Source organism: Desulfobacter curvatus DSM 3379, from assembly GCF_000373985.1.
Taxonomy (GTDB): Bacteria; Desulfobacterota; Desulfobacteria; order Desulfobacterales; family Desulfobacteraceae; genus Desulfobacter; species Desulfobacter curvatus.
This window is the reverse complement of record NZ_KB892957.1, coordinates 1-57671: the sequence shown is the minus strand read 5'-3', so window position 1 is coordinate 57671 and position 57671 is coordinate 1. Positions and strand designations below refer to the sequence as shown.

Here is a 57671-nt window from a genome sequence, read left to right as displayed (position 1 = left end):
GGTGTTGGCTATGAGCAGGTGCCGGTTTCTCTTTTTAAACCATCCAATGACGCACTGCCGGGGCCATCTGGAACCGGGAAGCCGGGAGGGGATATCCGGGGTGTGGCTCAAGAAAAAGTGGCGGTGGCCCAGACATTCCCATGACGCGTCGAACAGGATCAGAGTATTCTGCCACCATTCAACTTCTTTGTTGTACCAGCCGATGTGACCGTAACGCATCAGTGACTTGGTCAGAAATTCGGCCTGGAAATGGTTGACCTCCTGGAAGCCGATAAAATCGCAGGGATAGGTTTTCAGAATTTTTTCCACCAGGGGCTTGCGGTATTCCCAGGCATGAGGCCCGTCTTTGGCCAGACCGAACCGAAGATTAAACGTCATGACAGTAACCGGGCCACCGGGCCTGTCTTTGTCCTTTTGGGGGACGGATATAGGAGAGAGTTCTGCCATCAGTACATAGAATGCGTTATTATCTTCCGCCTGTCAACACCCGTTCACCCCCGGACAAAGCCAACCCATGCAAATTTTAAATTGCAGTAAGCGGGTTATTGATTTCCATGCGACTAACATGCAAAGAAAATTCAACGTTACCAGCCGCCCCCAATTGATTGCAAAGGCCTTAAGAAGAAAGTTAATAAGTTTGGCTATGTTCCCTTTAAATGTTGAAACTCAATAAATGATTTCTATCTTTTGGATATACTCCAAGAAGGAGGAAATCATGAAAAATAAAGACTTTTCACAATTATTGCTTAAAATCACCGAAATGGATCATCGTCAACGAAGTAGCTTGCTGAATGCCCTTACATATCTCTCCGATGATAGTCAGGTTGTCGAATGTATTGAATCACATTTTGACGCAGACGGCAAATGTCCCTTCTGTNTGCCGATGCCGCCCAAAGATTACTGCCCCAGGTCCGGGCCGCGGCCGCTGCACTAAACAAGCCCGTATCCCCGGAACTGCTTGAGTCCATCTATCACCGGACATTGTGCACCGGGCATTAGGCATTGTTAAAAACTTTGATGACGTCGTAAAAAGTCTCCGCCGACTTGCGTTATGGCGCCTGATCAGACGCTCCATATGTTAATAATATATGCGCATCTTCTCCCCTGATCAGACACCATGCCTTTTAGGCGGAGACTTTTTACGACGTCATCAAGGGTTCAAATTATTCTTCTATCACTATAGCTTTGCTTTAACGCTTTTGATCTTGTCTTCCATGCCCTGGCTCCGGTCGGTCCTTGTGCCAAGTTTAATGGTTGTTGTTATTCTGGGGGCGCCCATTTCATGGATTTTTTCGTGGCACTCTTTAACGGCTTTAAACACCGTGTCCCACTCTCCTTCAATGTTGGTGCCGTAAGCGTGCAGGTTTGATTTCAGTCCTGCCCCGGTAATGATTTCATGGCATACGGCTACGTATTTGGATACAGACACGCCTACGCCCATGGGAACAACACAAAGATCAATAATAACATTCATTTTAATAATCCTTATTTTTTGTTAAATTTCGAAAAGCACCGGTTCAAGCATAAAAAATATAGTTGGTCACGTTCAAAAATTTTACCTTGTTTTTCATGATTTGCAACATTCATCAGATTTATCTAAAATTTAATGGGCTGATTGGGATAAAATACTTTAGGAGAGTTAATGTTATGGTGCAGAACATTTTTTATATTGTACTCCTTGTAAGTCTTTATTTTACAACTTTTGTAAATTATCTCCTTTTTCACACATTGGCAGAAATTTTCAGTATCATTGTCGCCTGTTCGTTTTTCCTGATTACCTGGAACTCCAAGAAATATATAAAAAATCCCTACCTCCTGTTTATTGGAATTGCATACTTTTTCATTGCTTTTTTAGATCTGCTTCACACGCTTTCCTACAAAGGAATGCCAATATTCACAGGCTATGACTTTTATGCCAATCAATTGTGGATTGGTGCACGTTATATGGAATCTATGACGCTTCTCCTTGCTTTTTTCTTTTTAAATAAAAACAAACAATTCAATCCTGAACTTTTGTTTTTGATTTATACGGTTATAACCGCTTTTCTTGTTGCAAGCATCTTTGTTTGGCAATCTTTTCCAGTCTGCTTTATAGAAGGATCAGGCCTGACACCGTTCAAAAAGATAAGTGAATACATCATTTGTGTCATTCTTCTTATTTCCATGCGGCTGTTACATAAAAAACGCAAGCTGTTTGAAGGGGAAATTTATAATTGGATGCTGATTTCAATGAGTTGTACTGTTGTTTCTGAGTTGGCGTTTACATTTTACATATCCAACTATGGGGTTTCAAATCTCATCGGCCATTATTTCAAAATTTTTTCATTTTATTTTATTTACAAAGCCATTGTTAAGACCGCCATCAAAGACCCGTACAAAATTATATTCAAGGAACTGGACACTACCATAAAAAGCCTGAATGATGAAATTACGGAGAGAAAAAAGCTTGAGCACGAAAAAGAAGAAAATATTGCGAAACTTAAAAAAGCACTCGAAGATATAAAAACCTTGAATGGATTGATTCCTATCTGTTCGCACTGTAAAAAAATCCGTGATGACAAAGGGTATTGGAACCGCTTGGAAACATATATTGATGAACATTCCGAAGCAACTTTAAGTCATGGTATCTGTCCTGAATGTATTAAGAAACATTATCCTGGTCATGTTGGTTAATGATCAATGTATGTTGGTTGATTTTTTTATCGCGGGATTTATATTCTTTTTACGTCTTAGCGAAGATGAATTTTAAATGAACATGACAAATAAGAGTGTGGAGGAAAAATATGGCAAATCAACTTAAGACCGGTATACTGCTGATCATGATGACCGCTTTATTTCTGGTGCTCGGATATCTTTTAGGGGGACGGACCGGCATGTTCATTGCCCTGATTTTTGCCGGTGTCATGAATATTTCAAGTTATTGGTATTCGGATAAGGTTGTTTTAAAAATGTACCGGGCCCAGCCCCTGGAAAGGTCCCAGGCGCCTGGCCTGTTTGATACGGTCGCCCGTCTTGCCCGTCAGGCAGGGCTGCCCATGCCCAAGGTTTATCTTATTCCGGAATCTGCGCCCAATGCATTTGCCACGGGCCGGAACCCGGAACATGCCGTTGTCGCTGTTACCCAGGGGTTGATGACCATGATGAACCAGGAGGAGCTTGAAGGAGTGCTGGCCCATGAATTAGGCCATGTAAAAAACCGGGATATTCTTATCTCTACCATCGTGGCCACCCTGGCCGGGGCCATCATGTGGATTGCGTCCATTGCCAGGTTTTCAGCCTTTTTCGGCGGCAGTGATGATGACGAGGGCGGCCTTGGTATCATTGGTGTGCTTGTGGTCTCCATGGTGGCACCCATTGCCGCAATGATCGTTCAGATGGCCGTTTCCAGATCCCGGGAATACCTGGCAGATGCCACCGCTGCAAGCATTACCGGAAATCCCAACGGCCTGGCATCGGCCTTGTCAAAGCTGGGAGGCTTCAGCCGCAGCCAGGCTCAGATTAATGCCAGCCCGGCAACAGCCCATATGTTTATTGTCAATCCGCTAACCGGAAAACAGATGATGAATCTGTTCTCTACCCATCCGCCCATTGAAGACCGTGTGGCCCGGCTTGTGGGATCCCAGCCGTCCGGTCGTAATTTTCCCGGCAATTCTCGACAGGAAAATAGAAACGGCCATTCGGACGGCGCAAGCATGAATGACCGGAGTCGGTCATTTTGGGACAACATGTCCTGATAACAAGGAGATGTCATGGTATTTTCCCTGAAAGATATTTTAAGGATTGAAGTTGCTCCGGCACTTGGGTGTACCGAACCTGTGGCCGTAGCACTGGCCGCTGCCGCTGCAGCGTCTTTGATTGACGAACGGCCTTTTGAATCCATTGAAGTCTGGGTAGACCCTAATATTTATAAGAACGGCATGGCCGTGACCATCCCCGGCTCCAACAACCTTTCCGGCTTGGATAAGGCGGCAGCTTTAGGCGCATTCGGAGGTGATCCAAAGCTGGGCCTGGAAGTGTTGGACTCTGTTTCCGAACAAGCCCTGGATCAGGTCGTTCAATTTTGCTTGGATCCGTCAGTGCCCATTCACCTTCTTGAAAATATCCGGGGCATCTGTGTGCGGGTGCGCATTACTGCCGGTGGCCGGCAGGCAGAAGCGGAAATCAGGGATTTTCACGACCAGATTGTCCGGCTCAGCCTGGATGGGAAAAATCTTGAAACCCATCCTTTGCTGTTCCATGTTCACCAAAACAAAGAACCTGACCGGGCCAAGGTGGAAGAATGGATCAAGGGCCTGACTTTAGATGAACTTTTGGCCCTTGTGGACGAGCTGGATGATGAGGACCGAAAGTTTCTCAAAGAGGGGGTGGATGTCAATATGCGCCTGGCTGATCACGGACTGAAATACGGACCGGGACTCGGAATCGGCAGGGCTTTTGAACGGCTGATCCGGCAGAACCTGATCCGTCAGGACATGGTGCTTGCCGCCCGCATGCTGGCCTCAGCCGCAGCTGATGCCAGAATGGCCGGGGTAAACCTGCCGGCCATGAGTTCAGCCGGCAGCGGGAACCATGGGCTGACCGCTACTTTGCCTATCTGGGCGGTCAAAGACTATGTGAGCGCCTCCGAGGATGTCGTGATTGAGGCCTTGGCCTTAAGCCACATGATCACAGCCTATATCAAGGCCTATACAGGCCGGCTGTCTGCCATCTGTGGCTGTTCCGTGGCAGCCGGGGCAGGTGCCGCCGCAGGCGTGGCCTATCTTTTGGGGGGCACCACCCTTCACATTGCCGGGGCCATCACCAACCTCATCGAAGACCTGGCCGGGGTAATCTGCGATGGTGCCAAACCCGGATGCGCCCTGAAACTGGCTACTGCCGCCGGAACCGCAGTTCATTCAGCCCTGTTTGCCCTCCAGGGGGTCCGGGTCCAGGCCACTGATGGTATCACCGGTGTGTCTCCGGAAAAAACGATGCAGAACATCGGCACCCTCTCCCGGGAAGGCATGATCGAAACAGACCGCACCATCCTGAAAATCATGATTGAAAAAAAGTTTACCGCAAAAAAGTGATCACGGGAAAAGCCTGGATCACCCGTATCAGTTGTTCTTGTTTTGTTTCTTAGATAATTTTGAATCGAATCGTTCTTTGTTGATGACAAACCGCACGTGCTTCCCTTTTGAAATCAGATCAACACCATCATGTGCTTCTAAGTTAAAGACCAGTTTTTTCCCCTTGACCCCTGTTAATTCAGCGACAACCGTGATTTCCAGACCCGGGGGCGTTGCCGCTTCATGGCTCACGTCAATGTGTATACCCACGGTTTGTTCCTGGGGCCAGTCAATGTGAGGGATGACGGCTTTTATACATGTCCATTCAAGCAGACCCACCATAAATCCCGTGGCAAAGACTTCCGGCATAACCTGAAACTCTTGTGCTTCCGGATAGAGTGCCGGAACGGTTTTTGAGAGGGGGACCGTGAATTTATGTTCATAGCGGATACCTGGTTTTAACGTCTCTTTCATCTCGCTCTCCTTGGCGTTTGCAAATGATTATGCCCATTTTTTCCGGACCAGTATTGTTATGGAAGGCTGCCTTTTTTTCTTTGGATTTGATTGTGTTTGTTACCATGGCTTTTGTTTTATAGCAAGATCTGAAAATGCAGCCAATGATCGAATTAGTGATAGAAATAGTAAGTCATGGTGAATTTTATATTCTATTTATAAAATTTGCTTGAAGTTTGTCATATGTTTCGGTATCATCACCGGGCAATCAGGTTCTTTTTTATATGAAAGTCTCAATAAGTCGTTGAATTATTTTCATTGTTTGTTGTGGGGTGAGCCTGGGTGTTGATAGACCAGGCCGACCCATGGCCGTTATTTGGAATTTTAAGAAAAGAATAAGGCTGACCTCAATGAATATTTCTGATCCTGTTTTAGCTCCACAAGATTCGGTACTTGGGCCCGCAGAAATCACAATGAAAAAAGGCCCGGAGGACCTATGTGCCCCCCGGGGAGCGGATACCCTATGACCACGTGCCCGCGCCGCCCTTTTACTGTCGTCAGTGAACTGCCCAACCGGATGCGGCTGAAAGGACGATTCCTGCGGGACCCGGATCTGGACCCCGATTACCTGGAAGCTACCCTGGAGACCATTCCGGGTGTTGAATCCACTCGCTTGAACGGCAGGGCCTCTTCAGCCATTGTCAGGTATGATGGCCGGGTAGAAACAAGGGCTGCCGTATTCGGGTGCATCCAGGACTTGCCCTTGGATGTGTTCAACGGGAAAAACGACAGAAAATCGCCTCCTTCGCTTTTAAATCTCTCGGTGAAAGGGATGTTGTCTCTTGCCTGTTTTTTTCTGCCTGCATTATTTGCCGCACCCCTGGCTCTGGTCCTGTCCGCGCCTGTGATCCTGGACGGCCTGATTTGTCTTTGGAACGGAAAGCTTAAAGTAGAAGTCCTGGACGCGGCAGCCGTGTCGTTTTCCCTGTGGCGGCGGGATTATTTTACAGCCACTGCCATTGTGACCCTGCTTGCCCTGGGAGAATATTTTGAAAAAATCAGTGAAACAAAAACCACGGGACTGCTTAAGAGCCTGTTAAAACCCCAGACCGACAAAATCTGGATAGAAAAAGACGGCCAGGAGATTCAGATTCCCTTTGAAGACGCGGGCATTGGCGACCGGGTGGTTTGCGGGCCCGGTGAAATGATTCCCCTGGACGGCCGGGTGGTGGACGGAGAGGCTGCCATTAATCAAAGTTCAGTGACAGGGGAATCTGTGCCCGTCCATGTCAAGCCTGGCGATGATGTTATTTCAGGTTCTGTTATTGAGGAGGGACGCATTATTTTTGAGGCCGTCCGTGTGGGTGCGGAAACTTCCGTGGCAAGGATTTCAAAATTTTTGGAAGACTCGTTGCGGTATGAATCCGATTCCCAGAAGAAAAGTGATGAACTGGCAGATAAGCTGGTGCCACTTACCTTTGGTCTGGGTGTCGGCCTGTTTGCCCTGACCCGGGATTTTGAAAAAGCGGCTGCCGTGCTTACCGTGGATTACTCCTGCGTAATCAAGTTGTCCAGTCCTGTTGCGGTGCGCGTGGCCATGCACACCGCAGCCATTCAGGGTGTGCTGCTTAAAGGTGCCCAGGCCGTGGACAGTCTGGCCAGGATGGATACGCTTGTATTTGATAAAACCGGTACCCTGACCCGGGGTGAACTTCAGGTGACGGATGTGTTCAGTGCACAAGGCCTGGATGATGACCAGCTCCTTGTGCTGGCCGCCTCTGCAGAAGAACATTATGCCCACCCCGTGGCTGCAGCCGTGGTGGGTGCGGCCCGGGACAGGCGGCTTGCGCTTTCTCCCACCAGCCAGGTGGACTTTATCGTGGCCCACGGGGTCTCTGCCTATATTGATGATCTTAATGTTCTTGTGGGCAGCCGGCATTTTATAGAAGATGACGAGGGTATTGATTGCTCAGGTGCGGATGAGGCGGCGCTTGCTTTCCAGAAAGAGGGAAAAAGCTTGCTCTATGTGGCCCGGGAGGGAAAGCTTGAAGGCGTTTTAGGACTGCGGGACGAGCTTCGGCCCGAAGCGTCGGAAGTGCTTGCCGGACTTAAGGCCGCCGGCATTAAAAAAATTATCATCCTCACCGGAGACACGGAGCGCACAGCCAATGCCTTGGCTGCTTTCCTGCCGGATGTGGATGAGGTGTATGCCGAACTCCGGCCCGAGGATAAAGCCGATATTGTGGCCCGGCTCAAGGAGGAAGGCTGTATCCTGGGCTTTACCGGAGACGGGGTGAACGATGCCCCGGCCCTGGTGTCTGCCCATGTGGGGATTTGTCTGCCCTCCGGTGCGGACCTGGCCAAGGAGTCTGCCCAGGTAATCCTGCTCAAGGAAGATTTGAACAGCCTGCTTACGGCCCGGCTGATTGCCCTGCGCTGCCAGGAAACCATAAAGCAGACCTTTGTTTCTGCGGTGTCCTTTAATTCCTCCTTTTTATTGCTGGCCTCCCTGGGATGGCTTCGTCCTGTGGCCGCAGCAATCCTTCATAATGTATCTACGTTAGGAATTATAGGATATGCAGGAATGAGGGAAAAACAGCTTATTGAATTTTAAAAGAGGAAAAAATGTACTCGTCATTGCTTGATGCACCGGTAAATACAGAACTTGTACTGCTCCAGGTCACCAATCCTGTCCTGGAAAAATGGATGCAACGCATGGGGCTGTTTACCGGCGGGCACATTATCCGGCATGCCGAAGATTTTAATTTTAATTCTGTCCGGGTGCACGGGGAAAATGGCGACGTAGTTATTCCGGCAGGCATGGTTATGAAGCTTTATATCCACCTGGAATCCGGGGAAAAAATTCCCTTACACCAGATGAAAAAAGGCCAGGAAGGCCATGTGGAGATTCATTCCGGTGGCCGGTTTATTGAAAAGGCCCTGGCGCGTTTAGGCCTTCCCGTGGACGGCAATATCCGTTTTATCCGCTCTTTACCCCATATGGATTACCTGGTTCTGATCAACCGGCGGGAAAGAACCCGGCTGTCCGAAGGGGAGGCCGCAAGGATATGGGGACATTATCCGGGAGAGGATTCCACCCAGTTTTACTTTGCCAAAAAAGACCTTGATTTTGAGATTAAGGAAGTGATGGGTGGACCCAGGGGTGTTAAACACCTGGAAACCCACGGGGTGGCTGTTGGTGAAAAATTGACGCTGGAATCCCTTGACCAGGCCAATTCCCTGCAGGGACACGGGCCGGCAAATGCACCTGTTACCATATCAAGTCCGGGCGGACTGCGCCTTTTTCTAACACCTGAAAAGGCCGGCGCAGTCATAGTCCGGACTGCACAATGACTTTTTTTATAAGAAAGTCTCAAGCAACCAACTGGATTCTTTCTATCTTTGTTGTAGGCCGAAGCCTGTGTGTAGATAGACCAGGTCGGCCCACGGCCGTTAGTTTGATACTGTGTTGGCCTCTGTCCTTGCTTCTTCCCACAGTGTACCATATTTTTCTTTGGCTTTTCCCAGACCTTGGGAGACACCTTTCTGGGTTTTATAAACCGCTTTCATGGCTCCTTTGATAACCCGGTCAGACAGACTGGTTTTGGCAATATCCTCTTCCGTATTTTTACCGGCTTTTTTACCTGCTTTATAGGTAAGATAGCCTGCAGCACCGAGAACAACCCATCCTAGGGGGTGTGCGACGACTGGTACATTCATGATTTTTCTCCTTTATCTGTTGTTTTTGCCTTATCCTCTGTGCCCGGTGTGCCCGGAACTTCCGTAATCCGGGAAGCGGCAGCTTCGTCCTGTCCCTTTTTCTTGCCTGCTTTGTAAAGGGCATATCCGCCTACGCCGAGTACGATCCAGCCAAGGGGGGATGCTGTCAATGGCAGATAAAACATAACACGCTCCTTAATATGAGAATTTGTGTTAACCATGGGAAAAAATCATAGATATATAATTCCCATGCTCTTTAGTATAAGCTTGAAAGACTTTTTTGTCAACTATTTAAATTTATTGGGTATTTTAATTTGAGCTAACTTGGAGTATAAAAAAATTCAATGTTCGTAATTGCTAGGTTTATTTTAGATAACATGTGAAAAACTTATTTGCTTACTTTTCCGAAGATCAAGTAGTTTCAATGGCGTGTTAACAAAATATTAACATGTTGTGAAATGTGCCGGATCCACACACTTTTTTGTCAGGCTTTAGGCTTGTCAGGTGCAGCCGGCACTTTTTTAGCTTTTTTTTCGGAATGGTATAGAAAATGGTGCCACAGGGCAGAGCCCGCAAGCAACACCCCGGCACCGGTATGGATATTTTTCACTGTTTTGTTTCTTTTTAAAAAGGGTGCTGTGATCACCGCGACACCTAAACTGGCTGTCATAGTGATTTTGGCAAATTCTTTTTTTATTTCAGGATCTATTTTTTCTGACATTTCTTCTTTTTCTTCGTTTGATGGTTTTCTGTGTCCCTTTTCCGGTTTCCACTGCCAACGCACAGGTCAGAATAGTTGCCAGCCCGCAGGCTATAGGTATAAAAGGTGCCATTTCTCCTCCTGGAAAACAATTGAATATTCTTATGATTTTATCAGTAGCCGATATTAGTTCAGACTAATTTTATAGTCAACAAATAATTTTATATGTAGAGATATATTTTAAATAGCAGCTCAGAAATAATTAATTTAATAAAATTAATTTGAATTGCATTAAAAGTTTGTAATGACTAACGAGCTGTGATAGGTTGGCAACTCAAAATAAACAATTCAAACGAAGAAACCTATGAATGAAAAAATAAACAGCAATTCCCAGGCAATAACCCGAAGCCTGTTGAAAAAGAACGGCATCCGGGTAAGGCAGTTCATCTCCGGAAGGATACGGGTGCAGGTTGCGTCCTGCCGGCAGAACAAGCACAAGGCATCCTGGATGCATAAAGTTATGAACCGTCAGGTAGGGGTGACACTGGTAGACGTCCGCGTCCCGAGCGGGTCGGTCATTATTCTGTTTGATCCACGCAAAACAGATCTTGGCAGCCTGATTCCGGCTGTTCTGGCCCAGGTGTCTCATCCCGTGACTTTTCCCAATGACGACCCTGCCGATGCCGATGGCCTGACATGTACGGACTGCCTGTGCGACGCCCATGAAGACTCATCCTTTCCGACCAAGGCCAGGCGGGTGACATGGCTTACTTCTGTGATGATTTTTGCTTTGGTTCGAAAATGGATATTCGGCCTGGCTTTGGCCCAGAATCCGTTAAGTTTTCTGGGGGTAGCCGCCATTGCCGGCACCGTACCTTTGATCAAAGAAGCAGTCAAAGATACTGCAGAGAAGAAAAAAGTCACGGTGAAACCCTTTCTGGCTGCAGGGTCTGTTGCCACGATCCTGATGGGAGAAGCCTTTTCCGCCATCCAGATCCTGTGGATTTATAATGTGGCTGAACTTACCGAAGATTATGTGGCCCAGCGGTCCAGAAAAGCCATTCGAAACATATTGGAAGTTGCCCCGGCTACTGCCTATGTGATGCGGGACGGCATGGAGGTTGAGACAGCTGTGGCCGACATCCGCCCCGATGATGTGGTGGCAGCCCATACCGGGGAAAAGATCCCGGTGGACGGCACCATTCTTGACGGGGACGCCTTGGTGGACGAAGCTACCATTAACGGCCGCTCGGAAGCCGTGTTCAAGGATATCGGAGACAAGGTCTATGCCGGCACCATTATTTCCCAAGGCACCCTGTTCATCCGTACCGTGAAAACCGGCCAGGATACCTATCTTGCCGGCATCATGCGCATGGTGGAAGACTCCCTGGCCAATAAAGCCCCGGCTGAGCAGAAGGCGGACGAATTGGCGGAAAGGCTGCTGAAAATCGGATTGGCAGCCACGGCAGCCACCCTGGCCCTGACCCTGGACCCCCTGCGGGCCCTGACCGTCATGCTGGTGATGTCCTGCCCATGCGCCACGGTCCTTGCCGCTTCCTCGGCAGTCACCGCAGCCCTGGCCAATGCCGCTAAAAACTCCATCCTCATCAAAGGCGGTCTTTATCTTGAAACCGTGGGCAAAACCGATGTCTATTGCTTTGACAAGACCGGTACCCTGACCCAGGATCTGCCCCGGATCATGACCATTGTCGGCAGGACCCCGTCCATTTCCGAAGATGCAATCCTCTCTTTGGCTGCCACGGCCGAGTCCCATAACCAGCACCCCATGGCCCGGGCCATCCTGGCTGAAGCCGAGAAGCGCAATTTGTCTGTTCAGGCCCATGCGGTTTGCGAATTTAAGGCCGGCCGGGGGGTGTCATGCAATATCGGCTGTGAGGAAGTGGTCCTGGTGGGCAACCGGCAGTTCATGGTGGAGCATGAGGTGGATCTGCGCTGGTTTGATAAAAAATCGGCCGCACAAAGGGCGCTTGGCCGCACCGTTATCTTTGTATCCAAAAACGGCAGTGCCACAGGTATGATGGGTATTGCCAACCCCATCCGGCCCGAGGCTGTGGCGGTATTGAATGATCTTAAAGCCGACGGCGTCAAGACCATTCACCTGGTCACCGGTGACAACAAGGAAGTGGCCCAAACCATGATGGATATCTTCCCCTTTGATGACTGCAGAGCCCCGCTGCTCCCCGAAGAAAAGGCAGACCGGGTGGCGGAACTGCAAAAAGACCACCGGGTGGTTATGGTGGGCGACGGGGTGAACGATGCCCTGGCCCTGGCCCGGGCCGATATTGGTGTGGCCATCGGGGCCGGCGGCGCAGAAGTGGCTCTGGAAGCGGCTGACATCGCCCTTGCCGATGCCAACCTGGAAGGCTTGATAAAAGTGCGGAATTTAAGCCACCAGACCATGAAGGTTATTGATCAGAATCATTATTTTGCGATATCGACTGACCTGGGGGGGGCGGCGCTGGGCATGCTCGGATTGCTCTCCCCGGTTATGGCCGGCATGATTCATATCTTCCATACTGCCGGCATTTTAGTCAATTCCAGCCGTCTTTTATCCTGGGAGTTGCCGTGCAAACCCATGGGCGGCAGTGCCAAAGACAAGGCGCAACAAAATAACATAAACATTAAGGCCGCTAACCCATCTGAAAAAAAAGAAGATCAGTATGAATTGTGCAGTTGAAGATTATAGATTAACCGGAAATTATGATGTGGGTTTTACGGCGTATGCACCGTTGCATACCTTTAAAGGCTGGACCCGTCAGGACGTTGAGGCCCAAATTGGTATAAATTTCGACACCGCCACCATTTCATATGCCAGGGCCAGAGCGCAAACCTGCTGTTTTGACACTGGTTTTGACGATCGAAACAAGGCTATGGCCGATTATATGCAAATCGAAAAATATCCTGAGTCAAGTATTGAACTGACCGAAGTAAAGGCGTTTACCCGGCTGGATGATACCCGTTTGCAAATAGACGCCCTGGCTGTCCTGGAATTTATGGGGCAACGCCGCCAACTGCCCGTAAATTTTTTTATTACCCGGAATGGCAGTGGATTTTCCATTGGCCTGGATTTTAAATGGTCATTTAAAGCCTATGGTCTTAAGGCCCCCAGACTTTTGTTTCTTACGGTCAGAGATATTGTGGATATTTCGGGTAAAGGTGAATTTGTCCCAATGAACTCTGCCGGTTAGATGAATTTTGAAAATAATGTTTTTGTCAAATAGATAGTTAGGTTCTTTTAATGCTCACATCCCTTTCAGGAGAGATACATGGAAACCCATGACCATCCGTCGCCGGTGGATGCGGCCGTGCCCCATGGGCCGTCGGCCGCCGAAACCGAAAATATGACAGCCCGGGCTTCCGGCACTGCCTTCGTTTCACCGGAACCGGCCACCCAGGCCATGCCTGGCCAGCCCCCCGAAAGTCAGGCCCAGTCGTCACCCGCAGATGCGGCCCAGGCCGCATCCGTAGATTCGTTTGCCCGGACAGCGATTCCAAATCAGCAGGGCCAGACCGTTTCGCAGTCCCCCCAGGCCCAGGCAGCCGGACAGCAGGCCCAGTTTCAGCCCAATGTGATTATGGACCCGGCCACGGGTCAGCTGTACTATGCCATGCCCCAGGGCCAACCCGTACAGCCGCCGCCCCAGAACGGCCAGTATGTTTATTATTATACGGCCCCACCCGAACAGACACCTGAACCTCACCAGCCTGATTACGCCCAGATTATCAAGTCTGTTGAGAATTTTGCCGAAGGTGATGCCTCGGTGGCGGATGTGGTGAAAACCCTGTGGACAGAGACAGCCCAGGACGATCAGTTTTGGAAAGGGGCTGTTGTGGGGGCCGCAGCCGCTGTCCTTTTGACCAGTCAAACCGTACGTGGGGCCATGGGTAAAACCTTTGGCGGCCTTTTTGGAAAAAATGCGGCAGATGCTGCAGCCTCGCCTTCCCCTGACCCTGACGTTGATCCGAATACGAAATAGAGAAATATAAAAGGAGTTTAATTATGGAAAACGCTTCCTCAGCCAATCATACACCTGCCTACCAGACCACACCGTTGCACCAATACAGCGCGGTCCAGGTTCATCCGGTACAGACCTATCCGGCAAAATCCGCAGCATCTGCGGTCACTGCATCAAAAACCGCAAGTGCAGGCATCTTCGGATTTATTGTTGTTTCCACGGGTACCATGGGGGCCAATCTCAACAAGGTTTCCGCCGGTGAGATGACTTTTGGCCAGGCCGCCGGAGACAGCCTGGCCAAAGGGGCCATGGGCGGTACGGCAGCCGCCTGCGCAACCGCTGCAGCCACCAGCCTGACCAACGGCGGGGTTGCCGGTTTAGCCGTTACTCTTGTAGCTGCCACAGGTGTTAGTTATATGATTAACCGTATTCTTTCTTAAAGAGGATCCTTGATATGAGTTATTACGTTGACCCCAATACCCAGCAAATGTATTACCAGGCCCCGGCCCAGAGCCAACAGAATGCAACGGAACCGGCCGCCGCAGCCGAGCCCAAGGTGTATGCCGTACCCCAGAATTACGCAGCTCAGCAGGCCCCGCCTGCAACGTCCACTTTTTTAGGCCTTGATGCCGGTTCGGCCACCTTCTGGAAGGGTGCTGTTCTCGGTGCGGGCGTGGCCCTTCTGGTGACCAGTGAAACCGTGCAGAAAGCAGTGGTTAAAACCGTTTCCAGAGGTATGGCTGCTGCATCCGCCGGTGTTGAAGAACTCAAGGAAAAGTTTGAAGACGCCAAGGCAGAGGTGGAAGCCGAAGCTGCAGGCAAAAAATAACAAGCACAAATAACCATGGAAAGCACGGAAGAACACAGAAATGAGTCTGATTTTTACTGATCAATTTTGGCAGTCACTCAAAAAGTACAGGTTGATCGCTTGGCACCGAAATTTTCAGTGCTTTCCGTGTCTTCCGTGGTGGTAAACAGGATATGAAATATAAACTCAGGCAGGCCGCACCGTTCAGGACCCGGATTCAGTTCCCGGGCCTCAGGCACCGGCCTGCCTGTTGTGCCTATGTTCAAAAGCGGTTAGGTGAACTGGATGGCTGTGAACTTGTGACGGTCAGGCCGGCCTCCGGTTCCATTGTTCTGGTTCACCCCCAGGGTCCCCCGGACCTGCAGGGTGTTATTGATCTTGTTTTTTCTTTCAAGCCTGGCTTTGATGAAATGTCAGCAGCCCAAACTAAGGCTGTTCCAACCTTACACAGATCAAGTGACACAGCCTTTCACGTATCCGGTTCCACACTTTTACTTTCCGGCGTATATATCGGCTGGCTTATGCTCAAGCGGGTTTTTGCGCCTGTACCGGCCGCCGGAACCCTTGCAGCCCGGCTGATTAGTCTGCCCGGCCTTTTGGCGATGTGGCTGGCCATGCCTATCCAGCGTCAGGCGGTTGAGAATTTAAAAAATACCGGCCGGGTGGACATGAGTTTTATCTCCACGGGCCTGCTTTATGTTTCTCTTTTCACCGGCAACTTTCTGACAGCCCTGGCCGTGGCTTGGCTGTATAACCTGTCAGGGTGGATGGAATCCAGAATCCGGGAGCATACCCGAAAAGCCGTCAAGGATATGCTTACAGGCCGGCAGACCCATGCCTGGAAGCTTGTGGACGGTGTGGAAGTCCGGGTGGACGCAGACACGTTAACGCCGGGTGACACCATTGTCCTAAGCCACGGCAATACCGTGCCCGTGGACGGCCGGGTGATTAAGGGCACGGTCCTGGTGAACGAGTCCGCCATGACAGGGGAGAGCATGCCTGTTGTTAAAGTCCAAGACCAGGCTGTTCTGGCCGGAACCCTGGTGGAAGACGGGTATGCCTGGGTAATTGTTGAAAAGACCGGGGACCAGACCCGGATGGCTGCCATTATCAGGCTCATTGAGTCTGCCAGTACCGATTTAGGAGAAATGGGACGGGCCAGCCTGAAAATTTCCCAGTACATGGTGCCGCTATCCTTAACCCTTGCCGGGGCGGCCTTTTTCATGACCGGTTCTCTGTTTCTGGCCATTGCCACCATGATGGTGACCTGTCCCTGTGCCCTGCGTCTCTCTTCGTCCACGGCCGTATCTGTAGCCATGGGGCAGGCCGCGGCCCAGGGAATTTTAATCAAAGGCGGTTCCCATGTGGAAACCGCAGGTCGGGTGAATACCCTGGTGCTGGATAAAACCGGCACCCTGACACAGACGGCGGCCCGGGTCACCCGGGTGCGGAATGTGGACAGGCGATACAAAGAAGAGACGATTTTAAAACTGGCTGCGGCTGCCCTTGGCCCCTTGAATCACCCCCTGAGCCGGGCTGTGGTTTTAAAAGCCCATGAGCTCGGGCTTGAATTTCCGGCCTGTGAGGCCAGAAAAATGGTTGTGGGGCAGGGTGTGGAGGCCAGGGTGCAAACCGGGACCGGCGTTAAAACCCTTTTTGCCGGATCAAGAAAATTCATGACGGCCCAAGGCCTTCAGCCTCCTGATACCGAATCACCGGCCCGTCCGGGAGGCAAAGATGCCCGGTCCGATTCCATTGTTTTTTTAGCCCTTGAAAATCATATTTTGGGCTGTATCCATGCGACCCATGTGATGCGGTCCGATGCCGGCCCGGACACCATTGCACGGTTGCAAAGCCTTGGTATTTCCCAGATTGTGCTGCTTACCGGAGATACCCGGGAAGGCACCAGTGAGCTTATTGGGCAATTCTCTTTTGATGAGGTGCGCTGGGGGATGTCTCCCGAAGATAAGGCTTATTGGATTGACCGGAAGAAGGAAGAAAATCCCGGTGCCGTGATTGCCATGGTCGGAGACGGAATCAACGATACCCCGGCATTTTCACGGTCCCATTTAAGCTTTGCCGTGGGTGACGCCGGAGAGGATTTGACCCTTGAATGCGCTGATATTGTGCTCCAGCAGGGCGGGCTTGACAAGGTGGCGCAGAGTCTGGAATTAGGCCAACACGCCCTGTCCGTGATCCGGGAAAGCTATGCCTTGGCCATCGGGCTGAACAGTGTGACCCTGATGCTGATGCTTTCAGGCATTCTTTCTCCCTTTGCCGGTGCATTGATTCATAATCTGATCACCCTGGGTGCGGTGACCAATGCAGCCCGGCCGCTGACGCGCCAGGACCGGCCGGGAGCCCCGCCGGAGTTCCCAATGGCTGAATCTGCGGCCGGAAAAGAAAAATAGAGGTCAACAAACTTAAAGATTGAGAGGTAAACATGCCAGGACCTAAAAGAAGACAACACCGCGAGGGAAACTGCAATATGCTCAGGAGCATCAAACCCGGACGGCGGGCCAAAATCCGCTGCCACCATGCCAAAGGAGCGGTGCGTCAGCGCCTTCTGGACCTGGGGTTTGTCCCGGAAACTGAAGTTGAGGTGATCCGCAAGGCGCCGCTAGGCGATCCCATTGAATGCTGTGTGGCCAATTATACAGTCGCACTGAGGAAATCTGAAGCCGACCTCATTGAGGTCGAATCTGACTAACAGCCTTGGGCTGGCTTGAGATATCAACACTCAGGCTCAACCCACAATGAATGTTGAAAGATCTGTGTAGGTTATACATATCTTTCATATAAAAACAGTTGTCCATGGATACAGAGAAACAAATGATAAATGAAACCCCTGATCCAGGTCCGGAAAAACTTTTGGTGGGCCTGGCCGGCCAGCAGAACGCCGGCAAATCAACCACATTTAATATGCTTACCGGGGCCAACCAGCACATTGCCAACTACCCCGGTGTTACCGTTGATAAAAAAACCGGTTTCTACCGCCACCGGGGAGTTCGGGTGGAAACCGTGGACCTTCCCGGTACCTATAGTCTGACCTCTTTTTCCCTTGAAGAGCGTGTGGCAAGGGATTTTTTGATTTCGGAAAAGCCTGATGTCATTGTCAACGTGGTGGATGCCTCTTCCTTGAAACGCAGTCTTTATTTCACCTTTCAGGTGCTGGAAATGGGCTTTCCCGTAGTGGTCGCCCTGAACATGATGGATGTGGCCAAACGCAACGGGACCCATGTGGACGTATCTGCTCTGGAGCATCGCCTGGGGGTCAGCGTCATCCCTACAATAGGCCGCAAGCGCCAAGGCAAAACTGAATTGAGAGATGCTATTTGGGATACGGCGAACCGTAAAGCCCATAATCCCCTTTGCATTAGCTATGAAGAACTTGAGCCGGCTGTGGAGAGCCTTAAAAATCGGCTGGATGAGAGTACACTGACCGAAAACTACCCCACCCGGTGGCTGGCCGTCAAACTCCTTGAGGGCGACAGCGAAGCCGAGCGTATTGCCGGTGAATATCTTGGAAAGCAGTGCGAAGAACTAAAAATGGCCGCCAGGATCCGCCAGGACTTTGAAGAAGACCATTACTTGAATGTCCCTGACTACATGGTGGGCTGCCGGGACCGTCTGGCAACAGATATCATCAACACCTGCGTCACGGAAACCAAGGACGGCCGGGACCGGGTTACCGAAACCATCGATAAAATTGTTCTGAATCGGTTTGCCGCTCCCATTTTCCTCATTGCCACGGTATTTGTGATTTACCAACTTTCCATTGTGAAAGGGTATGAGCTTACGGTCTACTGGTGGCCCATTTTAGCAAAATTGCGGGCTATGATTGCCGGTGTGCTGCCCTCCGCCGGTATCCTGGAGGATCCGTATGTCCGGTCCATGGGGCTGTGGATGGTGGATTCGGCCAATGCCCTTCTCAACTATATCCCTATTTTTTTGATATTGTTTTCCCTCATCGCCATCCTTGAGGACAGCGGATACATGGCCAGGATCGCCTTTATTCTGGACAAGCTGTTTCATTCTTTTGGTCTTCACGGCCAGTCCACACTGCCCTATATTTTGGGCGGTGTGTTTGCAGGGGGGTGTGCCGTCCCCGGGGTTATGTCCACCAAGGGGATACCGGACGAACGGTCCCGCATGGCCACTATCCTTACCGTACCCTATATGAACTGTCTGGCAAAGATCCCCTTTTATACCCTGCTCATCAATGTGTTTTTTGCCCCGTACAAATCCTGGGCCATGCTTTTTTTATCCACGGTGACGATTTTTGTCGCTCTTCTTGTGGCCAAGCTTTTGACCTCCACAGTGCTCAAATCCATGGAAACCGCACCCTTTGTCATGGAACTGCCTAAATATCATCCCCCGACGCTGTTCGGCGTGGGGCAGCGGGCTATTGAGCGGACCTGGCAGTACATCAAAAAGGTCGGATCAATTGTGGTAGCCGTCTCCGTCTGCGTATTCACCCTGCTGCAGTTCCCGGGTATTTCAGATGAAAAGCAGGTTTATTTTGAAGGTGAAATGACCAAAGCTGTGGGCACCTTTCAGACAAAGATCGCCCAGACCCAATATGCGGACCGGTTTAAGGATGAAGCTGCTTTGGTGACGATGATCAACGTGTACAACGATTTTAAAACCGCACAGCTGAACACAAAAGGGGCACAAGCTTCCAAGGCCCTATCCGATAAATTCAAAGCCAATTACCCGGAACATTTTAAATTCATCAAACCCCAAAAGGATAAGGACGCCAAAAAAGTGAACAAGGCCCTGCGCGGACTGGTCTCCACGCGTAAATCCTTGCGACGCCAGATCAAGGAAGCACAGATTGAAACAAGCTTCCTTGGCATGGTGGGCCGCTCCCTGGAACCTGTTACCCAGTGGGCCGGATTCAACTGGAAGATCAATGTGGCCATTCTTTCCTCCTTTGCGGCCAGGGAATCCTCGGTGGCCACCATCGGTGTGCTTTACCAGCAAGGGGCTGATGACAACAAAAGCCTTGAAGACCGTATGGAGGCCGAGGCAGGAGAGGGAGGATTTTCTCCCCTGCACGCCCTGGCCATCATGGTCTTTTTTGCCCTGTACCCGCCCTGTCTGGCGACAACCATCATGATCAAGGTGCAGACCGGTTCTTACAAATGGATGGTCTTTTCCATGTTTTTTCCCACTACTTTAGGGTTTATCACGGCCTGCCTGATCTACACCGGCGGCAGCGTCTTAAATCTTTCCGGTATCCAGATGATGGGCGTGTTCTACGCCGCGGTAGTCCTCACAACCGTGTGTACGGGCCTGTTTAAATCCTGGAAACGAAAACCAGGGCCCCTGCCCGATCTTCGCCAGGAGCCACACCCGCTGTAGTTTTACGAACGGCCTGCTCCGGCCTGGGATATAAGAGTTCGGAAAAAAAAGCTCCCATTTTGCTTTTAATAATAAAAATTCGAAGCAAATGGGGGCTTTTTTTCGAGTCCCTAAAAGATTAGAAAGCCGCATTCCGTATATTTGAAGCAATGCACCTGTCCGTAATGTGTAATGTCGCATTTAGGCAACTTTTCGTCCAACCATGGGATTTGGCTTATGCACTGTCTGATGTTGCGTTGGACTCTGTTTTTGCCTCTGCCTACAGGGTTCCGCATTTTTCTTTGGCTTTTTTCAGGCTTTCGGAGACACCTTTCTGGGTTTTATAAACCGCTTTCATGGTCCCTTTGACAACCCGGTCGGACAGGCTGGCTTTGGTAATATCTTCTTCCGCCTTTTTTCCTGCTTTTTTTCCTGCTTTATAGGCAAGAAAGCCTGCGCCACCGAGAATAACCCATCCTATAGGATGTGCAACGATTGGTACACTCATTATTTTTCTCCTTTCGCGGTTGTTTTTTTTTTAAGGGGCTGTAATCACTGCAACACCTAAACTGGCTGTCATGGCGATTTTGGCAAATTCTTTTTTTATTTCACGATCTATTTTTCCTGGCATTTTTTCGTTTTCTTTGTTTGATGGTTTTTGGCGTCCTTTAAAGTCAATAATATTTTATGCCGTCAGACAAAAAACGGCTGCAGATTTTAAGATCTGCAGCCGTTATAATTTCAGGCAGTTTTATGTGTATAATTTTTTTTACTTAGAATGAGATTGCCCAAGCGGCACCGAAGTAGAGCGTTTCGTTTTGGCCCGCCTCTCTCTCGTCAATCATGCCTACTTCAGGCGTAACTGTAACACCCGGGGCCAGTGTAATAGCAGCCTGCAGGTAGTAAGACTGGGCAATATTACTTTCGTTTCCGGTCCAGGCATTATCATCAATTTCATCGTGGATATAACCATAACCGGCTTCAAGGGTGAGCATGTCATTAACGTTGAAAATCACACCAATGGTACCACCAATGGATTCACAATCGTAAACATTATTACCGTTATATATGGCCAGGCCTTCGTATCCAGTGGCAGTACCGGTAGCCAGGTTGCCTATATTCTGCCCCCATACAAAGGTAGCAAATACACCCAATGCACCAAAGTTCAACTGTGAACCAAGGCCAATCGCGTAGGCATCAATATCTTCGTTATCATCAATTTCAAAGGTGTTATAACCACCAGATACCTGGGCCTCACCCTTATCAAATTCTGCTTTGTAACACAGGGCGATCATGGGGATTACAGCTTGAGTCTCATAAGTATCTGCATTGTTGTTTAATTCATCCACAGCAACCCATGCGTCTTTTTCGGGATTTATCAGAGCAATGGAAAAACCACCGAAAGTCAATTTCAGTTGGGTAATCTCGCTCTGGTCAAAATCACCGAATCCACCAAGACCAAGATCTTCTTCTTCCCCGGCCACAAGTTGGTTGGAGTAAGCAACATTGATTGGGGAAAGCGCCCTGCCAACAGTCAGGATACCGGAACCAAAATCCCATTCACCATATAGCAGAACGATATCAGCCACGCCATCCGCTGTACCATATTCAAAACCAGCAGTCAGTTCATCGGACACTTTTACCTCGGCACCAATTGCGGCGGCTTCATACAGACCTTCAGCAAACTGAGTATGGCCGTCGTCACCATCAATTTCATCGGTTTCGGACCAAACTGTGTAAATCATGGCTTCCCCGTAAAAATTCCATTCTGCTGCATACGCAGAACCTGCCACCAGCGCGAGCACCAAAGCCGCTGCAATAATTTTTTTCATCTTTTTCTCCTTTTAAAATTTATTTACTGCCTGAAATCAGATGCCTGTTAAAATCAGGATACCAAATTAGTTTCCTCTTACTCGATGATTAGGTTTTAATGCTATTCTAATAATCTCAGTAAGTTGTGGCGTTGGCTTAAAAAGTAATTCTAAGCTAACTACAGTTTGAGATTGTATTTTTTTCATATCATCGAAAGTTTGTCAAGTTGTGTATGAAAATATAGAGTTGGATTGTTATGTTTAGGCAGGAGCAATTTTAAAAAATTTGGAATCCGAGTGGAGCATGATATGGGTTTCAGTGGCCTCTATGCCCTCAATATTGCTCAACCCTTCTTCAAATATAAAAACATTGAGTTCTTTGATTGAATCGGCCAGCACCTCAACAAAAATATCGTATTTGCCCGTGGTGACCCATACGGCGTTGACATTGGACAGGGCCATGATTTCCTTAACGGCTTTGGCATGGTGGCTCCGCTTGATGTTTATGCCTAGAATGGCTGCCACTTTATTGGACATGGCAAAGGGATTGACCCGGGCTTCAAGCTTGAGAATGCCTTGCTGGATCAGGCGGTTGACCCGGTTGCTCACCGTGCCTTCGGCTACGCCCAGTTCTTTGGCAATACTTTTATACGATTTACGGGCATCTTCCTGAAGAGCCAGTATAATTTGAATTTCAAGTTCATCCAGGCTCCCGTCTACCAATGTCATGATATTGTCACTCCTTGCCGGCAAGTTGAGATTCCGTATCTATATAGTAAAAACATTGGCCATGATCAAGACACTTGTTTTTCAACCCAGGGTGGCGGCATTTTTAATTTTGTCTACTGTTTTAGCATCGTTATCTGGTTTTAGGTTATAGCTTTTGGGAATGATGTCTGATTCTTTTACATTCTGGAAAGAGAATTGGCAAAGATTTAAAAAATGTTGAAACAATTTGACAGGGCAATAACGCCCCATGTCTTGTATGCCTAAGGGGATAGGGTCGCAGCTATTATAAGGGCATAAAAGATGCATTTATTTATGAAGGGAACATATGAAATCCCGGTCAAAGTCGGGCAAAAAGTTTGCCGGTCAGTGACGGGTATAACTGCTGAACGATTAAAGATTTTGAAAGTGAGGAGCCCATGCCTGATAGACCAAGAATTCTTATTGTCACCCCGGAGGTGACTTATCTGCCCGAAGAAATGGGATCATGCGCAGGCTATTCTGCTAAGGCCGGTGGCTTGGCCGATGTTTCAGCCGCCCTGATCAGTGCTTTGTTTGAGCTGAATTGCGATGTCCATGTGGCCATTCCGGATTATCGTTCCATCTATCATGATTATTCCACCGAAAAGCATGACCGGGAGGTGGAAAAAATTAGGCAATGCCTGAACGAGGAGCGGATTCATTTTGCCGCTGACCGGGCGTTCCTTTATAAAGAGAAGGTATATTCAGGTAGTTATAAAACAAATCTAAAGGTGTCCCTGGCATTTCAGCGGGAGGTGATCAATAACATCATCCCCAGAATAAAACCGGATATTATTCACTGCAACGACTGGATGACAGGCCTGATCCCGGCCATGGCAAGGCAGCATGGAATTCCCTGCCTGTTTTCCATTCACAATATTCATACCATGACCTCCACCTTGGCCGAGATAGAGGATCGGGGGATTGATGCCGCATCCTTCTGGCAATGGCTTTATTTCAAACGGCCGCCTGAAAGTTATGAGGAAAGCCGGGAATTTAACCAGGTGGATTTTCTTTGCTCAGGCGTATTTTCAGCCCATTATGTGAATACGGTCAGTCCGGCGTTTTTGAAGGAGATCGTTGAAAACCGGCATCCTTTTGTGGACCATGCGCTTCAGGTCGAACTTACCCACAAATGGGAGGCCGGTTGCGCTACGGGTATTTTGAATGCGCCGGAACCCGAATTCAACCCGGCAGTGGATGAAATGATCCAGTTTAATTACGGGCCGAAAAATCATCGCGAGATGAAACAAAAAAACAAGGCCTTTCTCCAGGAAGCTGTTGGCCTTGAACAAAATCCGGACGCCCCTTTGTTTTTCTGGCCTTCCCGTCTGGACCCGGTCCAAAAAGGTTGTCAACTTTTGGCCCGGATTATGTACGAGACCATATCACGCTACTGGGAGACCGGGATTCAGATCGTCTCCGTGGCAGACGGAGAATATTATAAGCATTTTAAAGATATCGCTATGTTCCACGATTTAAAGCATCGGATAGGCGTTATAGGGTTTGACGAACAACTCTCTCACCAGGCATTTGCCGGAAGTGATTTTGTTTTTATGCCCTCTTCCTTTGAACCCTGCGGCCTTCCCCAGATCATCGGGGCCATTTACGGCACCCTGCCCATTGTATTTGACACCGGAGGCCTCCATGACACCGTAAACCCCCTTGACCTGGAACGTTCAACCGGCAACGGTTTCGTCTTCACCTTTTACGATGCCCAGGGGCTGAGCTGGGCTGTGGATCAGGCCATGAATTTTTTTGCCCTTGATCCGGATGAAAGAGAAGTTCAGATCCGGCGGATCATGATTGAGTCCGTCACGGAATTCAACCACAGCCGCTGTGCTGAAAGCTATATTGGCCTGTATGAGAAAATGATTAAACGGCCTTTCATTGTATGGCCCTAAATGGACATTGTGGCCGGCAACCGGGCGTTAAGATCGTCCACGTTTAGAAATTTATTCGCGATTGACACAAAGCTTCAGGCAAATTGCATGCGATGCCCTGGGGGTTTGAACAAGATGTTGACACAGCTATTTTAAAAAATTAAAATAAATCCGTTGGTTTAGCTCCCATGTTTTCATATCATATTAAAAATATTTCGGAGGGCGTCATGTTTACCAAACAATACCTTAAAACCAAAGATGTGTGCAGGGTCAGATTTAAAGTGCAGAAAAAAGTGATCGGTACAGCGGAAAAAGTTAATCTGGTTGGCGATTTCAACGATTGGGATGAAAAGGTCGGCACCATGAAAAAACTCAAAAGCGGGGATTTCTCTGCGGTCCTTGACCTTGAGCTGGATAGGTCCTACCAGTTTCGTTACCTGGTGGATGACACCCGCTGGATCAATGATGAAAGCGCCGATATTTATCTGCCGTCTCCCTTTCATGGGGAAGATAATTCGGTGATTACGATCTAGATTTTCCGGCAATTAAAGGCCCTATGGGCCGGTATGGAGTCAACACATGTCCTATTTTGATTTTTCAAATTTTGAGATCTCCTTCACCAACTACATTAAGTATATTCTGGGCAAGCAACTTGAGCACGCCTCGAAAAATGATCAGTTGAATGCCGTTTCCTATGCTGTTGGCAAATACCTTATCGATATTGGTTATGATACGCAGAAGCGCTACCAGGAAAATGACGCCAAACGCCTGCATTACCTGTCTCTTGAATTTCTTATCGGGCGGCTTCTAAGTAATAATTTATTGAACCTGGGTATTTATAACCGCTGTAAAAAATTTCTTGAAAAAAAGGGCATTGATCTGGAATTCCTGGTGGAGAAAGAACGGGATCCGGCCCTGGGCAACGGGGGGCTTGGGCGTTTGGCCGCTTGTTTCCTTGATTCTTTGGCCTGCCTGAATATGCCGGGGTTCGGGTACGGGATTAACTATGATTATGGTCTGTTCAAGCAGTTGATCGTTAACGGATACCAGAAGGAAAAACCCGATTACTGGCCCAACCGTAGGTCGCCCTGGCTGATCCGCAGAACAGAAGAGCGCTACATGGTTCCCATTTACGGCCGGGTGGAGGGCAGTGTGGACAGGGACGGAGAGTATAACCCCGTATGGTCGAACTGGGCGCTGCTCATTGGCCGGCCCCATGATATCCTGGTTGCAGGTTTTGAAGGACGTACCGTAAATTATTTGCGGCTGTTCACGGCCGAGGCGTCCGAAGATTTTGATATCGATATTTTTAATGAGGGGGATTATTTTAAAGCCGTGGGCCGGAAAATAAAATCCGAGACCATTTCTAAAATTCTCTATCCGTCGGATTCCAAAGAGTCGGGAAAAGAACTGCGGCTGGTTCAGGAGTATTTCCTTGTGGCTTGTTCCTTAAGGGATATTATTCGCAAGTATGAAATGAACCATGACTCCTTTGACGATTTTCATAATAACGTGGCCATTCAGCTTAACGATACCCATCCGGCCCTGGCGGTGGTGGAGCTGATGCGTATCCTGGTGGATGAAAAAGGCATACAATGGGAAACTGCCTGGGAAATTACTAAAAAGACACTTGGATATACCAACCACACCCTGCTGCCCGAAGCTCTGGAAACCTGGCCGGTGAGTATTCTGGAGCGGGTGGTGCCCCGGCATATGCAGTTGATTTATGAAATTAACCAGCGGTTCCTGGAATATTTGACCGTGCGGGATCGTGATATGCCAACTGAAAGCATTGCAAAGATGTCCATCATCCAAGAGGGGGATGTTAAGCAAGTGCGCATGGCCAATCTTGCCATCATCGGCAGCCATTCGGTAAACGGGGTGGCAAAGGTTCACTCCAATCTGGTCAAACGGCAACTTGTCCCCGAGTTTTACAAGCTGTGGCCGAACAGATTCAACAATAAGACCAACGGGGTCTCCCCCAGGCGTTGGATCGCTGCCTGCAATCCCCGCCTTGCAGCGTTTATTACCGAAGCCATCGGACGGCGGTGGGTGGGGGATTTATCGCGGATCTGGGAGCTGGAAACCTTTCAAAACGATCCGGGATTCCTGGACCGGCTGGGTGAGATCAAGCTGGCTAACAAAGAGGCGTTGGCCGCATTAATCCGACAGAAATTGTTCCTGACCGTGGATCCCAACTCCATTTTTGACATCCAGGCCAAGCGGATACATGAATATAAGCGCCAATTGCTCAATGTGATTCATATCATCCACCTGTATCTGTCCATCAAGGAGGACGGCAAGGATATCGGTCATCCCCGGACCTTTATTTTTGCCGGTAAGGCCGCTCCGGGGTACCATTTTGCCAAATTGATCATCAAACTGATCCATTCGGTTGCCAATGTGGTCAATAAGGATCCGGATATCCATGACATGATCAAGGTGGTTTTTTTGCCGGACTACCGGGTAACCCTGGCGGAAAAGATTATTCCGGCTGCAGACGTCAGCGAGCAGATTTCCACCGCTGGCATGGAAGCCTCGGGAACCGGAAATATGAAGTTTGCCATGAACGGCGCCTTGACCGTCGGTACTTTGGATGGGGCCAATATAGAAATCGCAGACCAGGTGGGAAATGAAAATATTTATATTTTCGGCCTCACTGTGGACGAAGTGGAGGCGCTTCGCCCGAATTATGAGCCCAAAACCTTCTGCGATGAAGATCCGGACTTGAAACGGGTGCTCAAGGCCATCTTTTCCAGCCGGTTCTGTTCCGACGAGCCCGGTATTTTCAAACCTGTTTACAGTCAGCTCATGGGCAACCGGGAACATTATCTTCACCTGGCAGATTTTAAGGCTTATGTTGCAACCCAGTTAAAGATAGGCAACGACTATAAGGACCGGACCAAATGGCTCTCCATGTCCCTGAAAAACATCGCCCGTACCGGTTTTTTTTCCAGTGACCGGGCGATTCAGGAATATGCGGACGGTATCTGGGGGATTCATTCTTTTCCAGGATAGCGTTAGACATGTGCCAGTACCAGGGCGCAGCGATTGGGCAGGTAAAGGCTCAGGGCATGGCGGTTTTCAGACACATCACCCAGGGGCATGGTAAAATGTTCCTGGTCCGGGTTCAGGCGCCCTAATCCGCCGAACCGGGATTCATCCGTATCCAAGGGCATCTCATACTTGCCTGCCGGCGCATGAATCAGGTAGTCAGTAAAAGAGTGTTCCGGGTGGAAGTTGAACACAAAAATAAGGCCGGACCGCTCAAATGCCAGAATTTTGTCATCTTCGTGGAGGTGCAAAAGCCTTGGCCTGTCCCATGTAAATAATTGCGCTTGTTTTGCCAGGGCAATCATCTGCTTGTCAAAGGCGAACAGGTCCGGGAAATACAGATTCTTGTCATACCTCAGGGACCACAAGCGTCTGGCATAGTGGTAAGAATATCCATTGGCAGGGGATGGAAAATCAATCCATTCAGGATGGCCGAACTCGTTGCCCATGAAATTGAGATACCCTTTGTGGGCGCAGGCCAGGGTGACAAGGCGGATCATTTTGTGAAGGGCCACGGCCCGTTGGGTGGTGATGCTTGTATTGGACTTTTCCATGGAATCATAGATTTTTCCGCCCATCAGCCTCATCATTATAGTCTGATCCCCCACCAGTGCCTGGTCATGGCACTCCACATAACTGATGGTGCGCTCTTCGTCCCTGTGCCGGGTCAATTCATACCACAGACCTCCCATGTGCCACGCTTCATCCCTGACCTCCTTGAGCAGTTTGATCCAGTAATCAGGCACCCCCATGGCAAACCTGAAATTAAAGCCTGTGCCGCATAATTCCACTGGTGCAGCAAGCCCGGGATACCCACTCACATCTTCTGCAATGGTTATCGCATCGGGGCGGATTTCATGAACCAGGTTATTGGCGGCATAAAGATAACTTAAGGCATCTTCATCCACATCATCGCCAAAATAATCCTGGTATCCTGTAAAGGCGCGTCCTAATCCGTGATCGGCAAACAGCATGGAGGTTACACCGTCAAACCGGAATCCATCCACCCGGAATTGTTCAAGAAAATATTTCAGGTTGGAGAGCAGGAAATGTAATACCTGCTGTTTGCCATAGTCAAAACACCGGGAATCCCAGAGCGTATGATCCCCTCTGCCTTGGTCGTGGAAAAACTGGTACATGGAACCGTCAAACCGCGACAGCCCCTCCACTTCATTTTTCACGCTGTGTGAGTGTACAATATCCATGAGCACACGGATGCCGGCCTGATGTGCGCTGTCTACCAGGTACTTGAAATCATCCGGGGTGCCGAACCGGGAAGAGGGGGCAAAAAATGACGATACATGGTACCCGAAAGAACCATAATAAGGGTGTTCCTGAACCGCCATCATCTGCAGGGTATTGTACCCCGCGTCAATGACCTTGGGCAGGATATGATCGGCAAACTCCCGCCAGGTACCGACCCTGCCTTCTTCTAAAGCCATGCCTGCATGGGCTTCATAGATCAAAAGAGGATCTGTGGACAGGTTGGGGGGGGCTGCCTGCCACTGGTATGGCCGGTCCGGTGCCCAGACCTGGGCATTGAAAATATAGGTGGCGCTGTCCTGGATGGCCCGGGTGGCCGCCGTGGGGATACGGTCGCCTTCTCCGCCGTTCCAAATTACCTTTAGCCGGTAAAGCTGTTCATGGCAGAAAAAGTCATCAGGGAACCGGGCCTCAAATATGCCGTCGGGGTCAGGCCCTTTTACTTCCCAGGCCGAAGATTTTTTCCAGTTGTTGGCCGGTGTGAGGATAAACATGGCCGTCGCATTGGGTGCCCATTCCCTGAACACCCAGCCTTTTTTATCTTTGTGCAGGCCAAAAAAATCATGGTAGTTTGCCATGTTAGCCCAGGATTTTTTGTTTTTCAGCGTTTCCGTTTTAGCCAGGGCTTTTTCAAACCGTGCCCGGATAATGGGTTTAAACGGTGACAGGTACGGATCATTTGTCCATGAAGGATCAGACCAAAAAGGGTCTTTGGAGCATTTTTTCATATAGTTCAATATAGCTTTCAGCACAACGGCTGTGGTTGAATTCAAGTACCGACTCAGTCATGATTCTACGGATCTGAATTTCTTTTTCGTCCGGGTCCAAAAGGAAAAATTCCATGGCACGGTCCACGGCCCAATTCAGGCCCTGGGCATCGTGGACGTTGAAAATAAATCCATTTCCCGTTGAATGATTGACATCCAGTTGTTTGACCGTATCATGCAAGCCGCCTGTATCAAATACAATGGGCAGGCTGCCGTATATTCCTCCAATCATCTGGGGCAGGCCGCACGGCTCAAAGGAAGAGGGCATGAGGATAAAATCACTGGCGGCAAACGCCTGGTGGGATAAATGTTCGTTGAACCCCCAGATACTGATTCGCCGGTGCAGACCATGGAAATTGACAATATCGTGGAAGTGTTTCTGACATGCCCCATCTGCCACGGATACAATCTGAATGCCTGTCTCCCAGTAACGGGAAATAATATCATACATGATTGCTGACAGAAGCGTACACCCTTTTTGCACTGGGTCCAGGCGGGAGGGCCAGAAAAATAGAGGTGCATTGGGGTCTATTTCAAGACCCACGGATTTCTGCAGGAAAATTTTATTTTGCTTTTTTTGGGCACGGTGGTTTTTGGGTCCGTAATTGAATTGGACCATCTCATCCACGGCGGGATTGAATTCGGGTTCAGGCGCATTTAAAATTCCTGTGGCGCATCCGGCCTCCCATTTGTGGGTCAGCTCTTCCCTAAGTTCAGGTTCCACAAATGAGTGGCGGTTTTCAACAATTTCACGCAAAAAGGAGGGACTTACCGTGTTCACATAATGGGCGGAAAAGACCCCTGATACCAGAAAATCCACCCGGTTGGTATCCCGGCTCTCCTCGTAGTTAAAGGGCGGATATTTGAAGTAGAGCCACTGCCAGAAGGCTGCCGCATCAATACCCCTGTCCTCAATTTCTGCCATAGTGGAGGTCATGGTATGAATGTTGTGAATTGAGAACAGGCACGGGATCTCATATCGTCTGGCCATGGCTGGAATCAGTCCGGTCATCCAATCGTTGCAGTGGATAATGTCCGGTTTCACCCTTGGGATAATGTGGTTGATCACTTCCCGCTGAAACGCCAGGGACACCTTGAGATCTTTATCCGAATAGCCGGAATAAACACCGTCTTTGTAAAGGAACACCCGGTCCGTGGCAAAATGAATCCGTTCTTCATGCAGGCGCTGGCGTATTTTTTCAACCTGCCTGTGGTGCCTGGGTTCGTTATCGCCATGATATATGGATCTGTAGTCGGGGATGGCTACATGAACATCGCAGTTTAAATCGTATAACGCGGAGATCAGTGCTGCCGACACATCTGCCAGACCGCCGGCCTTGGCGGAGTAATCATCGGAACCGGGGCTGATACCCTCGGGCAGATAAGTGACTTCCGGGGTTACAATAAGAATTCTTGGCCTATGGGGCATAACCACCTCCCATTTTCTGGTTTTCGGAGTGCTGCCGGTTCTGTCCATAATGGGCTGACTGGTCCCAAACAATTAACTTTGAATGATATAGCATTTTTTATACTGAAACGGTTAATATTTATTCTGAATCCGGGTTAGCTTATGAACAACCCTGGCAATTTCACTGCAGCCCCAAGCCTGGGCATCACATCCCCTGGGGGTGTGCGGGAAATTGCCGTCAAGAATTTCAGGTACAAAACCTGCCGCGCCTGTGCGCATCAATGGCAGTGAACTGCCCAGCCATGCCAGGGCCGCTGGAATACCCGTGGGGCCAAAGGCTGTGGCCCAGGCTTCGCAAAATACCGGAAACTGCCATGTCCAGGCTGTGCCGTTGTGGTAGGCTGGTTTCCTTTGGGTGTCCTCATCCCCCTGGTAATACCCTGCATAGGGTGCATTGGGATTTACCAGGTGCCGGCCCTCTCGTTCAATGAACAACGGTATGGTAAGGGGTCGGTCCGCAAGGCTTCTGATGGCACCCGGTACCAAGAGCTCCCGGCAAGTTTCCACCACCCGGGCCATGATTTTTGGGTCGTCAATGACCCCTAAAGTGATCAGCAGCAACTGATTGGGCCGCAGGGCATCATCAGGAATCGCATGTCCGGCGTCAACCGGTTCGTTGCAGTGCAGACAATCGCTGAAAAACCCATCGTTTTCGCGCCAGAACAGATCCACGATGTTGCGTTTAACCGTGTCTGCATGTTTTTGCCATGGCGCGTGTGGGTCCACATCATCAACCTGGGATAAAAATTGAAGGGCATGACACCACAACGCCTGGATCTCAATGGGATATCCCTGGCGGGGGGTACCTGCCGGGAAATTGGTATCCATCCAGGTAAAATGGGCCGGGCTATAGAGCAGCATGGATTCCGGATCTGCCTTGACACCGGTGGGTGTGCCGTTGATCATGGATGATGCCATGTCTTTGAGCACCTGGATCATGGTGCGCTGTCCGATCTTTTGGGTGAGTACCGCCTCTTTGCCTAAGCTTTGGGTCAGTTGCCGGCAGCAGGCAAAAAACCACAGGGGCGCATCTGACGTCTCAATGTTCCTTGCATCGTCACAGCATATCATATTGGGCAGGGTGCCGTTTTTTTCAAATTTTCCAAAAAGGGAGAGTATGTCCATGGCATCCCGGGTCCGGTCAAGCTCAATCAGGGAACGGCAGAAGATCAGGCTGTCCCTTCCCCAGTCCAGGAACCATGGATATCCTGCTACTACGCTTTTTTCCTCTCCCCGGTCCACGATGAATGCGTCAAGGCTTGTCTGGGCTGCCTGAAAAAACGGCACGGTCGAATGAAAAGGACCAGGCAAAGAGATCTTTTTATCGTCTTCAGGTTCAGGCATTTTCTCTTCATCAATGACACAGGCTATCAGGCGAACTGTGTCTCCTCCCTTGACATTGATGTCGAAATAGCCCGGACTGAACAGATCAGAATCGGCATCCAGGCCCCGGGTGGCTTCAACATTTCTGTGGACCATGTATTGCCATTCCGGTTTCGATAAAAATGTATCCCGGCTGCTTGACAGCCGAAGGATCTGCCCTGTTTTAGAATGAAAGAAAAATCCGTTTTCAAATGCCGAAATCCGGGATGGCCATTGCTGTTCAGGCCCGCTAAAGGCCTTAACCGTGTCATGGAAACTTCTGTCTTCAATGTCGGGACGGATGATAAGCGTGACGTCGCGTTGGGACTGAAGGCGCCGGGGATTATTCGCCGGTGCGGTTTCCCGGTGCAGGGTCAGGGTCACGGTGTTGGTTTTTCGGTCCATCTCCAGGAACAGATCTATGACATAATATCTGCCTTCGGATGAAGGGACCCTGAACCGCCATTTCCCGCCCTGGTCATGGGAGGCCCAGAAGGCATCCAGGCAATCCAGCCCAAGTTCCCTGGAATAACCCTGGAATACACCCCAGATCTTGAACCGGGATAAAAGCATCCACCGGTTTTCGGGCAGACTGGGATTCAAGTTGGCGCCCAAAAGGGCATCATAACGGCTCTCCAGGTGGCTGAAATTTGCTCCTGCCCGCATCATTGCACCCAGGTTGGTAGTGGACAACTGCTTGATGGACGGGTCTGTGACAATCTCCCGGCGGGTAAAGGAGAAACGCAGGTTAAGGGTCTCAAAAGGGGGCAGATACCGGATATTTCCGGTAATTAGTTTAGTTCCTTGGGGGCCGGATATGCGCAGTTTGAGCCGGCAGTCCCTGTGATAGTCCTTTATTTCCATGGGCATGAAAATGGCCTGATATCCGCCTCCCCCTTCTATGGGCAGGCTTTCATAGAATCCCAAACACTGTTTGTCCGGCCCTGCTTCCTCAAGCCGAACCCTGAAATGCCGGTTGCATCGGACCAACAGGAAAAAACCCGGGGGAACCATTACTCTGCGATTGACATCCTTGTGGGCATTAAACAGGATAGTACGGCTGGGCCGCTTGTCCGGGTAGAGTTCGCGGATAAAGGTTTCAGGATTCCGGGCCAGGTCCATGGCGGCCTGGTTCACATCCAGGTCGGCTATATTCGTGTAGCCCTTCACTGCCGTGATCACCTCAAGGGCCAATGCTCTTTGTTTCTGCATCAAAACCCTGCCCGGCATGGACAGATTGCCGGACGGCTGGCGCTCAAGCAGGTTCAGATCATCCTTTTCAGGACTTAAAGCCAGCACTGCACCCGGTTTCAGAAGAATACGGTATTTTCCGTTTCTGTTTTCTGCCTGAACAGTGTTGCCTGAAATCAGGTCGGTCCATGGAAAAGCAACATTGCCTTCCGCGCCGGCCGGCCACACCGCCATGGCCTGACTGTCGCAGTCCAGGTTGATCAGCACCAGCACCCGGGCATTTTGACGGGGGTTGAATCTTAGCAGTGCCAGTGCCTGGCTCTTTTTTTCATGGATGAATTTCAATTGGGCCCGGCTGAAAAAAGCAGGGTGTTCCCGTAAAAGAAGATGAAGCCGGGTGATATAATCCACCTGATTTTCAGGGCTCCCCCAGTTCAGGCCCGGGGAGTTGTGGACATTTATTTTTTCCTTGGCAAACCATTCCACGCCATTGGCAAATCCGAATCCCCCGCAGATACTGAAAAGCGCGCAAAGGCCGGTCCTCATTTTTGCATAGGTGTGAGACACTTTGGCCAGGCGGTCATTGTCATGGGTTTCCGCAAAATGGATTAAGTGGCCGCAGGTATTGGAAAGGTCTATGGCCTGGGGAATGTACCTGGATATTTGCTCAAGGGAGTATTCCTGGAAAAGTTCGGAATAGGCCCAGTTAAAATTTGCACGCTGGAGCAGGTTGCGGGTTGCATCCGGTGACCCTCCCAATCCTTCAAGGAAAAAAATCGTGTTGGGGTACTGGCTTCTGACCTTAACGATAATATACTCCCAGGCCCGTTCCGGGATCATGTACCCGGCATCGCACCTGAATCCGTCCACACCCCGGCGGCACCAGAGTAGAAAGATATCAGCCATGTACTGCCACAGATCCGTGTGCCGGTAATCCAGCTTGGTCAGATCCGCCCATACAACCCCCCAGGCACCGGGCATGCGGATTTTGCCGTCATCCTCTCGGTCCAGCCACTCGGGATGGGATTCATGAAGATGGGCAGCCCATCCGGTATGGTTGATGGCAATATCAAGGATCAGATAGCCGTCGTGATCATGCACGGCATCCACCAGTTCCATAAATTGTTCAAGGGGGGTGGCTGCCGGGTCAAACTGGGCCAGAGCCGGGTCCACATCCGAAAAATCCAGGGCTGCATAGGGACTTCCAAACCGGCCCATCCGGGCATAGGTGGTGGGCGTTGGATGAATGGGCAAAAGGTGAAGCGCCCGGCAGCCCATCCTGGAAAAGATAAAGTTCAACTGTTCCTTTAGATCCCTGAATTTTCCGGATTTGGGAATCACCGTGAATCCCTGGTCATCCAGCTTGTTGATCACGGAATCCAGATTCGGGGGCTGGAACGTTGCGTCCTTGGTGGCGCCAAACTGCCGCACAAACGCGTTATAAATGATATTGGCACAGCAGCTCCCGGCCGGTTCAACACAGATTTGGGTGTTTTCCCCTTCGGGCCATACCGGGACATCACTGTCTTGGGGAAGAAAAAAACATTTTGCCTGGAACGATCCGGCCTGGTGCAGGGGCAGGTGGATGGAAAAATTTCCATCTCCTTCTTCTTTCATGGGCAGGTCGTACCAGGCCTCGCCCAGTTTGATTTCGTTTTTTTCCACCCGGCGGATGATTTCCCTGCGGATTGTATCCGCATTGCCCAGGTTGGTTCTGACAAAGGCACGGCCGGGGCTGTCAGGGGATACACTAAGCTTGAAATCGACAACATCCCCGCAGAATAAAATCCGGGCCGTTCCCGGGGACGGACTCTGGGCGAGCAAAAATATTTCCTGATTCTTTGTGACCATAGTCCCGCCTTAGGAAGTTGGGCTTAAAAAAATAGGGCAATAAACGCAAAATTTTTAAATTGAATTATATCATATAATTCCAAAGAGTAAATAAAAAGAAAAACAAAGTTTTGTCGTCCTGATATGCACGGTATTGCGCGGTTTCCTGCAAACGCGATGGGATTTTTTTCTTCAGATGCATGGCGTTTTAGCACGTGTTGATTTCGCAGCTTTTTTTATCTGACTCTGGCTTTTTTTTAAAAAAGCAGCTATGCAGTAAGTCTCAAATTTTAAATTACATACTTGTAGCTGAGCAGCTGAAAGGATGGTGGGTATGAAAAAAGTCGGAATAATTGGTTGGCGGGGCATGGTGGGTTCCGTGCTCATGGAAAGAATGTCTGCACAGAATGATTTTCAAAAATTTACACCGGTTTTTTTCACCACGTCCCAGGCCGGACAGACTGCCCCTGATGTGGGGCAGGGGACCTCGGAACTCATTGACGCTTTCAATATTGACGCACTCATGGACATGGATATTGTGGTGACCTGTCAGGGTGGGTCTTATACCGAAGCCGTACGTCCCAAACTGACCGAGCGTGGCTGGGAGGGGTACTGGATTGATGCGGCATCCACCCTGAGAATGGATGAACAAAGCATTATTGTTCTTGATCCGGTCAACATGCCGGTCATTGAAAAGGCAATATCCCAGGGAATTAAGAATTTTATCGGAGGCAACTGCACGGTATCATTGATGCTGATGGCTTTAGGCGGGCTTTTTGAAAATGACTGGGTGGAGTGGCTGACCTCCATGACCTACCAGGCCGCTTCCGGCGCCGGTGCCAAAAACATGAGAGAGCTTGTGGCACAGATGAGAACCATTGGTGATAATGCCGCCCTGATTCTGGATGATCCTGCCTCAGCGATTCTTGATCTTGACCGAAAGGTTACCGACACCTTGCGCTCCGATGCCTATCCTGTTGAAAACTGGGGCGTTCCCTTGGGTGCAAGCCTGATCCCATGGATTGACCGGGCCATGGAGAACGGCCAGACCCGGGAGGAGTGGAAAGGCTTTGTGGAAACCAATAAAATTTTGGGCCGCTCGGACAATCCCATCCCCATTGACGGCCAGTGCATCCGCATCGGATCCATGCGTTGCCATTCCCAGGCCTTCACCATCAAGTTGAAAAAGGATGTCCCTTTAGACGAGATCAATGCCGCCCTGTCGGCCAATAATGACTGGGTCCGGGTGATACCCAACAATAAGGAAGACTCCATCAGAGACCTGACGCCCGCTGCGGTGACAGGTACACTGAACGTACCTGTGGGCAGAATCCGGAAAATGAATATCGGAGAAAATTTTCTCACCGCATTCTCCGTGGGTGATCAGTTGCTTTGGGGCGCGGCCGAACCCTTGCGGCGAATTTTAAATATCATTCTTTAAAGAAAAATTAGGGCAGGGAAACGGTCAGGCAAATTGTTCGGCCGGTGTGTTCTGCATGGATGTTGCCTTTGCAGCGCAGGACCTGTTTTTTTGCAATGGCAAGTCCAAGTCCTGTTCCCGATGCTTTTTGCCCGGGAATACGGAAAAACGGATTGAACAGGCGATCAAGATCCTTTTGACTCATCGGTGCACAGGTATTGGTGATTGAAAATTCAAGGCCCTTGGGAGAGACCGTTCCGGCAGAAACACGGATGGAATTGCCGGGTGGGGAATATTTTATGGCATTGTCCATGAGATTGGAAAAAACCGATTTTACCAATGCTTTATCCTGGCGGGCCTTGCCAAAGTCCCGGATGTTAAGGTCAAGGGCCAGGCCGTTATTGCTCAATAGCGGATGATATGCATCCAGCATGGATTTGATGAAATCGCAAAACCTGAACGTCTCAGGTGCCAGGGCCGATTCCTGATAATTCATCTTGGAAAGGGCCAGCGCTTCTGCAATCAGGGTGTCAAGATCTCCGATATCTGATTCCATGTTGTTCAACAACCGCATGACGGCATCATCTGAAAAACCCTGGTGTTCCAGTTTGTCTAGGATAAGTTCCTTGGAAACCCTCAGGCGCGCAAGGGGAGATCGCAATTCATGGGACACATTGGCCGTCAGTTCCTTGGTATTGCCGACCAGCCGTTCCAAGCGGTCTGCCATCAGATTGAATGTATCCCCAAGTTTGGCAATTTCATCATGGCCTTTGATATCCGTTCTCACAGACAAATTCCCTTCTGCAAATTCAAGGGCAGACTGATTAAGCCGGTTTATCCGGCGGGTGATGTACGAAATCATGGGGATCAGCATCAAGGTGGTGGTAATACCGACGACAAGAAATCCAATTAAGAACAGCTTTTCATAGTGGGTGGCTTTCCCGGTGTCTACAAAAAGGTGAATGTGCAATCCTTGGCTCCGGTAGCTGATGGGTATGATGGCATAGTATTTTTCCCATTTAAGCATATAATGGTAAACTGTGATCCCGCTGTCGTGATCGACATGTATATGGACCTTGTCAGACAGAAAATCCACCGACCCCTCAAAACTTTGCCATATAATATGGCCCCCGGGTTCGGTCAACCAGAGTTTGATGCCGAATATTTGTGTGCAGGTGTCCAAAAGCCGGACAAAATCGGGATTTTTTTCTGCCGGAAGGTTTCTATGCCGGTCCGCCTCATTTTGTACCATGACTTTAAATAATTTGAGCTTGATAATGGTCTGCCGGTCTATGTAGGATTTATATGAACGCCCGGCAGTCACCATGAACAGACCGATGGTCAGCAGCATGTTAATCAGCAGAATACCCAGAAAAGCGCAAAGAATTTTCAGGTAAAGACGCTTGGTTATCATAGTTTGGGCACTTTGGTTATGAATCAGTATTGATAAACATGTATCCTGTGCCCCATATTGTTTTGATCCGCACCGGAGAAGATGGGGTTTTTTCGATTTTTCCCCTTAGTTTGGAAACATGAATATCCACGCTGCGGTCATCAGCCATGAAGCTTCGACCCTGGGCCATGTTTGTGATCTGCTCCCGGCTGAGCACTGTGTTCGGGTGTTTCATCAATACTTCCAGGACATTGAATTCCGTGGTGGATAAGGGCACGTTTTCGCCCTTGGAAATCAAGGTCCGTGTGGACCGGTTCAATTCCAGATCCCCAGCCCGGATAATCACGGTATCGGACTCGGGGACTGCCCTGTCCTGGCGCCGGAGAATGGCCCGGATTCTGGCAAGAAGCTCCCTGGGATTAAAGGGTTTGGGCAAATAATCGTCCGCCCCCAGCTCCAGGCCCACAATTCTGTCCGTGTCATCGCCTTTAGCCGTAAGCATGATGACCGGTATGGTATGTTTGGCCCGGATTTGCTTTAGCACTTCCAAACCATTGGTATCCGGCAACATAATATCCAGAATAACAATATCCGGCTGCTTATCCTGTATGGCATCAAGGGCGTCGGCGCCCACCATGACGGAATGGGTTAAAAATTCATTTTCCTTCAAATACTCGGTCAAAAGATCAATGAGTCTTGCATCATCGTCTACGATTAAAACTGTTTGTGACATGATTTTTTTTCCTTTCGTTCCACTTCATAATTGATTTTGCGGTTTTTTTACACGCTGAGTCAATTGTTTTTATTGAATCGGATGCAGTTTTTTATGTTTTGGCGCACTTTTAGGAAGAAAAGATTGACAATAATGCGTATTAAATGGTTCTTGAACCAGTTGGAAAAACAAACAGTGTCTGTCCGGAAATTAGGTGAAATCCTAATTTCGGATGGGTTTTTAAATAAGGAGTTATTATGCCCGGCCTGGAACTTTTGGCACCGGCGAAAAATATGGAATTTGGCAAGGCGGCCGTTGATCACGGAGCCGATGCCGTGTATATCGGTCCCGAACGGTTTGGTGCAAGGGCTGCAGCCGGTAACAGTGTGGCAGAGATTGAAGCGCTGTGCACCCATGCCCATCGATATTTCGCCCGGGTATATGTGGCCTTCAACACCCTGCTTTTTGATGATGAACTTGAACCGGCTCGTCGTTTGATAGAACAGCTTTACAATGCCGGGGTGGATGCCCTGATCATCCAGGATATGGGGCTTTTAGAGATGGATTTGCCCCCCATCCCCTTATTTGCCAGCACCCAGACCGATAACCGGACCCCGGAAAAGGTCAGATTCCTTGAACAGTCCGGATTCTCCCGTGTGATTCTTGCCCGGGAGCTGTCTTTATCTGCGATTAAACAGATCAGAACCGCCACAAGCGTGGATCTTGAAGCCTTTGTCCACGGGGCATTGTGCGTGTGCTATTCCGGGCAATGTTATATGAGTGCGGCCATTGGCGGCAGAAGTGCCAACCGCGGCGCCTGCGGCCAGCCCTGCCGGCTTGCCTGGAACCTTGAGGATAAAGGCGGCACAGTGCTTTGTGAAAACAGGCATCTGCTCTCTTTAAAGGATATGAACCGTTCTGATTTTTTAGGGGATCTGGTTCGGGCCGGAATAACCTCTTTTAAGATCGAAGGACGGCTTAAAAGTTTAGATTATGTGAAAAATATCACGGGATTTTACCGCCAACGGCTTGATGCCTTGATAAAGGCCGGTTCCTCACATGCCCGCACATCCTCGGGCCGTACAAGGTTTTTTTTCACACCCGAGCCCTGCAAAACGTTTAACCGGGGATTTACCGATTATTTTCTTTCCGGGTCACCCGATGCGTCAACCGGCTCGATTGACGCCTTTGATACGCCAAAATCAGTGGGAGAACCCATTGGACAGGTGAAACAAATTAAAAATCAGGCCCTGGTTCTGGATCGTCCCCATGATCTGCGGGCCGGAGACGGGGTCTGTTTTCCAAAGGCTCCGGGACGGCTCAAAGGGTTTTATGTGAACCGGGTGGATGAAAACGAACAGGTGTTCCCGTCCGGAAAAACACGGATTCATAAAAATGATCTGCCTAAAGGCACCATGGTATTCAGGAATCATGATTTAAGGTTTGCACGTTTGATGGCAGGCATGACCGCCCAAAGAAAGATATCCCTGGATATGACGTTTCGTAAGCATCCTGAAGGGATTGAACTCTCCTGTGTGGATGAGGACAATGTCCATGCCCGGGTCCTGCTTCGTGTCCCGGGGGAACCTGCCCGCAATCCGGACACGGCCAGGGCAGCCATTGAAAAGCAGTTGGCCAAGCTGGGCAATACCTGTTTTGAGTTGAACCGCCTTGAAATTCTTTCAAAGCCGGTGTTCCTGCCTGCCGCTGACCTGAACCGTTTGCGCCGGGACATGGTGGACTGCCTGGAGAAGAACCGGTTAAAGGCCTATGCACGGCCGACTGCCGGGCCCAGGCCGGCCCCGGTTCCTTTTTACCAGGCCGGCCTTGATTTTCGGGCCAATGCTGCCAATCATCCGGCGGTTCAATTTTATAAAAAAAGGGGCGTACAATCCATTGCGCCTGCCTTTGAATGTGCCGTGCCAGAGCCGGGGACCCCTGTGATGACCACAAAACACTGTATCCGCCGCAGCCTTGGGTGGTGCCCCGGAAAGGCAGGGCAAAACAGAGGCAATTGCCCGTACCCTTCTGCCGGGCCGTTGTTTCTGACCCATGGCAAACACCGTTTCCAGGTGACCTTTAACTGCCGGGAATGTGAGATGCAGATCCACACCCTCTCCCTTATCTCATAGTTCGTTCTGATTAAAATCTGACTTGACCACTGCTGGTTATATTTGTATGTTTTGACGAACTTTTAAAGGAGGTGTTAAAATGGGATGCGTTTGTCCTTATCTTAGGTTCTCAAAGTTGTTTCTAACTTTATTGACTGCCGTTATTCTGTTTTCATGTACAGATAATCTGGATCAACTGAACGAGGATGCTAAAAAGTACGTTGAAAGTGAAGTTACCCGGATTACAACCGGTTGGAAACAAGGTCTTCTTATGGCATCAGTCTATCCCGGCGTCCGGGAAGAGTTTAAGCTTCAAACCGTGAATCAGATCTTTTTTCTTTATAAAAAGCTGGGAGCCCTTCAGCAGATCAACGATATTACAGGACAGGTCGCGATCACCAGGACCTCGGGCAGCGATAAAACAATAACCGGTACTTACCAGGCCTCAGCCGAGTATGAGAACGGGCCGGCCGTGATCCATATCTCCTGCGTTATGGATAATGAAAAATGGTATATAACCGGTTTCCGGGTCAATTCTCCTGTTTTTGAGGACCTGCCGCCGGTATCCGGCGAGCCAGCGGAGGATGACAATGAACCCGCTGATACCGCGGCCCTTGAAAAGGAAGTGGCGGATTTACTGGCCACCGGGGATACAATTGCAATACGAAAAAATATTAAAAAACTGAAGACGCTGGCAAAAATTTATGAAGCCTCCGGTTCCGACGCGGATCTTATCCGCATGCTTGAAAAAATCCTTGAGGCGGATGCCACGGATCTGTCCAGCCAGTTTAAACTGGCAACGCTTTTGGCAAAAAACGGAGATGGGGCGAAAGCACAGGAAAAAGCCTTGCAGGTCTATAATTTTACAGAAGATGAAAAACTCATAGACCAGGCCAGACAGTTTTTAAAGGATTCCGGGTTTCAGGTGCCGCCGCTGCCGGAGCCCGCCCCTGTCCAAACGGATATTGAGATCGTAATGGTTCCCATGGGCGATGTGAACATGCAGCTGCTTTATGAATTGCGGGTGCTGTTGCAGGAAAAAATAGGACTTAACATTACACTTTCAAACCATAATATTGATCCCGGTCCCTGTGACCGCAAGGCATCGGAACCTTTTCTGAAAAACGTCTGTGAAGAGATTCGCAAGTCGCTTTCTCAAACCCAGCACCAGGCCATACTTGACAATCTTGATGCCACAGACGAGGAACTGGCATCTTCGGAAGGGCAAAGCCGTTATATATGGAAATACTTTTCTTTCCTGGGGGAGAACGGGAAAAAATACAGGGAAACATATTATGAAGCGTTGCTCCTTAGGGAAGATATGGAGCAATACCTGGCAGGAAGTTTGATTGAGCGTTTAAGACTGGCTGTTCCCTTTGGGGAAAATAATAAGGTTAAAGGATACCTGGGTGTGACATCCAAAGGGCTGTATTGCCCCACATGCAATTTCCTTTACGGAAACGCTGAGTGGGCCTATGGCGTTATCTCCTATGATGGATTTTTAGCCGCACATAATAATGAAGGGGACAATCGTCCCCGCCTGGTTAAACGGCTTTTGAAACAAGCCCTGTCCACCGCCAACTTCATGTTGGGGATTCCAAGGTGCAACACACCCTTTTGTGCCAGGGCGTATCCCCATTCCCTCCAGGAGCACGATGCCAAATCAGACAATCTCTGCCCGGTGTGCCAATCCCGGCTTGCGCAGTTTAAAAAGGACCGTGTGTTTGAGACATGCGCCTTGTCACTTTGCGAGCAGGGCAATGCGCTTTTGAAAGCCGGGAATCCCGATGCCGCTGAAAAGTGTTTCCGGCGCGCCCGGAAAGAGGCTCCGGGGCATTCCCAAGTTTATGGAATGATAGGAGACGGGTACTTCGCGGTTGGCCGTTTTGATCAGGCTGTAAATGCATGGCAAAAGGCATATAAGCTGAACCCCAAAGATATATATATGTTCAATATGGGGCTGGCTTATTATAAAAATGATGCGTTTCAATCCGCCCTTGATGCGTTTACCCTGCTGCTGGAAAAAAAACCGGACGATGCACAGGTCTTGGGATGGGTGGGGACTTGCTATGCCCGGATGAAAGAGTGCCCGAAAGCCATTTCATATTTGCAAAAAGCCATTGCAATTGACCCGGGAGATATCGACCGGTTCCAATATTTAGCCGCCTGTTTTAACCAAACCGGCCAAACGGACAAAGCAATCCGCACCATGGAGGAAATGGCCGGGCAGTTTCCCGATCATTATATTGGATATTATTATCTGGCCCGGCAGTTTATGGGTAAAGATCATGCAAAGGCCATTAAGAACTTTAAGAAAACCATTGAGTTAAACCCCGGTTTGGTCCCGGCATATGAAATGCTGGGGGTCAGCCTTGCCCGGGACGGCAAACGTGAAGAGGCCATCGGCATATTCAAGAAGGGGATAACAATTGATGGGAACCATGACTCTCTTTTCAATTCCCTGGGCTACACCTATTATCAGGAAAAGCGGTATGACCAGGCCATTGATGCGTATAGCCAGGCATTAACCCTTAATCCCAACTTCGCACTTTGCCATTATAACAAGGCGCTTGCCCACTATGCACTTGAACAGTTTTCGTTGGCAGAACAGCATTTAAACACCGCTGCAGATCTGGGATATAAAGGGTCTCCGGCATTCCGCCGGGCTTTGTACAAGAAATTGTAGCGCGTGCATACCTGGCTTTTGCGTTGCAACCAAACAAGCTTCTAAAGATGTTCGATCATAAAATGAAGCCGGTTTCTGACATTGGCTTCACTCATGCCGGCGTCAAAATCCAGATGGAACAGATTCATATCCGGATAGTCTTTTTTAATGCGGGTCTCCACCCCTTTTGAAATGATGTGGTTTGCAATACAGCCGAACGGCTGTACGCTGATTACATGATTGATTTTCCGGCGGGCCAGCCCGGCGATTTCGCCTGGAATCAGCCACCCTTCTCCAAACTGGTTGGACATGGTCAAAATTTTGGACGCATACCCGGCAATGTCCCGGATATCCTCAAAGGGCGTGGCAAACCTGAATTGTGAAAATATTTTTTGGATTTGCCGGAGGCCGGCCATGATCATCTTTTCAATGGGGATTCCCAGTATATCCGCTGCATTCCTGCGGCGAAGGCCGAGCCGGATATTTTCCTTGTAGTTGACAAGGTCCTGGATAAAGTAATTAATAAGCGGCGGCAGAACCGGCTCAATGCCTTGGCTGATCAGCCAGTTTGCAAGCCCCTGGTTGCCGAAATAATTGTATTTGGCATAAATTTCCCCCACTATGCCCATTTGGGGGATCTCCTTTTGGACAACCGGAATTTGATTAAAATCATGGACTGCCTTTTTCAGCAGGGCGACCAGCTTATTGCTGTTTAAAACCGAGATTTTGTTCAACTGCTTCATGTAATAAAATCTGGTCTTGAGGCTTTGGCCGGGGGGCTTTTCCCGCGGGGCTGTGGCATAATACATGTGGGCCAGGCAGTCAATGGCCATGATGCCCATGCAAAGCGGCCTAAGCCGTCTCAGCCAGTTGACTTTGAACCCCGGCTGGTCCACCAGGGTCTCACCGGCCATGACCACGGAAATAATGGGGATATCTTCGAAACCAGCCCCGATCATGGCCTTTCGAATCAAGCTTAAGTAATTGGAGGCCCGGCACTGGCCCCCGGTCTGGGTAATTCCAATGGCAATTTGGTCAGACCGGTAATGCTCTTTCTGCAACGCTTTGATCACATCACCGACCACAATCGTTCCGGGATAGCAGATGTCGTTGTTGGCATATCTTAGGCCCAAGTCCACAGATTCGCGGTCCGGCGGCGGAAGCAGCTTCATCTCATACCCCATGTTTTTAAAAAGTCCAGGCAGATAAGGGGCATAATCCTCTGAAAAAAACGGGGCCCAGATGGTCCGGTGCCGGTCTGAATGTCCGAACCGGACAAAGGGGGTACGGTTAAGCCGCACTTCTTTCCCACGCCGGGGCACTTTTCCCAGAAACTCCACCATGGACCGCAGCCGCAGCCGGATGGAGCCGGGATTTGAAATTTCATCCACCTTGATTAAGGTATGGTTTTTATGGCCGGTTTTTAAGATTTCCCGGGCTTCGTCAGCCACAACCGCATCCGGGCCGCAGCCAAAGGAATTGAGCTGGACCATCTGAATGTGCCGGGGCTGTCCTGCCACCCATTGGGCTGCATTGTAAATTCGGTTGGGATAGGACCACTGGGTTACCACCTGGGCATCAGTCAGTGCTGCCGGATCCTTTGGCAGGGCATCCTCTGTGATGATATCTGCACCCAGCCGGGTTAAAATTTCAGGAAGCTTGTGGTTGACCAGGCTGTCCAGGTGGTAGGGCCGGCCGGCCAGGACAATGAGCAAAGATTCTTCCCTTTGGGATGTTTCAATAATTTCTGCCGCTTTTTTTTGTATCTGTGCATTGAATTCATCCCAGGCCCGGCAAGCCTTTTTAAATGCCGGACGAACCGCTTTTTTTTGAACGCCTAAGCTTTGCAGATACCGGGAACAGGCTTGTTCAAGCAGGCCCACATCATTGAACGCCACCACGGGCCGGTCAAAGGGGATGCCGAACCGTTCGAGGGGGGATACGGCACTTTCAATCACGTCCGGGTAGCTGGTAACGATTGGACAGTTATAGGTATTCGTCTCCCCGGGAAATTGTTTTTTTTCGTACACCACCATGGGAAAGAAAATCCGGTCCACCTGCTGGTCTGCCAGATCCCGGATATGCCCGTGCACCAGCTTGGCCGGAAAGCAGATATTATCCGACATCACCGTTCCCAGCCCTTTTTCACTCATTTTCATGGTGGAGGCACCGGACAGGCAGATATTGATGCCGCAGGCCGTGAATAGCGCATGCCAGAATACAAAGTTGTCGTACATATTAAGCACCCTGGGAATTCCCAGGGTCAACCGCGGTGTTTTGTGGGGGGTAAGCGCCCTGTTGAACATGGCATTGGTTTTATAAACGGCAAAATCAAAGCCTGTGCGCCGGGTTTCTCCTTCAGCGGAGAAATGCTTTTCACATTTATTCCCGGCAAAAAATGTTTTCCCGTTGGAAAAGTCAAACCGGGTGATCCGGCAGGCATTTTCACACCCTTTGCAATTCGTCTGCCGGGTGGTATAACGGCCTGCCTGTTCCAAACCGGCAAGTCCGGGGAAAGCCGTTTCCGGTTTGTTCTGTGCTTCATAGGCCTGCCGGGCAGTTAAGGCCGTACCAAACGCCCCCATCAGTTCCGGAATCTGTGTGGTCAGCACCTTTTTGCCCGTCATCTGTTCCATGGCCCGGACAATGGACAAATTTTTAAATGTCCCGCCCTGAAGGACAATGTGGTCGCCGATTTCAGCCATGGTTTTAAGCTTGAGCACTTTAAACAGGCAATTTTTAATCACCGAATAGGAAAGCCCGGCACTGATGTCGGACACGCGGGCATTTTCCCGCAAAGACTGCTTGATTTTTGAATTCATGAACACCGTGCACCGGGTGCCCAGGTCACAGGGTGCAGATGCCCGGCAGGCCAGACAGGCAAATGTTTCAATATCGTAATCAAGGGACCCGGCTAGGGTTTCCAGAAAAGAGCCGCAACCAGAAGAGCAGGCTTCATTGACTTCAATGCGGCTGATGGCCCCGTTGTCCATAAAAATGGCCTTCATGTCCTGGCCCCCGATATCAAGGATAAAGGAGACATCCGGGTCCACAAACCGGGCCGCGGTGTAATGGGCCAGGGTTTCCACAATTCCCTGGTCCATGTTCAGGGCTGCCCGGATCAAATCTTCGCCATACCCTGTGACGGCTGTGCGTGCAATTTTCAGGTCCGGGTGAAAGGATGCCACCGCGTCCCTGAACATGAAAAGTCCTTTAATTACCGTTTTTACCGGGTTGCCGCTATTGTTCTCATACCAGGAGAACAGCACTTGCCTTTGTTCGCCAATCACCACGATTTTGGTGGTTGTGGAACCTGAGTCCACACCCAGAAAACAGATGTCACCCTGGTATTCGGAAAGCGGGCACATGGGGACGTGGGCAATGCCGACAGTTTTTTTCCATTCCTTGAAATGCACTTGGCTGTCAAACAGGGGGGCAATGCGGTCTTTGCTCCCTTCGGTCTCATTTTGATGCATTTCCAGCAGGGAAATCAACTCCCTGATCCGCTTTGGTTTTGCCGGACATTTGTCAAACAGGGCCGCTCCCTGGGCCGGTACCAGCTGGGCATGGTCCGGCATCACCATCTGATCCCTGGAAATATTGAGCACCCGCAAAAATACATTGACCAGCTCGGGAAGGTAGGTGAACACCCCGCCGCACAGCAAAATTTCAGGGCGGATCTCCCGTCCCCTGGCCAGGGCATTGATGCATTGAATGGCCACGGCATGAAAAATGGAAGCCGCAATATCCGTGTGCGGAATATTTCGGCTGAACATGTTCTGGACATCTGTTTTTGCAAATACGCCGCACCTTGAGGCCACAGGATAGATATGGTCAAACCCGGCTGCCAGGTCATTGAGCCGGGAGGGTGTGATATCCAGAAGCGTGGCCATCTGATCGATAAATGAGCCTGTTCCCCCGGCACAGCTCCCGTTCATCCGGATATCCGGGGGCCGGCCCGGCTCAAAAAAAATGATTTTGGTGTCTTCCCCGCCGATATCCACGGCAGTTTGCACTTGCGGGTATTTTGCCTTAACAAGGGTATGGGCGGCAATGACCTCCTGTACAAAAGGAAGGCCTGTTTTATTTGCCGTTCCCAGGGCCACTGAGCCCGTAAGTTTCAGGTCAAGGCGGACATCCGGAAACAGGCCTTCAATCCGGTGGAAAAATGCCAGTGCGGTTTTATATACTTGGGCGTGGTGCCGTTGATACTCTGAAAAGACAAGCGCGCCGGCATCATCCAGTAAAACAATTTTGGCGGTTGTTGAGCCGATATCCAGTCCGGCTCTGTATATTTTCAGTGAACTCATCTGTAGTTCCAGCCGTTAATCTCAATCCCGATTCAGGGTGTTTGCTTTAAAATTTTGAACCCTTGTTTCTCATTTTTACTTTAATTCTTAGATTATCTATTTAGTTTAAAATGAATTTAGTTTAAAATGATTTTAAACTAAATTCAAGGGAATCTTAACCTTTATAGGATAACGGCTTAATTTTATGAGTAAAAAGCGGCGCAGGGATGGGGAGGCCACCCGGGATCGGCTTCTTGAAGCAGCGGGGACCTTGATTGCGCAACAAGGCTTCGCCCATACAACAAACAGGGCTATTGCAGAAAAAGCAGGCGTTGACCTTGCCACTATCAACTATCATTTCGGGGGACGTGACGGACTGTACCAGGTGGTAATGGCCGAAGGGCACAGGCATTTTATAGATATTACCCAGCTTGCGGCACTGGATGAAAGCCCAATGGCCCCCCGGGAAAAACTTGCCCGCATCCTTGAACAGCTCATGACAACACTGATGGAAGAACCGGGATGGCAGGCGCAAATTTTTGTGCGGGAACTGTTTGCACCGTCTAAAAACGTCAAAACTATTTTTCAAACTGTTATCCTGCCAAAGAAACAGTATTTTCAGAAAATAATCCACCAGATTACGGGAATACCGGAGGATGACTTTGCCATACAAAGATGTTTAATGAATATCATGAGCCCCTGCCTGATGCTTCTGGTATCGGGCAGCGGTATAAAAACCCCCATTGAAGGAATATTGAAAACGGACAGCAACAAGGCACTTATCGGCCATCATATCCGTTTCTGCCTGGCCGGGCTGGATGCTGTCAGGGACGATTACTTTAACCACAAGTGATACAGCCCTGTCACACCTTTTTCTATTTTCTATAGCGCATGTCACCCCCTCTTCCACATCGCATGAAAATGGTGGACCGGTCCATGTCCCGAGCCGGTTTGGATATCGGCACCGGCTTTTAATGCCTCGGTGATATAGGTTTTTGCCTCGGCCACGGCTGTTTTCAGATCAAGTCCCCGGGCAAGGCCGGCGGCAATGGCTGATGACAGGGTGCACCCCGTACCGTGGCTGTTTTTTGTGTCCACCCGGTCTGCCGTATAGCGGGTTGTCTGTCCGGATGCGGCTTCATAGAGCAGATCAATGCCCGGTCCAGACGCCAGATGACCTCCTTTGACCAGCACATTGGCTGCGCCAAGATCTGCCAGGGCCACGGCAGCATCTTCCATTTTATCCGGGGTATCGACGGTTCTGCCCAAAAGCACCGAGGCCTCGGGCAGGTTCGGGGTAATCACCGTGGCCAGGGGCAACAGGTGATTTGTCAGTGCGGCCACGGCATCTTCCCTGAGCAGCTTGTCACCGGATTTTGAGATCATCACCGGGTCCAGCACCACATTGGGGCATTGCCATTGTTTGAGTTTTTTTGCCACTGTTTCAATGACCTCAGGGGAGTGCAGCATGCCGATTTTCACGGCATTGGTGCCGATATCCGACATCACGGCATCAATCTGTTCCCCGATGAATGCCGGGGGTACAGGGAAAATACCGGTGACCGAATGGGTGTTCTGGGCCGTGAGTGCCGTGATGGCGGACATGCCGAATACCCCTAAAGCACTGAAGGTTTTCAAGTCTGCCTGAACTCCGGCCCCGCCGCCGCTGTCCGAACCTGCGATGGTTAATGCGCGATAGTATGTTTTCATAAGTTTTAAAGTACCTTTGATTGAAATTTATAAAAGCGGCCTGCAAACCAAATGATTTGCTCAGACCCAGGACCTCAAGCACAATTTGTTACCAGGCTCGTTGTTAGGCAATGCCGCAGGGGGATGGAGGAGAGAGAAGGAAAAAAGCTTCCCTTCGCCGGTATGATCCGGATCAGGTTCCAAGGGTCAAAACAGGGGTTATCTGTTTTCTCTCAGCCGAATGCCTTCGGCGCCCCCAGCCTTCCATTGACTATGCAGTTGAAAAAGACTGTAGCACTGCGTCTGTACTGTGTCAAACCATGAAACTAACAAAAAAACAGGACAATCGCCTGTATCTTGTCTGTAGTTTATCTGTTTATCAATCCAAATTTTAAAATTAAATTGTTGGCTGGACCTTTTGGTTCAAGATCGGATCAAAGAGCGTCTCATCATAGCAAACTAGTTCCACGGAATTACCATCAGGATCGTACAGATAAATAGACCGCCATCCAAATGGTGGATGTTCACCGGACTGAACTGTGATGCCAATATTTTCCAGCCTGCTACGCTCCTTGGTAAATGCAGCTTTATCCAGCACAAAAGCAAAATGATGTAATGTGCCGGAACCTGAATCTGCTATGTTTTTCTGCATATTTTTCGGCCCGCTGTACTCGTGCGTTTTGTCAAATATCGCCAGTAACTGTGGATGCCCTTCAACGTCGTCATCAATTTTAAAAAAATTTGCGCTGCCGAAGGATGCAAATAATTCCAGCCCGATTACTTCACGGTAGAATCCCACCATTTTTCTGTAATTCTCACTTCTTAGAACGATTTCTCCAAGACGTTTTCGTTGTGTGCTCATTGTCGTATCTCCTAAACTTGTTATTAAGAGACTAACTTGGCATAAATTAATTACTTAATGGAGAGGTGTCAACGCCGGTATTGATTTTTTGAAAACGCATGAGATCGTTTATTTTTCTAGGTTATCTCAAATATTTGAGATCAAGAGAATCACAACTTTGAAAATCTCAATCGAGTGCGGTGATATTCATTCAAAAAAATTTCTATTGTTTATGTGTTAAGTGGGCGATTTTTTAATATTCATCTTTTTCATTCTGGCAGAGAGTGTCGTTGGCTTGAGGCCCAGAAGATCAGCGGCACCGCTGTTTCCATATATTTTCCAATCACTTTTTTCCAGTGCGGCGATAATATTTTGCCTTTCTCGCTGTTTCATTTCAGATTCCGGTAAAACCTCATATTCATCAGACGATGTATCCGGGACAATGGTCCTTTTACCTGAGTAACCAGGGATTCTTTCCTCGTCCTTAAGTTCAAAATGATATGAATTTCCTTGTATTAGTATTACAGCGCGTTCAATAACATTTTGCAGTTCACGGACATTTCCCGGCCAATCGTAATTTTGAAGCTGCCTGAAATTGGGTGCAGACAAACGTGGCAGTTTTCGATTGCTCCTTTTTTTGATTAATCCTAAAAAATGCTCAGCAAGGAGCGGTATATCAACTTTTCGTACCTTAAGCGGAGGGACCTCTATAGGAAAAACATTCAGGCGATAATAAAGGTCCTGACGGAAGCGGCCCCTTTCTGCTGCTTTCTTTAGATTCTGATTGGTCGCAGCGATGATACGAACATCGACCTGTCGCGTAACTTCTTCTCCGACCCGTTCGTACTGGCCTTCCTGAAGCACCCGTAATAATTTACTCTGCAGATCAAGCGGGATTTCTCCAACTTCATCAAGAAAAAGTGTGCCGTCATTGGCCGCTTCAAATCTCCCGGCTCTGTCTTTGATCGCACCGCTGAAAGCACCTTTGACATGACCGAAAAATTCACTTTCATACAATTCCCTGCTGATGGAAGCACAATTTACTTTTATCAGAGGATACTTGCTTCGCAAGCTTCGTTTGTGGATCTCCCGGGCAACGAGTTCTTTGCCTGTTCCGCTTTCTCCCAGGATAAGGACGCTTGCATCTGTGGGGGCCACGAGGTCAACTTGTTTCATAACGTTTTTCATGGCATCGCTTTCTCCCACGATGTCACCAAAAGCGCGCGCTTCTTTTACCTCGTCATGTAAATATGAACATTCTAAAGCAAGCTGCTCCTGCAAGCGCTGGATTTTTTCAAAAGCCTGTGCATTGACGATTGAGGCGGCCGCATGGTTTGCAATCATCCGCATCCAGACCAGTTCTTCGTGCGTTAACTGAATACGTGTAAAGACTGCCAAAACGCCCAGGACCTCATTTTTGTGGATCAGCGGTTGTCCTCCGAATCCGAGTATCTCTTCTTCGCGGGCCCAGTCAGGTCTGGCAAGCCATCCTGATTCTTTTTTTACATCCTGCACTTCCACAGCTTTTCCATTGGCGGCAATCCATCCGACTTTACGATGGCCGAGGGGAAACCGGCTGAAATCTCCATCAAGGCGGGACCAGTCAGCATCCCTGTCAACCAGGGAATTGCCCTGGCTTGCCATCAGATGAAGGCATTTTTCGTTACCATCACAGATCTGTTCTTTGTTTGGACAGGGGCACCCTCCTTTCCGGATCAGCCAGATCCGGGCCAGGGCGACATGAGGACGTTGAGCAAGCTGTCGGACGATCAGTTTCAAAAGAGGGGCGACAGCATGTTCACTGGCCATCTCAAGGAGAAGGGCTTTTAATGATTCGTACTCTGGCGTGTAATCAGAATTCATAACCACAGACTATATAAAATTTCGTTATTTAACCACAAAATTTTGTGAATCACAATTTTTTGTGGCCCTTGACTATGTGTATACATATCAAAAATATGTAATAAAAATATATAGTTAACATAAATTTAATCACCTGGCACATTCTTTGAAATAATAGATATCCAAACGCAGAAAAGCAAAACCGAATGCGTTTGAGGAACACACTTGAAATAACGGCCATGGGCCGACCTGACATAACAACTGCCAGACATAGCCCACAACAAAGCTTGAAAGATCTGAGTAAGTTACCCGGACTTTCTTAAAAAACAAGGAGGTAAAGATGTCTGATCAAGAATATATCAAGAATCCTGCTTATTCCGAGCCTGAAAACCCAGGCCTGCCGCCAGGCGATATGGTGCTTGATCCCCATAGATCCGCGTTGGTCGTCATTGACCCGCAGAACGATTTTTTGCATGAAACCGGTGTAGCATGGGAAGTTGTCGGGGAGTCCGTGACGGAACACAATGTTGTGCAGCATCTTGGGGACCTGTTCAAGGCCGCAAAAGAAACGTCTTTGCCGGTCTTCATCTCGCCGCATTACTACTTTCCCCATGATCACAAGTGGAAATTTGAGGGTGCCTTGGAAAAAGTGATGCACGCTATCGGTATGTTCGATCGTCCCGGACCACTGGATGTAAGCGGTTTAAATAAGTCCGGCGCCGACTTTGTCGAACAGTACAAGCCATACATAAACGATGGAAAGACCATTGTTACTTCACCCCACAAGGTATATGGACCGGAACAGAACGACCTTGTCCTGCAGCTGCGCAAACAACATATTGACCAGGTGATCCTGGCCGGGATGTCTGCGAATCTTTGTGTGGAAAGCCATATGCGGGCCTTGCTTGAGGCCGGCTTCGAAGTGGCTGTGGTCAAGGATGCCACTGCAGGGGCCATCATCCCGGAAGGAGACGGCTATCTTGCCGCCCTGATCAATTTCCGCATGATAGCCAATGCGGTCTGGTCTACAAAAAAGGCCGTTGAAATAATTAAAGGCCTTGATATGCAAGAAACGCGGCGCAGCGCATAGCACATGCTGGCCGCAAGGATCCGGAAAGAATCCGGTTCCGGAATTATAAGACCCAATGAAAATTAAATAACTTTGGAGGATGTCATGAAAAAACTATTAACTCTTATGATTGCATTCAGCAGTCTCTGGCTCATGTCCACATCTGCAGCGGCAGATGCAACTAAAACCATTAAGATCGTTGAACGGCCGGGTTATTTTGAAACCTGGGGAAATGTTTTTGATATTCCGGCAGGAAAATACAAATTCATCGTGAAAAACATGTCGGGCAAAGATGCCGGGTTCGTCTTTAACGAGGGACAGAATAATGTCACGACAGATAAGACAAGTATGAAGGTCATTCTGCTTAGAGATGGTGAGGAAGACAGTTTTACGCTCAATTTGAAAAAAGGTAATTATTCTTATTTCTGCCCTATTATTCCCACACCACCGTACCCGCTGCGTGTTAAATGATAGAAAAACTTCATGGGCCGGTTTCGTGGTTCGCCATGCCGGCCCATGATTCAATTCCCAATGACCATGAAACGACCATTGAAAAAAATACAGGTCAAATTACGAGAAAAGCAATCCGGAACGCTCCGCACGTATGCGGAGCATAAAATGCCAAGGTGTGGCGATCAGTTTTTTTTTGGGAAACATCCACCCTTGAATGACAGCGGGGTAAATTTTATGGAACGCAAAACAGCAGGCTCTCCTCTTCATGAGGGAGAAATAGCGGTGCAAAAGCGTGTTGGTGTTCTTGAAGAGGTAACCTAAAATATGGAGGTCAATAAACCTGCCCAAACCGCCGTCTTACCGGCGGCAGGTCATTTTTAGATTCCGTCTCAGCGTTTGAAGGCCATGAGACGGTTGAAAATGCTTTTCACCGTCGGTGTCAGTCGCGAGCGGTTGTAGGCATCGCCGCATTGGCGGATGGCCTCGGCCGCCGTCGGATAGGGGTGGATGACGCTGGCCAGTTTGCCCAGCCCCATGCCGGCCTGCATCGCCACACTGACCTCGCTGATCATGTTGCCGGCATGGCTGCCGACAATCGTTGCCCCAAGGATCTGATCCTTGCCTTTTTTGACGTGAATCTTTACAAATCCTTCGGTCTCCCCATCAACGATGGCCCGGTCCACATCGTCAAAAGCCCGACTGATGGTGGTGTATTCAATCCCGCGTTTTTCCAGGTCTTTCTCGTAGAGCCCGACATGGGCGACTTCGGGATCCGTGTAGGTTGCCCATGGAATGAGCAGATCGGAGAACCTGTCACGGCCGTAAAAAAGGGCGTTGCGGATCACAAGGCGGGCCCCGAAGTCCGACATGTGCGTAAACTGGTACTTGCCGGCCACATCACCCACGGCATACACATCCGGGTTGGTCGTTTGCAGCCGGTCGCTGACGGTAACGCCCATGCGATCGTCATACTCAATGCCGGCCGCTTCCAGTCCGAGGCCGGCAATGTTCGGCTTGCGGCCGGTTGCGACCAGAAGCGCATCAAACTCCAGAGATCGTTCTCCATGAGGATCTTCCACCACCACGATCACCGGGGGGGTACCCCCTTTGCTGTCAACCCTTTTGAACGTGAGATGATAGGCAAAGGCCACCCCGTCCTTTTCCAGCGCAGTCTCCACAACCCTGGCAGCCTCCGGATCCTCCCTGGGCAGGATCTTGCCGCCGCGCGATAGAACCGTTACCTGGGATCCAAGGCGCTGGAATGCCTGGGCCATTTCCATACCGATGGGACCGGCACCGATGATGCCCATGCGTTCCGGCAATTCCGTCAGATTAAAAACCGATGCATTGGTCAGATAGGGCGCCTGCTTCAGGCCCGGGATCGGGGGAACGGCCGCCGTGCCTCCCGTGGCTACCACCGCTTTGGTGAATTTGAGGGTCTGACCGTTGACATTGATCGTGTTCCTGCCGGTGAAGCGGCCTTTGCCCATGAAAACATCCACGCCGAGCTTTTCGGTGTAACGCTGGGCCGAATCGACCGGTGCAATGTCTGCCCGCAGCCGGCGCAGCCGTTCCATAACGGCACCAAAGTCCACCGAGACCTCGCCGCTGATGTTTACGCCGAATTCGGAAGCCTTGCGAACGGCTGCCGCCGCCTTGGCGCAGCGCAGCAATGCCTTGGACGGCACGCAGCCCACCGTCAGGCAGTCGCCCCCCAACAGGTGCGACTCAATCAACGCGACCCGCGCCCCGACACCTGCCGCACCCGCCGCGGAAACCAGTCCCCCGGCGCCGGCACCGATCACCACCAGGTTATACGAGGACTTGGGTTTTGGATCGACCCACACCTTGGGGTGGAGCAAGTCCAGCATGCGGATATTATAGCTGTCGAGCGGCGACACGCCGCAGGCGTTAAGATCGACCTGCTCAAAGGACGCAAGATCCGGATCACGCTCAGGAATATCCGGCTGAAGGGTCATCGACCGGTCCTGCAGGCTCGTCAGCGGAGCCAAAAAGTCGGTCCAGCTGACCGCACTGCCATCGGGCTTACGTCCCACAGTGCCGTGGTCTTCATCTGCAACGAACCGGTAAAACAATTTCTCGTTTTTGAAAGAGTGTTCGTCCAGTACATGATGAAACACCCCTGCATCCAGCAGCATATTGCCGATATGCACGGCGTTTTCGGCGTCAAGCGCAATGCCCGCCTCTACGAGCTGGGCGACCGCTTCACTGCCCACAAAACACTTCGGGTATATCTTTGACGGAAAACCATAGGTGCGGTCCCGGACGTCGAACAGCCCTTTGATCCGCGCGGTGAGGTCATCAAGGCTTTTATCGTCGAAGCGGGCCTTTAATTCGTCGTTATTTTCTGTTTTCATCGCTGTCTCCTTATTTTCTCATCCTCCGGATTGCTGGATAAGTTTGGCCACAAGCCCGGTCCAACCGGTCTGATGGGAGGCGCCCAGTCCGGCCCCGTTGTCACCATGGAAGTACTCGTGGAACTGCACGAGATTTTGCCAGTGGGCATCATCCTGAAAAATCCGCTGCCCCCCGTAGATGGGGCGCCCGCCGTCGCCGTTAGGTAAAAACAGGTTGATCAGACGCCGGGACAATTCAGTGGCCACCTCACCAAGGGTCATCATTTGCCCGGATCCGGTGGGGCATTCCACTTTCAATCTATCTGCATAGTAATGATCGTATTTTTGCAGGGATTCGATCAACAGGAAATTGATGGGAAACCAGATCGGACCGCGCCAATTGGAATTGCCCCCAAACAGACCGTTTTCAGACTCGGCCGGCTGGTAGGTGATGGTGTGGGCCCGGCCGTTCACTTTTAAAAAATAGGGTGTTGTCTGGTGAAATTTCGATACCGAACGAATACCGAACGGGGATAAAAATTCGTTTTCATCCAGCATCGGTTTCAGGGTCCGGATCAGCCGCTCGCGATTGACCACCGACAGAAGCCGACGGGCATGCTCGCCTTCGGCTTTGACACAGGACACATCGCCGCTGTCCCTCAGATAAAGCCGGTTTTCATAGAACCAGTTCAGACGCCGTTTAAAGTCCGGCATGCGGTTTACCAGATCGGACTCCAGGGTTTCCACCACCAGCAGCGGCATCAAGCCGACCAGAGATCGGACTTTTAATCTGGCATACCCCCCATCCGGCAGGTGCAGAACATCGTAAAAGAATCCGTCCGCCTCGTCCCACAGGCTGTGTCCGCCGTGGCACGCGTCCGTCATGGCATGGGCGATCCGCAAAAAGTGCTCAAAGAATTTGCTTGCGGTGTCCTGATAAACCGGGTTGTCCCCGGCCAGTTCCAGGGCAATCTTCAACATGATCAAGCAGTAAAAGCCCATCCAGGAAGTCCCGTCGGACTGATCAATGTGGCCGCCGGTGGGCAGCGGGGCACTGCGGTCAAACACACTGATATTGTCCAGGCCCAGAAAGCCGCCCTGGAACACGTTGTGTGTGCCGGGCACGGCACATGTTCTTAAAAGTGAGTCAAATGTATAGAATTCCAATACATTTGGCAAGTCTTAGACCCAGCCTGATGGAGGCGAAGGGTGTAGTGGTATGGCAAGGGGGTACCGGTGACGGCACTTCTGAAGGAAGCCGTCCTGCCGAGGCAGGGCACCACAAAAGTACGGGGTGACGAACAGAAATCGGGTGTGAGGCGCACATACCGGGACGAGCCTGCACAACAAGGTAAAGTCCTCTATCCATTACAGGGTATGTCCGTAAACTCGGCATTCACGT

Annotated in this window: 45 protein-coding genes and 1 riboswitch (1 of these 46 running past the window's edge); of the genes, 24 read left to right on the top strand and 21 right to left on the bottom strand. The window is 49.9% G+C overall.

Annotated features, from left to right (window positions below):
* A protein-coding gene (locus B147_RS0105910; protein WP_245568937.1) for an endonuclease/exonuclease/phosphatase family protein crosses the window boundary here: on the bottom strand, positions 1-378 show its 5' portion. The gene continues 366 nt to the left of window position 1, outside the view; 378 of the gene's 744 nt are visible here — the first part of the coding sequence; it begins with the start codon at positions 376-378; its stop codon lies beyond the left edge, outside the window.
* Between the two features lie 136 nt (positions 379-514).
* Between B147_RS0105910 and B147_RS33430 the strand changes: the two genes are divergently transcribed.
* Positions 515-673, top strand: coding sequence for a LuxR C-terminal-related transcriptional regulator (locus B147_RS33430; protein ID WP_083927822.1), 159 nt, complete (start codon positions 515-517; stop codon positions 671-673).
* Between the two features lie 504 nt (positions 674-1177).
* Here the strand turns inward: B147_RS33430 and B147_RS0105900 are convergent.
* Positions 1178-1474 (bottom strand): MTH1187 family thiamine-binding protein, encoded by a 297-nt coding sequence (locus B147_RS0105900; RefSeq protein ID WP_020586310.1) that lies wholly within the window; start codon positions 1472-1474, stop codon positions 1178-1180.
* 62 nt (positions 1475-1536) lie between these two features.
* Here B147_RS0105900 and B147_RS27580 point away from each other — a divergent pair, with 62 nt between their 5' ends.
* The 3 genes from B147_RS27580 to B147_RS0105885 all read left to right on the top strand — a co-directional run bounded on the left by B147_RS27580 (position 1537) and on the right by B147_RS0105885 (position 5069).
* Positions 1537-2673: a membrane-associated sensor domain-containing protein gene (locus tag B147_RS27580; RefSeq protein ID WP_083927821.1), complete on the top strand. Its 1137-nt coding sequence runs from the start codon at positions 1537-1539 to the stop codon at positions 2671-2673.
* 110 nt (positions 2674-2783) lie between these two features.
* Positions 2784-3734: a zinc metalloprotease HtpX gene (gene htpX, locus B147_RS0105890; protein WP_020586308.1), complete on the top strand. Its 951-nt coding sequence runs from the start codon at positions 2784-2786 to the stop codon at positions 3732-3734.
* Between the two features lie 15 nt (positions 3735-3749).
* Positions 3750-5069 carry an L-cysteine desulfidase family protein gene (locus tag B147_RS0105885; protein WP_020586307.1) on the top strand — a complete coding sequence of 440 codons (1320 nt, stop codon included), beginning with the start codon at positions 3750-3752 and terminating at the stop codon, positions 5067-5069.
* Positions 5070-5096: 27 nt separating this feature from the next.
* On the opposite strand, the gene B147_RS0105880 is transcribed toward B147_RS0105885, so the two are convergent.
* Positions 5097-5522, bottom strand: a complete 426-nt coding sequence (locus tag B147_RS0105880; RefSeq protein WP_020586306.1) for a thioesterase family protein — start codon at positions 5520-5522, stop codon at positions 5097-5099.
* 502 nt (positions 5523-6024) lie between these two features.
* On the opposite strand from B147_RS0105880, the gene B147_RS0105865 reads away from it, so the two are divergent.
* Both B147_RS0105865 and B147_RS0105860 read left to right on the top strand, forming a co-directional pair.
* A complete protein-coding gene (locus tag B147_RS0105865; RefSeq protein ID WP_020586303.1) occupies positions 6025-8115 on the top strand; it encodes a heavy metal translocating P-type ATPase in 2091 nt (696 codons plus the stop codon).
* 11 nt (positions 8116-8126) lie between these two features.
* On the top strand, positions 8127-8855 hold the full coding sequence (locus B147_RS0105860; protein WP_020586302.1) for a ferrous iron transport protein A: 729 nt from the start codon (positions 8127-8129) through the stop codon (positions 8853-8855).
* A 99-nt stretch (positions 8856-8954) separates the two neighbouring features.
* Here B147_RS0105860 and B147_RS0105855 read toward each other — a convergent pair whose 3' ends face one another.
* The 4 genes from B147_RS0105855 to B147_RS33125 form a co-directional block, all read right to left on the bottom strand.
* On the bottom strand, positions 8955-9221 hold the full coding sequence (locus B147_RS0105855) for a hypothetical protein (RefSeq protein WP_020586301.1): 267 nt from the start codon (positions 9219-9221) through the stop codon (positions 8955-8957).
* Complete coding sequence (locus B147_RS0105850; protein ID WP_020586300.1) at positions 9218-9406, bottom strand: hypothetical protein; 189 nt, start codon at positions 9404-9406, stop codon at positions 9218-9220. Before B147_RS0105850 ends, B147_RS0105855 begins: the two co-directional genes overlap by 4 nt.
* Before the next feature lie 299 nt (positions 9407-9705).
* Positions 9706-9942 carry a hypothetical protein gene (locus tag B147_RS0105845; RefSeq protein ID WP_026259535.1) on the bottom strand — a complete coding sequence of 79 codons (237 nt, stop codon included), beginning with the start codon at positions 9940-9942 and terminating at the stop codon, positions 9706-9708.
* Positions 9920-10054 carry a hypothetical protein gene (locus B147_RS33125; protein ID WP_281167874.1) on the bottom strand — a complete coding sequence of 45 codons (135 nt, stop codon included), beginning with the start codon at positions 10052-10054 and terminating at the stop codon, positions 9920-9922. Before B147_RS33125 ends, B147_RS0105845 begins: the two co-directional genes overlap by 23 nt.
* A gap of 231 nt (positions 10055-10285) precedes the next feature.
* Here B147_RS33125 and B147_RS27575 point away from each other — a divergent pair, with 231 nt between their 5' ends.
* The 8 genes from B147_RS27575 (at position 10286) to feoB (ending at position 20073) form a co-directional block, all read left to right on the top strand.
* The gene (locus B147_RS27575; RefSeq protein WP_020586298.1) at positions 10286-12619 is read left to right on the top strand and encodes a heavy metal translocating P-type ATPase; all 2334 of its coding nucleotides are present in this window, start codon (positions 10286-10288) and stop codon (positions 12617-12619) included.
* Complete coding sequence (locus tag B147_RS0105835) at positions 12603-13130, top strand: YceI family protein (protein WP_020586297.1); 528 nt, start codon at positions 12603-12605, stop codon at positions 13128-13130. Before B147_RS27575 ends, B147_RS0105835 begins: the two co-directional genes overlap by 17 nt.
* A 78-nt stretch (positions 13131-13208) precedes the next feature.
* Entirely contained in the window at positions 13209-13919 is a 711-nt protein-coding gene (locus B147_RS0105830) for a hypothetical protein (protein WP_020586296.1), read from the top strand.
* A gap of 23 nt (positions 13920-13942) precedes the next feature.
* Positions 13943-14338: a magnetosome protein MamC family protein gene (locus B147_RS0105825; RefSeq protein WP_020586295.1), complete on the top strand. Its 396-nt coding sequence runs from the start codon at positions 13943-13945 to the stop codon at positions 14336-14338.
* A 14-nt stretch (positions 14339-14352) separates the two neighbouring features.
* Complete coding sequence (locus B147_RS30085; protein ID WP_020586294.1) at positions 14353-14727, top strand: hypothetical protein; 375 nt, start codon at positions 14353-14355, stop codon at positions 14725-14727.
* Positions 14728-14879: 152 nt separating this feature from the next.
* On the top strand, positions 14880-17117 hold the full coding sequence (locus tag B147_RS0105815; protein WP_020586293.1) for a heavy metal translocating P-type ATPase: 2238 nt from the start codon (positions 14880-14882) through the stop codon (positions 17115-17117).
* 77 nt (positions 17118-17194) lie between these two features.
* A complete protein-coding gene (locus tag B147_RS0105810; protein WP_020586292.1) occupies positions 17195-17416 on the top strand; it encodes a FeoA family protein in 222 nt (73 codons plus the stop codon).
* Between the two features lie 122 nt (positions 17417-17538).
* Positions 17539-20073 carry a ferrous iron transport protein B gene (feoB, locus tag B147_RS0105805; RefSeq protein ID WP_020586291.1) on the top strand — a complete coding sequence of 845 codons (2535 nt, stop codon included), beginning with the start codon at positions 17539-17541 and terminating at the stop codon, positions 20071-20073.
* Positions 20074-20332: 259 nt separating this feature from the next.
* On the opposite strand, the gene B147_RS0105800 is transcribed toward feoB, so the two are convergent.
* From B147_RS0105800 to B147_RS0105785, 3 genes are all read right to left on the bottom strand, one after another.
* Positions 20333-20560 (bottom strand): hypothetical protein, encoded by a 228-nt coding sequence (locus B147_RS0105800; protein ID WP_020586290.1) that lies wholly within the window; start codon positions 20558-20560, stop codon positions 20333-20335.
* Between the two features lie 265 nt (positions 20561-20825).
* The gene (locus tag B147_RS0105790; RefSeq protein ID WP_020586288.1) at positions 20826-21884 is read right to left on the bottom strand and encodes a porin; all 1059 of its coding nucleotides are present in this window, start codon (positions 21882-21884) and stop codon (positions 20826-20828) included.
* Positions 21885-22124: 240 nt separating this feature from the next.
* The gene (locus B147_RS0105785; RefSeq protein ID WP_020586287.1) at positions 22125-22592 is read right to left on the bottom strand and encodes an Lrp/AsnC family transcriptional regulator; all 468 of its coding nucleotides are present in this window, start codon (positions 22590-22592) and stop codon (positions 22125-22127) included.
* Between the two features lie 416 nt (positions 22593-23008).
* On the opposite strand from B147_RS0105785, the gene B147_RS0105775 reads away from it, so the two are divergent.
* The 3 genes from B147_RS0105775 (at position 23009) to B147_RS0105765 (ending at position 27511) form a co-directional block, all read left to right on the top strand.
* Entirely contained in the window at positions 23009-24514 is a 1506-nt protein-coding gene (locus B147_RS0105775; protein ID WP_020586285.1) for a glycogen synthase, read from the top strand.
* A 206-nt stretch (positions 24515-24720) separates the two neighbouring features.
* A complete protein-coding gene (locus B147_RS0105770; protein ID WP_026259534.1) occupies positions 24721-25026 on the top strand; it encodes an isoamylase early set domain-containing protein in 306 nt (101 codons plus the stop codon).
* A gap of 46 nt (positions 25027-25072) precedes the next feature.
* Positions 25073-27511, top strand: a complete 2439-nt coding sequence (locus B147_RS0105765) for a glycogen/starch/alpha-glucan phosphorylase (protein ID WP_020586283.1) — start codon at positions 25073-25075, stop codon at positions 27509-27511.
* 2 nt (positions 27512-27513) lie between these two features.
* Here the strand turns inward: B147_RS0105765 and B147_RS0105760 are convergent, their stop codons facing one another.
* The 3 genes from B147_RS0105760 to B147_RS0105750 all read right to left on the bottom strand — a co-directional run bounded on the left by B147_RS0105760 (position 27514) and on the right by B147_RS0105750 (position 35449).
* On the bottom strand, positions 27514-29583 hold the full coding sequence (locus B147_RS0105760; RefSeq protein WP_245568935.1) for an alpha amylase C-terminal domain-containing protein: 2070 nt from the start codon (positions 29581-29583) through the stop codon (positions 27514-27516).
* A complete protein-coding gene (locus tag B147_RS0105755; protein WP_026259533.1) occupies positions 29504-31006 on the bottom strand; it encodes a glycogen synthase in 1503 nt (500 codons plus the stop codon). Before B147_RS0105755 ends, B147_RS0105760 begins: the two co-directional genes overlap by 80 nt.
* Before the next feature lie 111 nt (positions 31007-31117).
* Positions 31118-35449, bottom strand: a complete 4332-nt coding sequence (locus tag B147_RS0105750) for an amylo-alpha-1,6-glucosidase (protein ID WP_020586280.1) — start codon at positions 35447-35449, stop codon at positions 31118-31120.
* 313 nt (positions 35450-35762) lie between these two features.
* Between B147_RS0105750 and asd the strand changes: the two genes are divergently transcribed.
* Positions 35763-36869: an aspartate-semialdehyde dehydrogenase gene (asd, locus tag B147_RS0105745; protein ID WP_020586279.1), complete on the top strand. Its 1107-nt coding sequence runs from the start codon at positions 35763-35765 to the stop codon at positions 36867-36869.
* A 7-nt stretch (positions 36870-36876) separates the two neighbouring features.
* Here asd and B147_RS0105740 read toward each other — a convergent pair whose 3' ends face one another.
* Both B147_RS0105740 and B147_RS0105735 read right to left on the bottom strand, forming a co-directional pair.
* Positions 36877-38262, bottom strand: a complete 1386-nt coding sequence (locus B147_RS0105740) for a HAMP domain-containing sensor histidine kinase (protein WP_020586278.1) — start codon at positions 38260-38262, stop codon at positions 36877-36879.
* A gap of 16 nt (positions 38263-38278) precedes the next feature.
* Positions 38279-38974, bottom strand: a complete 696-nt coding sequence (locus B147_RS0105735) for a response regulator (RefSeq protein ID WP_020586277.1) — start codon at positions 38972-38974, stop codon at positions 38279-38281.
* 236 nt (positions 38975-39210) lie between these two features.
* On the opposite strand from B147_RS0105735, the gene B147_RS0105730 reads away from it, so the two are divergent.
* Both B147_RS0105730 and B147_RS0105725 read left to right on the top strand, forming a co-directional pair.
* A complete protein-coding gene (locus tag B147_RS0105730; RefSeq protein WP_020586276.1) occupies positions 39211-41085 on the top strand; it encodes a peptidase U32 family protein in 1875 nt (624 codons plus the stop codon).
* A 79-nt stretch (positions 41086-41164) separates the two neighbouring features.
* Entirely contained in the window at positions 41165-43750 is a 2586-nt protein-coding gene (locus B147_RS0105725) for a tetratricopeptide repeat protein (RefSeq protein ID WP_020586275.1), read from the top strand.
* 41 nt (positions 43751-43791) lie between these two features.
* Here B147_RS0105725 and B147_RS0105720 read toward each other — a convergent pair whose 3' ends face one another.
* Complete coding sequence (locus B147_RS0105720; protein WP_020586274.1) at positions 43792-48039, bottom strand: acyl-CoA dehydratase activase-related protein; 4248 nt, start codon at positions 48037-48039, stop codon at positions 43792-43794.
* 184 nt (positions 48040-48223) lie between these two features.
* Here B147_RS0105720 and B147_RS0105715 point away from each other — a divergent pair, with 184 nt between their 5' ends.
* Positions 48224-48871 (top strand): TetR/AcrR family transcriptional regulator, encoded by a 648-nt coding sequence (locus B147_RS0105715; protein ID WP_020586273.1) that lies wholly within the window; start codon positions 48224-48226, stop codon positions 48869-48871.
* A gap of 41 nt (positions 48872-48912) precedes the next feature.
* Here B147_RS0105715 and thiD read toward each other — a convergent pair whose 3' ends face one another.
* From thiD to B147_RS0105695, 3 genes are all read right to left on the bottom strand, one after another.
* Positions 48913-49728: a bifunctional hydroxymethylpyrimidine kinase/phosphomethylpyrimidine kinase gene (gene thiD, locus B147_RS0105710; protein WP_020586272.1), complete on the bottom strand. Its 816-nt coding sequence runs from the start codon at positions 49726-49728 to the stop codon at positions 48913-48915.
* 132 nt (positions 49729-49860) lie between these two features.
* A riboswitch (TPP riboswitch) is annotated at positions 49861-49975 on the bottom strand.
* A gap of 129 nt (positions 49976-50104) precedes the next feature.
* The gene (locus B147_RS0105700) at positions 50105-50569 is read right to left on the bottom strand and encodes a VOC family protein (RefSeq protein WP_020586270.1); all 465 of its coding nucleotides are present in this window, start codon (positions 50567-50569) and stop codon (positions 50105-50107) included.
* Positions 50570-50785: 216 nt separating this feature from the next.
* A complete protein-coding gene (locus B147_RS0105695; RefSeq protein WP_020586269.1) occupies positions 50786-52411 on the bottom strand; it encodes a sigma-54-dependent Fis family transcriptional regulator in 1626 nt (541 codons plus the stop codon).
* A 319-nt stretch (positions 52412-52730) separates the two neighbouring features.
* Between B147_RS0105695 and B147_RS0105690 the strand changes: the two genes are divergently transcribed.
* The 3 genes from B147_RS0105690 (at position 52731) to B147_RS0105680 (ending at position 54233) form a co-directional block, all read left to right on the top strand.
* Entirely contained in the window at positions 52731-53480 is a 750-nt protein-coding gene (locus tag B147_RS0105690; RefSeq protein ID WP_020586268.1) for a cysteine hydrolase family protein, read from the top strand.
* A gap of 84 nt (positions 53481-53564) precedes the next feature.
* Complete coding sequence (locus B147_RS0105685) at positions 53565-53930, top strand: cupredoxin domain-containing protein (RefSeq protein WP_020586267.1); 366 nt, start codon at positions 53565-53567, stop codon at positions 53928-53930.
* A 78-nt stretch (positions 53931-54008) separates the two neighbouring features.
* Positions 54009-54233: a hypothetical protein gene (locus tag B147_RS0105680; RefSeq protein WP_157237795.1), complete on the top strand. Its 225-nt coding sequence runs from the start codon at positions 54009-54011 to the stop codon at positions 54231-54233.
* Positions 54234-54301: 68 nt separating this feature from the next.
* Here the strand turns inward: B147_RS0105680 and B147_RS0105675 are convergent, their stop codons facing one another.
* Together B147_RS0105675 and B147_RS0105670 are read right to left on the bottom strand one after the other, a co-directional pair.
* Positions 54302-56290: an FAD-containing oxidoreductase gene (locus B147_RS0105675; RefSeq protein WP_020586265.1), complete on the bottom strand. Its 1989-nt coding sequence runs from the start codon at positions 56288-56290 to the stop codon at positions 54302-54304.
* An 18-nt stretch (positions 56291-56308) separates the two neighbouring features.
* Positions 56309-57394, bottom strand: coding sequence for an MGH1-like glycoside hydrolase domain-containing protein (locus tag B147_RS0105670; protein ID WP_211216917.1), 1086 nt, complete (start codon positions 57392-57394; stop codon positions 56309-56311).
* Between the last annotated feature and the right edge of the window lie 277 nt (positions 57395-57671).

Excerpts from the sequence above, each read along its gene's own strand:
- B147_RS33430 (WP_083927822.1), top strand. The coding sequence starts at position 515 with ATGCAAATTTTAAATTGCAGTAAGCGGGTTATTGATTTCCATGCGACT.
- B147_RS0105900 (WP_020586310.1), bottom strand. The coding sequence starts at position 1,474 with ATGAATGTTATTATTGATCTTTGTGTTGTTCCCATGGGCGTAGGCGTG.
- htpX (WP_020586308.1), top strand. The coding sequence starts at position 2,784 with ATGGCAAATCAACTTAAGACCGGTATACTGCTGATCATGATGACCGCT.
- B147_RS0105885 (WP_020586307.1), top strand. The coding sequence starts at position 3,750 with ATGGTATTTTCCCTGAAAGATATTTTAAGGATTGAAGTTGCTCCGGCA.
- B147_RS0105880 (WP_020586306.1), bottom strand. The coding sequence starts at position 5,522 with ATGAAAGAGACGTTAAAACCAGGTATCCGCTATGAACATAAATTCACG.
- B147_RS0105865 (WP_020586303.1), top strand. The coding sequence starts at position 6,025 with ATGACCACGTGCCCGCGCCGCCCTTTTACTGTCGTCAGTGAACTGCCC.
- B147_RS0105860 (WP_020586302.1), top strand. The coding sequence starts at position 8,127 with ATGTACTCGTCATTGCTTGATGCACCGGTAAATACAGAACTTGTACTG.
- B147_RS0105855 (WP_020586301.1), bottom strand. The coding sequence starts at position 9,221 with ATGAATGTACCAGTCGTCGCACACCCCCTAGGATGGGTTGTTCTCGGT.
- B147_RS0105850 (WP_020586300.1), bottom strand. The coding sequence starts at position 9,406 with ATGTTTTATCTGCCATTGACAGCATCCCCCCTTGGCTGGATCGTACTC.
- B147_RS0105845 (WP_026259535.1), bottom strand. The coding sequence starts at position 9,942 with ATGTCAGAAAAAATAGATCCTGAAATAAAAAAAGAATTTGCCAAAATC.
- B147_RS33125 (WP_281167874.1), bottom strand. The coding sequence starts at position 10,054 with ATGGCACCTTTTATACCTATAGCCTGCGGGCTGGCAACTATTCTGACC.
- B147_RS27575 (WP_020586298.1), top strand. The coding sequence starts at position 10,286 with ATGAATGAAAAAATAAACAGCAATTCCCAGGCAATAACCCGAAGCCTG.
- B147_RS0105835 (WP_020586297.1), top strand. The coding sequence starts at position 12,603 with ATGAATTGTGCAGTTGAAGATTATAGATTAACCGGAAATTATGATGTG.
- B147_RS0105830 (WP_020586296.1), top strand. The coding sequence starts at position 13,209 with ATGGAAACCCATGACCATCCGTCGCCGGTGGATGCGGCCGTGCCCCAT.
- B147_RS0105825 (WP_020586295.1), top strand. The coding sequence starts at position 13,943 with ATGGAAAACGCTTCCTCAGCCAATCATACACCTGCCTACCAGACCACA.
- B147_RS30085 (WP_020586294.1), top strand. The coding sequence starts at position 14,353 with ATGAGTTATTACGTTGACCCCAATACCCAGCAAATGTATTACCAGGCC.
- B147_RS0105815 (WP_020586293.1), top strand. The coding sequence starts at position 14,880 with ATGAAATATAAACTCAGGCAGGCCGCACCGTTCAGGACCCGGATTCAG.
- B147_RS0105810 (WP_020586292.1), top strand. The coding sequence starts at position 17,195 with ATGCTCAGGAGCATCAAACCCGGACGGCGGGCCAAAATCCGCTGCCAC.
- feoB (WP_020586291.1), top strand. The coding sequence starts at position 17,539 with ATGATAAATGAAACCCCTGATCCAGGTCCGGAAAAACTTTTGGTGGGC.
- B147_RS0105800 (WP_020586290.1), bottom strand. The coding sequence starts at position 20,560 with ATGAGTGTACCAATCGTTGCACATCCTATAGGATGGGTTATTCTCGGT.
- B147_RS0105790 (WP_020586288.1), bottom strand. The coding sequence starts at position 21,884 with ATGAAAAAAATTATTGCAGCGGCTTTGGTGCTCGCGCTGGTGGCAGGT.
- B147_RS0105785 (WP_020586287.1), bottom strand. The coding sequence starts at position 22,592 with ATGACATTGGTAGACGGGAGCCTGGATGAACTTGAAATTCAAATTATA.
- B147_RS0105775 (WP_020586285.1), top strand. The coding sequence starts at position 23,009 with ATGCCTGATAGACCAAGAATTCTTATTGTCACCCCGGAGGTGACTTAT.
- B147_RS0105770 (WP_026259534.1), top strand. The coding sequence starts at position 24,721 with ATGTTTACCAAACAATACCTTAAAACCAAAGATGTGTGCAGGGTCAGA.
- B147_RS0105765 (WP_020586283.1), top strand. The coding sequence starts at position 25,073 with ATGTCCTATTTTGATTTTTCAAATTTTGAGATCTCCTTCACCAACTAC.
- B147_RS0105755 (WP_026259533.1), bottom strand. The coding sequence starts at position 31,006 with ATGCCCCATAGGCCAAGAATTCTTATTGTAACCCCGGAAGTCACTTAT.
- B147_RS0105750 (WP_020586280.1), bottom strand. The coding sequence starts at position 35,449 with ATGGTCACAAAGAATCAGGAAATATTTTTGCTCGCCCAGAGTCCGTCC.
- asd (WP_020586279.1), top strand. The coding sequence starts at position 35,763 with ATGAAAAAAGTCGGAATAATTGGTTGGCGGGGCATGGTGGGTTCCGTG.
- B147_RS0105740 (WP_020586278.1), bottom strand. The coding sequence starts at position 38,262 with ATGATAACCAAGCGTCTTTACCTGAAAATTCTTTGCGCTTTTCTGGGT.
- B147_RS0105735 (WP_020586277.1), bottom strand. The coding sequence starts at position 38,974 with ATGTCACAAACAGTTTTAATCGTAGACGATGATGCAAGACTCATTGAT.
- B147_RS0105730 (WP_020586276.1), top strand. The coding sequence starts at position 39,211 with ATGCCCGGCCTGGAACTTTTGGCACCGGCGAAAAATATGGAATTTGGC.
- B147_RS0105725 (WP_020586275.1), top strand. The coding sequence starts at position 41,165 with ATGGGATGCGTTTGTCCTTATCTTAGGTTCTCAAAGTTGTTTCTAACT.
- B147_RS0105720 (WP_020586274.1), bottom strand. The coding sequence starts at position 48,039 with ATGAGTTCACTGAAAATATACAGAGCCGGACTGGATATCGGCTCAACA.
- B147_RS0105715 (WP_020586273.1), top strand. The coding sequence starts at position 48,224 with ATGAGTAAAAAGCGGCGCAGGGATGGGGAGGCCACCCGGGATCGGCTT.
- thiD (WP_020586272.1), bottom strand. The coding sequence starts at position 49,728 with ATGAAAACATACTATCGCGCATTAACCATCGCAGGTTCGGACAGCGGC.
- B147_RS0105700 (WP_020586270.1), bottom strand. The coding sequence starts at position 50,569 with ATGAGCACACAACGAAAACGTCTTGGAGAAATCGTTCTAAGAAGTGAG.
- B147_RS0105695 (WP_020586269.1), bottom strand. The coding sequence starts at position 52,411 with ATGAATTCTGATTACACGCCAGAGTACGAATCATTAAAAGCCCTTCTC.
- B147_RS0105690 (WP_020586268.1), top strand. The coding sequence starts at position 52,731 with ATGTCTGATCAAGAATATATCAAGAATCCTGCTTATTCCGAGCCTGAA.
- B147_RS0105685 (WP_020586267.1), top strand. The coding sequence starts at position 53,565 with ATGAAAAAACTATTAACTCTTATGATTGCATTCAGCAGTCTCTGGCTC.
- B147_RS0105675 (WP_020586265.1), bottom strand. The coding sequence starts at position 56,290 with ATGAAAACAGAAAATAACGACGAATTAAAGGCCCGCTTCGACGATAAA.